49 protein-coding genes and 1 pseudogene (1 of these 50 only partly in view) are annotated in these 56,683 nt (G+C 66.5%); 30 read left to right on the top strand and 20 right to left on the bottom strand.

The annotated features are described in order from the left end of the window. The 11 genes from Q1J79_RS00695 to Q1J79_RS00645 all read left to right on the top strand — a co-directional run. A protein-coding gene (locus tag Q1J79_RS00695; RefSeq protein ID WP_300295267.1) for a GNAT family N-acetyltransferase crosses the window boundary here: on the top strand, window positions 1-389 show its 3' portion. The gene continues 112 nt to the left of window position 1, outside the view; 389 of the gene's 501 nt are visible here — the last part of the coding sequence; the start codon falls outside the window, past its left edge; its stop codon occupies window positions 387-389. A 234-nt stretch (window positions 390-623) separates the two neighbouring features. Further along, the gene (locus tag Q1J79_RS00690; RefSeq protein ID WP_300295266.1) at window positions 624-1,733 is read left to right on the top strand and encodes a TRAP transporter substrate-binding protein; all 1,110 of its coding nucleotides are present in this window, start codon (window positions 624-626) and stop codon (window positions 1,731-1,733) included. Window positions 1,734-1,745: 12 nt separating this feature from the next. Further along, a complete protein-coding gene (locus tag Q1J79_RS00685; RefSeq protein ID WP_300295265.1) occupies window positions 1,746-2,306 on the top strand; it encodes a TRAP transporter small permease subunit in 561 nt (186 codons plus the stop codon). Next, complete coding sequence (locus Q1J79_RS00680) at window positions 2,293-3,618, top strand: TRAP transporter large permease subunit (protein WP_300295295.1); 1,326 nt, start codon at window positions 2,293-2,295, stop codon at window positions 3,616-3,618. Before Q1J79_RS00685 ends, Q1J79_RS00680 begins: the two co-directional genes overlap by 14 nt. A 38-nt stretch (window positions 3,619-3,656) precedes the next feature. After that, window positions 3,657-5,261, top strand: a complete 1,605-nt coding sequence (locus Q1J79_RS00675) for a gamma-glutamyltransferase family protein (protein WP_300295263.1) — start codon at window positions 3,657-3,659, stop codon at window positions 5,259-5,261. Window positions 5,262-5,408: 147 nt separating this feature from the next. After that, the gene (locus tag Q1J79_RS00670) at window positions 5,409-8,738 is read left to right on the top strand and encodes a DUF2126 domain-containing protein (RefSeq protein WP_300295262.1); all 3,330 of its coding nucleotides are present in this window, start codon (window positions 5,409-5,411) and stop codon (window positions 8,736-8,738) included. A gap of 22 nt (window positions 8,739-8,760) precedes the next feature. Further along, window positions 8,761-11,334: a circularly permuted type 2 ATP-grasp protein gene (locus tag Q1J79_RS00665; protein ID WP_300295261.1), complete on the top strand. Its 2,574-nt coding sequence runs from the start codon at window positions 8,761-8,763 to the stop codon at window positions 11,332-11,334. Then, entirely contained in the window at window positions 11,334-12,218 is an 885-nt protein-coding gene (locus tag Q1J79_RS00660; protein WP_300295259.1) for a transglutaminase family protein, read from the top strand. Before Q1J79_RS00665 ends, Q1J79_RS00660 begins: the two co-directional genes overlap by 1 nt. Before the next feature lie 72 nt (window positions 12,219-12,290). Further along, a complete protein-coding gene (locus Q1J79_RS00655) occupies window positions 12,291-12,620 on the top strand; it encodes a hypothetical protein (protein ID WP_300295257.1) in 330 nt (109 codons plus the stop codon). Window positions 12,621-12,627: 7 nt separating this feature from the next. Beyond that, window positions 12,628-13,068, top strand: a complete 441-nt coding sequence (locus Q1J79_RS00650) for a DUF3429 domain-containing protein (protein ID WP_300295255.1) — start codon at window positions 12,628-12,630, stop codon at window positions 13,066-13,068. A 372-nt stretch (window positions 13,069-13,440) separates the two neighbouring features. Then, window positions 13,441-14,049: a glutathione S-transferase gene (locus tag Q1J79_RS00645; protein ID WP_300295253.1), complete on the top strand. Its 609-nt coding sequence runs from the start codon at window positions 13,441-13,443 to the stop codon at window positions 14,047-14,049. 44 nt (window positions 14,050-14,093) lie between these two features. Here Q1J79_RS00645 and Q1J79_RS00640 read toward each other — a convergent pair whose 3' ends face one another. Next, window positions 14,094-16,130 carry an elongation factor G gene (locus tag Q1J79_RS00640; protein ID WP_300295251.1) on the bottom strand — a complete coding sequence of 679 codons (2,037 nt, stop codon included), beginning with the start codon at window positions 16,128-16,130 and terminating at the stop codon, window positions 14,094-14,096. A 269-nt stretch (window positions 16,131-16,399) separates the two neighbouring features. Here Q1J79_RS00640 and trxC point away from each other — a divergent pair, with 269 nt between their 5' ends. Next, window positions 16,400-16,840 carry a thioredoxin TrxC gene (gene trxC / locus Q1J79_RS00635; RefSeq protein WP_300295249.1) on the top strand — a complete coding sequence of 147 codons (441 nt, stop codon included), beginning with the start codon at window positions 16,400-16,402 and terminating at the stop codon, window positions 16,838-16,840. On the opposite strand, the gene Q1J79_RS00630 is transcribed toward trxC, so the two are convergent. Beyond that, window positions 16,837-17,418 carry a hydrolase gene (locus Q1J79_RS00630; protein WP_300295247.1) on the bottom strand — a complete coding sequence of 194 codons (582 nt, stop codon included), beginning with the start codon at window positions 17,416-17,418 and terminating at the stop codon, window positions 16,837-16,839. The genes trxC and Q1J79_RS00630 overlap by 4 nt on opposite strands. An 84-nt stretch (window positions 17,419-17,502) precedes the next feature. On the opposite strand from Q1J79_RS00630, the gene Q1J79_RS00625 reads away from it, so the two are divergent. Further along, complete coding sequence (locus Q1J79_RS00625; protein WP_300295246.1) at window positions 17,503-18,114, top strand: TetR/AcrR family transcriptional regulator; 612 nt, start codon at window positions 17,503-17,505, stop codon at window positions 18,112-18,114. On the opposite strand, the gene Q1J79_RS00620 is transcribed toward Q1J79_RS00625, so the two are convergent. After that, complete coding sequence (locus Q1J79_RS00620; protein WP_300295244.1) at window positions 18,111-19,886, bottom strand: SLC13 family permease; 1,776 nt, start codon at window positions 19,884-19,886, stop codon at window positions 18,111-18,113. The genes Q1J79_RS00625 and Q1J79_RS00620 overlap by 4 nt on opposite strands. 130 nt (window positions 19,887-20,016) lie before the next feature. Here Q1J79_RS00620 and Q1J79_RS00615 point away from each other — a divergent pair, with 130 nt between their 5' ends. Further along, window positions 20,017-21,306, top strand: coding sequence for an NCS2 family permease (locus tag Q1J79_RS00615; protein WP_300295243.1), 1,290 nt, complete (start codon window positions 20,017-20,019; stop codon window positions 21,304-21,306). Window positions 21,307-21,370: 64 nt separating this feature from the next. Here Q1J79_RS00615 and Q1J79_RS00610 read toward each other — a convergent pair whose 3' ends face one another. Further along, window positions 21,371-22,282: a DMT family transporter gene (locus tag Q1J79_RS00610; RefSeq protein WP_300295241.1), complete on the bottom strand. Its 912-nt coding sequence runs from the start codon at window positions 22,280-22,282 to the stop codon at window positions 21,371-21,373. 152 nt (window positions 22,283-22,434) lie between these two features. Between Q1J79_RS00610 and Q1J79_RS00605 the strand changes: the two genes are divergently transcribed. Continuing rightward, window positions 22,435-23,148, top strand: a complete 714-nt coding sequence (locus tag Q1J79_RS00605; protein ID WP_300295239.1) for an ABC transporter substrate-binding protein — start codon at window positions 22,435-22,437, stop codon at window positions 23,146-23,148. 4 nt (window positions 23,149-23,152) lie between these two features. Here the strand turns inward: Q1J79_RS00605 and Q1J79_RS00600 are convergent, their stop codons facing one another. The 4 genes from Q1J79_RS00600 to Q1J79_RS00585 form a co-directional block, all read right to left on the bottom strand. Next, window positions 23,153-23,644 carry an SRPBCC family protein gene (locus Q1J79_RS00600; protein ID WP_300295238.1) on the bottom strand — a complete coding sequence of 164 codons (492 nt, stop codon included), beginning with the start codon at window positions 23,642-23,644 and terminating at the stop codon, window positions 23,153-23,155. Between the two features lie 79 nt (window positions 23,645-23,723). Further along, window positions 23,724-24,968, bottom strand: coding sequence for an RNA polymerase sigma factor (locus Q1J79_RS00595; RefSeq protein ID WP_300295236.1), 1,245 nt, complete (start codon window positions 24,966-24,968; stop codon window positions 23,724-23,726). Continuing rightward, a complete protein-coding gene (locus Q1J79_RS00590) occupies window positions 24,965-25,339 on the bottom strand; it encodes a YciI family protein (RefSeq protein WP_300295234.1) in 375 nt (124 codons plus the stop codon). The genes Q1J79_RS00595 and Q1J79_RS00590 overlap by 4 nt, the downstream gene beginning before the upstream one ends. Before the next feature lie 132 nt (window positions 25,340-25,471). Then, complete coding sequence (locus Q1J79_RS00585) at window positions 25,472-25,873, bottom strand: hypothetical protein (RefSeq protein WP_300295232.1); 402 nt, start codon at window positions 25,871-25,873, stop codon at window positions 25,472-25,474. A gap of 425 nt (window positions 25,874-26,298) precedes the next feature. On the opposite strand from Q1J79_RS00585, the gene cmk reads away from it, so the two are divergent. The 4 genes from cmk (at window position 26,299) to Q1J79_RS00565 (ending at window position 31,715) form a co-directional block, all read left to right on the top strand. Then, a complete protein-coding gene (cmk, locus tag Q1J79_RS00580; RefSeq protein WP_300295230.1) occupies window positions 26,299-26,949 on the top strand; it encodes a (d)CMP kinase in 651 nt (216 codons plus the stop codon). A gap of 132 nt (window positions 26,950-27,081) precedes the next feature. Then, a complete protein-coding gene (rpsA, locus tag Q1J79_RS00575) occupies window positions 27,082-28,809 on the top strand; it encodes a 30S ribosomal protein S1 (protein ID WP_300295228.1) in 1,728 nt (575 codons plus the stop codon). A gap of 137 nt (window positions 28,810-28,946) precedes the next feature. Further along, entirely contained in the window at window positions 28,947-29,609 is a 663-nt protein-coding gene (locus tag Q1J79_RS00570) for a hypothetical protein (protein WP_300295227.1), read from the top strand. A gap of 6 nt (window positions 29,610-29,615) precedes the next feature. Further along, window positions 29,616-31,715, top strand: a complete 2,100-nt coding sequence (locus Q1J79_RS00565; protein ID WP_300295226.1) for an adenylate/guanylate cyclase domain-containing protein — start codon at window positions 29,616-29,618, stop codon at window positions 31,713-31,715. Window positions 31,716-31,719: 4 nt separating this feature from the next. Here Q1J79_RS00565 and Q1J79_RS00560 read toward each other — a convergent pair whose 3' ends face one another. Then, window positions 31,720-34,860: a CHAT domain-containing protein gene (locus Q1J79_RS00560; protein ID WP_300295224.1), complete on the bottom strand. Its 3,141-nt coding sequence runs from the start codon at window positions 34,858-34,860 to the stop codon at window positions 31,720-31,722. Between the two features lie 222 nt (window positions 34,861-35,082). On the opposite strand from Q1J79_RS00560, the gene Q1J79_RS00555 reads away from it, so the two are divergent. Beyond that, window positions 35,083-35,451 carry a DUF3606 domain-containing protein gene (locus Q1J79_RS00555; protein ID WP_300295222.1) on the top strand — a complete coding sequence of 123 codons (369 nt, stop codon included), beginning with the start codon at window positions 35,083-35,085 and terminating at the stop codon, window positions 35,449-35,451. A gap of 4 nt (window positions 35,452-35,455) precedes the next feature. Here the strand turns inward: Q1J79_RS00555 and Q1J79_RS00550 are convergent, their stop codons facing one another. Next, a complete protein-coding gene (locus Q1J79_RS00550) occupies window positions 35,456-36,985 on the bottom strand; it encodes a hypothetical protein (RefSeq protein ID WP_300295221.1) in 1,530 nt (509 codons plus the stop codon). Window positions 36,986-37,142: 157 nt separating this feature from the next. Beyond that, complete coding sequence (locus tag Q1J79_RS00545; protein ID WP_300295219.1) at window positions 37,143-37,676, bottom strand: RNA methyltransferase; 534 nt, start codon at window positions 37,674-37,676, stop codon at window positions 37,143-37,145. An 86-nt stretch (window positions 37,677-37,762) separates the two neighbouring features. Between Q1J79_RS00545 and Q1J79_RS00540 the strand changes: the two genes are divergently transcribed. Continuing rightward, window positions 37,763-38,800, top strand: a complete 1,038-nt coding sequence (locus Q1J79_RS00540; protein WP_300295217.1) for an asparaginase — start codon at window positions 37,763-37,765, stop codon at window positions 38,798-38,800. Between the two features lie 18 nt (window positions 38,801-38,818). On the opposite strand, the gene Q1J79_RS00535 is transcribed toward Q1J79_RS00540, so the two are convergent. From Q1J79_RS00535 to Q1J79_RS00525, 3 genes are all read right to left on the bottom strand, one after another. Beyond that, entirely contained in the window at window positions 38,819-39,631 is an 813-nt protein-coding gene (locus Q1J79_RS00535; protein ID WP_300295215.1) for a hypothetical protein, read from the bottom strand. Beyond that, complete coding sequence (locus tag Q1J79_RS00530; RefSeq protein ID WP_300295214.1) at window positions 39,628-40,782, bottom strand: GTP-binding protein; 1,155 nt, start codon at window positions 40,780-40,782, stop codon at window positions 39,628-39,630. Before Q1J79_RS00530 ends, Q1J79_RS00535 begins: the two co-directional genes overlap by 4 nt. 87 nt (window positions 40,783-40,869) lie before the next feature. Beyond that, the gene (locus tag Q1J79_RS00525) at window positions 40,870-42,165 is read right to left on the bottom strand and encodes a nucleotide sugar dehydrogenase (protein ID WP_300295212.1); all 1,296 of its coding nucleotides are present in this window, start codon (window positions 42,163-42,165) and stop codon (window positions 40,870-40,872) included. Between the two features lie 156 nt (window positions 42,166-42,321). Between Q1J79_RS00525 and Q1J79_RS00520 the strand changes: the two genes are divergently transcribed. The 3 genes from Q1J79_RS00520 to Q1J79_RS00510 are packed head-to-tail and all read left to right on the top strand — an operon-like array spanning window position 42,322 to window position 46,481. Beyond that, window positions 42,322-43,479, top strand: a complete 1,158-nt coding sequence (locus Q1J79_RS00520) for a glycosyltransferase family 4 protein (RefSeq protein ID WP_300295210.1) — start codon at window positions 42,322-42,324, stop codon at window positions 43,477-43,479. Next, window positions 43,476-44,495: a glycosyltransferase family 4 protein gene (locus Q1J79_RS00515; protein WP_300295208.1), complete on the top strand. Its 1,020-nt coding sequence runs from the start codon at window positions 43,476-43,478 to the stop codon at window positions 44,493-44,495. Before Q1J79_RS00520 ends, Q1J79_RS00515 begins: the two co-directional genes overlap by 4 nt. A 27-nt stretch (window positions 44,496-44,522) precedes the next feature. After that, on the top strand, window positions 44,523-46,481 hold the full coding sequence (locus Q1J79_RS00510) for a polysaccharide biosynthesis protein (RefSeq protein WP_367182936.1): 1,959 nt from the start codon (window positions 44,523-44,525) through the stop codon (window positions 46,479-46,481). A gap of 23 nt (window positions 46,482-46,504) precedes the next feature. On the opposite strand, the gene Q1J79_RS00505 is transcribed toward Q1J79_RS00510, so the two are convergent. The 4 genes from Q1J79_RS00505 to Q1J79_RS00490 all read right to left on the bottom strand — a co-directional run bounded on the left by Q1J79_RS00505 (window position 46,505) and on the right by Q1J79_RS00490 (window position 50,572). Then, window positions 46,505-47,482 carry a CoA ester lyase gene (locus Q1J79_RS00505; RefSeq protein WP_300295206.1) on the bottom strand — a complete coding sequence of 326 codons (978 nt, stop codon included), beginning with the start codon at window positions 47,480-47,482 and terminating at the stop codon, window positions 46,505-46,507. Window positions 47,483-47,590: 108 nt separating this feature from the next. Next, window positions 47,591-48,505, bottom strand: coding sequence for a site-specific tyrosine recombinase XerD (locus Q1J79_RS00500; RefSeq protein ID WP_300295204.1), 915 nt, complete (start codon window positions 48,503-48,505; stop codon window positions 47,591-47,593). A 6-nt stretch (window positions 48,506-48,511) separates the two neighbouring features. After that, window positions 48,512-50,428 (bottom strand): hypothetical protein, encoded by a 1,917-nt coding sequence (locus Q1J79_RS00495; RefSeq protein ID WP_300295202.1) that lies wholly within the window; start codon window positions 50,426-50,428, stop codon window positions 48,512-48,514. Between the two features lie 3 nt (window positions 50,429-50,431). Continuing rightward, window positions 50,432-50,572: a hypothetical protein gene (locus tag Q1J79_RS00490; RefSeq protein WP_300295200.1), complete on the bottom strand. Its 141-nt coding sequence runs from the start codon at window positions 50,570-50,572 to the stop codon at window positions 50,432-50,434. A gap of 167 nt (window positions 50,573-50,739) precedes the next feature. Between Q1J79_RS00490 and Q1J79_RS00485 the strand changes: the two genes are divergently transcribed. The 3 genes from Q1J79_RS00485 to Q1J79_RS00475 are packed head-to-tail and all read left to right on the top strand — an operon-like array spanning window position 50,740 to window position 53,451. After that, window positions 50,740-51,426, top strand: a complete 687-nt coding sequence (locus Q1J79_RS00485) for a shikimate kinase (RefSeq protein WP_367182935.1) — start codon at window positions 50,740-50,742, stop codon at window positions 51,424-51,426. A gap of 4 nt (window positions 51,427-51,430) precedes the next feature. Beyond that, window positions 51,431-52,552, top strand: coding sequence for a 3-dehydroquinate synthase (aroB, locus tag Q1J79_RS00480; RefSeq protein WP_300295199.1), 1,122 nt, complete (start codon window positions 51,431-51,433; stop codon window positions 52,550-52,552). Between the two features lie 8 nt (window positions 52,553-52,560). After that, window positions 52,561-53,451 carry an AEC family transporter gene (locus Q1J79_RS00475; protein WP_300295197.1) on the top strand — a complete coding sequence of 297 codons (891 nt, stop codon included), beginning with the start codon at window positions 52,561-52,563 and terminating at the stop codon, window positions 53,449-53,451. Here the strand turns inward: Q1J79_RS00475 and Q1J79_RS00470 are convergent. Next, window positions 53,405-53,773, bottom strand: coding sequence for a ribbon-helix-helix domain-containing protein (locus Q1J79_RS00470; protein WP_300295195.1), 369 nt, complete (start codon window positions 53,771-53,773; stop codon window positions 53,405-53,407). The two genes, Q1J79_RS00475 and Q1J79_RS00470, sit on opposite strands and share 47 nt — an antisense overlap. 96 nt (window positions 53,774-53,869) lie before the next feature. Beyond that, window positions 53,870-54,172 (bottom strand): BolA family transcriptional regulator, encoded by a 303-nt coding sequence (locus Q1J79_RS00465; protein ID WP_300295193.1) that lies wholly within the window; start codon window positions 54,170-54,172, stop codon window positions 53,870-53,872. Between the two features lie 106 nt (window positions 54,173-54,278). Here Q1J79_RS00465 and Q1J79_RS00460 point away from each other — a divergent pair, with 106 nt between their 5' ends. The 3 genes and pseudogenes from Q1J79_RS00460 to Q1J79_RS00450 form a co-directional block, all read left to right on the top strand. Further along, entirely contained in the window at window positions 54,279-54,893 is a 615-nt protein-coding gene (locus tag Q1J79_RS00460; protein WP_300295191.1) for a J domain-containing protein, read from the top strand. Between the two features lie 56 nt (window positions 54,894-54,949). Next, entirely contained in the window at window positions 54,950-55,951 is a 1,002-nt protein-coding gene (cobS, locus tag Q1J79_RS00455) for a cobaltochelatase subunit CobS (RefSeq protein ID WP_300295189.1), read from the top strand. Between the two features lie 19 nt (window positions 55,952-55,970). Then, a pseudogene (locus Q1J79_RS00450) lies at window positions 55,971-56,683 on the top strand (cobaltochelatase subunit CobT); the annotation flags it as partial.

Genomic DNA, 56,683 nt, shown 5'->3' with positions numbered 1-56,683 from the left:
CGGCGCAGATCGCCGCCCATGAGGCGCTGATCGTGGCCAATGACTATGCCGAGGATCTGGCGCGTTCGCATCTGATCCTGGCGCGCCATCCGCATGAGGGCCTGGTCGCCACCGCCGGCTGGCTGGAATTCCCCGAGCGGCCGCAGACCGCGCGCATCCGCAAGGTCTTCGTGCATCCCGGCTGGGCGCGGCGTGGACTGGCCAGCGCGCTGGTGCGGGCGGCGGAAGCGGCGGCGGCGCAGGCCGGCTATCCGCATCTCTATGTGCGCGCCAACATCAATGCCGTGCCATTGTATGAGCGGCTTGGTTATCGCGCCGAAAGCCGTGGGGTGATGCCGGCAGGCCGTGAAGACCTGCCGGTCGTCTACATGTCGCGCCGTCACGACTGACCGGAATTTCTGCCGCAGAAATCAGCAGTCTTCATGCGTGTGACTGCCGCGATATTCAGCATGCCCCGCCTGCCGCGTCTTCGCGGCAGGGCGAATTGGTTCGCCGATTTCCTGAAGGCGGCACAAAAACAACGCCGTACCAATTCAGGCAGCGGCGCGCGACCATGGCATATCGATTGCATACACGAATAGGTCTTCCCCGGACTCAAAACGCAGCAAGAAAAGAGGCATGCCATGAAACGCCGTTCCTTCGTGAAAGCCGGCCTGCTCGGCGGCGCCGCCGCGGCCGCCACCTTCGCCAAACCGAATATCGCCACCGCGCAGGGCAAGAGCTTCCAGTGGAAAATGACCAACGCCTATGGCCCCGGCTCGCCTTTCTACGTCGCCGGCCCGGGCAGTCCGACTGACTTCTGCGAGATGGTGAAGAAGATGTCGGGCGGCCGGCTGGTGATCCAGCATTTCGCCGCCGGCGAACTGATTCCGGCGCTGGAAGGCTTTGATGCGGTGTCGAAAGGCATCGTCGAGATGAATGCCGCCAACAGCTATTTCTGGGCCGGCAAGGTGCCTGCCGCCCAGTATTTCACCACCGTGCCGTTCGGGCTGAATTTCCAGGGCATGACCGCATGGCTCTATCACGGCGGCGGCCAGAAGCTATGGGAAGAGCTGTATGCGCCGTTTGACCTGGTGCCGATGGCGATGGGCAATACCGGCGTGCAGATGACCGGCTGGTATCGCAAGCCGATCACCGGCGTTGAGGATTACAAGGGCCTGAAGATGCGTATCCCTGGTCTGGCCGGCAAGGTCTATGCCCAGCTTGGCGTCGACGTGAAGTTGCTGCCCGGCGGCGAAATCTTCCCCGCACTGGAACGCGGCGTGATCGATGCCGCCGAATTCGTTGGTCCCTATCAGGACCGTCGCCTCGGCCTGCATAAGGCGGCGAAATTCTACTACACCACCGGCTGGCACGAGCCCTCCAACGTCACCGAGCTGATCGTCAACAAAAAGGCCTGGGCCTCGCTCCCCAGCGATCTGCAGGAGATCGTGCGTGCCGCCGCCGCCGCCTGCAACACGATCAGCCACACCTGGTGCGAGGCGACCAATGCCGAGGCGCTCGACGATCTGGTGAAGAACCAGGGCGTCACGGCGCAGCCGCTGCCGCCCCAGATCGTCGCCAAGCTGAAAGAGGTGACCGAGGCCGTGCTGAACGACGGCGCCGCCAAGGACTCGTCGATCAGGAAAGTCCACGATGCCTTCATGGCCTTCAAGGCCAACCACGACAAATGGGCCGGCATCTCTGAGTCTGTCTACCAGACCCAGATTCGCGGCCAGATGACCAAGGCCTGATCGCCACTTTTCATGATTACAGCGCGTCTGGAGTCCGGCGCCCGCCTGCTTGATCTCGTAGTCGAGCAGGCGGGACGCCTCGCATCCTGGACCGGCTTCGCGCTGGTCCTCGTCATGGCCTTCAATGTCCTGCTGCGATACCTGTTCCATACCGGATCGGTAGCGATGCAGGAGCTGGAATGGCATCTGATGGCGCCGGTTTCGCTGCTCTGCATGGCCTATGCGATCAAGCATGAGGGCCATGTGCGGGTGGACATCCTCTATGGCCGTTTTCCGCCGTGCCTGAAACAGGGCCTTGAGGTCGTGTCCTGCCTCGTCGCCGTCGCCTTCGCGGCCATCATCATCAAGCTCAGCCTGGGCTATGTGATGCAGTCCTACGCGATCGGCGAGACGTCTCCCGATCCCGGCGGACTGCCCTACCGCTTCCTGCTGAAAGCGATGATCCCGCTCGGCTTCCTGCTGCTGCTCATCCAGAGTCTGGCCGCCACCCTGCGCGCCCTGATTCCCGTCTTCGGCGGCCCCGCTTCGCCCGAATCCCAACCCGATCGCCCGCTTGAACATGCCGCTGAATGAAATCCTGGCGCTGTCCTGCATCGCCTCCTTCTTTGTCCTGCTCGCGCTCGGTATCCCGGTTGCGCTCACGCTCGCCATCAGCGGCTTTTTCTTCGGCTGGCTCGGCTTCGGCTCGTTGCTGTTCAACCTGCTGCCGGCCCGCATCTACGGCGTCACCGCCAATTACACGCTGATCGCCATCCCGCTATTCGTCTTCATGGGCATGATGCTGGAGAAATCCCGCATCGCCGATGAACTGATGGAGGTGATCGGGCATCTCTCCGGCGGACTGCGCGGCGGCATGGGCATCGGCATCGTGCTGGTCGGCGTGCTGATGGGCGCCACCACCGGCATCGTCGGCGCCACCATCGTCACGCTCGGCCTGCTCACGCTGCCCACTTTGCTGCGGCGTGGCTACGACAAAGGCATCGCCTGCGGCACCATCTGCGCTTCGGGCACGCTGGGCCAGATCATCCCGCCCAGCACGCTGATCATCCTGCTGGCCGATATCCTTGGCCAGTCGGTCGGCACCCTGTTCGCGGCCGCGCTGATGCCCGGCCTGCTGCTGGCCGGCATCCTCTGCCTCTACCTGATCGTCATGGGCATGGTCCGGCCCGACAAGGTGCCGCCGATCCCGCAGGAAGAACGCTTCGCCATGAGCCGGCAGGACTTGCTGCGCAAGACCTTCAAGGTCGGCCTGCCACCCATCGCCCTGGTGCTGGCCGTGCTGGGGTCGATCATCGGCGGCATCGCCGCACCGACCGAAGCGGCCTCGATGGGCGCGCTGGGCTCCATTGTCGTTGCCGCCATCGCCGGCCGGTTGAACTGGGGCATGCTGAAGGAAGCCGTTCACGCCACCGGGCGGATCACCGCCTCGATGATGTTCATCCTGATCTGCGCCCAGGTCTTCGCGCTGGCCTTCCGTGGCCTGCAGGGCGAGCAGTTGGTGCATGACTTCTTCAGGCTGGTGCCCGGCGGCATCGACGGCGTGCTGTGGTTCATGATGATCCTGATCTTCATCCTCGGGTTCTTCATCGAGTGGATCGAGATCAGCTACATCGTCGTGCCGCTGTTCCTGCCGATCCTGCAGGCCGCCAATATTGACCTGGTCTGGGTCGCCACCCTGATCGCGCTCAACATGCAGACTTCGTTCCTCACGCCGCCGTTCGGCTGGGCGCTGTTCTACTTGCGCGGCGTGGCGCCGCCGCAGGTCACCACGCTGGACATCTACAAGGGCGTGGTGCCGTTCATCGCGCTGCAGATTCTGGCCGTGGTGATCCTGTTCTACACGCCTTCGATTGCCACCTGGCTGCCCCGCGCCATTGGGTGGTAACGGTGGCATCAGAGCTCTCCATGCCGTAAACAGGGCCCATGCTGAACACACCGCGCGCCCGCCGGGGCATGGTCACCGCTCCCCATCATCTGGCTGCCGAGGCCGGCCTTGCCGTGTTGCGCGAGGGCGGCAACGCCATCGAGGCCACCGTGGCGATGGCCGCATGCCTCACCGTGGTCTATCCGCATATGACCGGCATCGGCGGCGACGGTTTCTGGCTGATCGCCGTGCCCGGCCGTGACGTGATCGCCATCGAGGCCTGTGGCCGTGCCGCAGCAAAGGCAACGCCAGAGCTGTATAAATCCAACGGCCTGGGCAGCATCCCCTGGCGCGGCCCGCTGGCGGCCAACACCGTGGCCGCCACGGTCAGCGGCTGGGGCGAGGCGCTGAAATTCAGCGCCGAGCTGGGCGGCAGCCTGCCGCTGTCGCGTCTGGTGCAGGATGCCGTCTGGCATGCCGAAAACGGCTTCGCGGTGACGCAGAGCCAGCATGACCTCACCCGCGACAAGCTGCCCGAACTGAAAGACGTGCCCGGCTTCGCCGCGCGTTTCCTGCCCGCTGGAGCACCGCCGGCCGAGCGTTCTCTGATGAAACTGCCAGCGCTGGGTGCCACGCTGAAGGCCATCGGCGCGAAGGGCGCGGAGGATTTCTATCGCGGCGATCTGGCCAGGAAAATCGCGGCCGATCTGGCCCGCATCGGCAGTCCGGTATCAGCCGGGGACCTCGCCCGCCACCAGGCCCGCCGCGTTGCGCCGCTCAGCGTCGATATCGCGTCGGCGAAGCTCTTCAACTTCCCGCCGCCCACGCAGGGGCTGGCCTCGCTGATGATCCTGGCCTTGTTCGACCGCCTGGGTGTGCGCGCGGCGGAAGGCTTCGATCACATCCACGGCCTGGTGGAGGCCACCAAGCAGGCCTTCCTCGTGCGCGACCGCATCGTCGGCGATCCGGCCAGCATGCCCGAAGCGCCGGAGCTTTATCTGCAGCCGGCGAAATTGGATGAACTGGCCGCCCGCATCGACCGCAAACAGGCTCTGCCCTGGCCGCAGCCGGCTTCCGCAGGCGACACCACCTGGATGGGCGCCATCGACGGCAATGGCGTCGCGGTCAGTTTCATCCAGTCGATCTATTTTGAATTCGGCTCCGGCTGCGTGCTGGAGGAAACCGGCATCAACTGGCAGAATCGCGGCTCCAGTTTCGTGCTCGATGGCCAAGATGGACAACCGGCGGGTCCGCGCAGGCTCGTCCCCGGCCGCATGCCCTTTCACACGCTCAATCCGGCGCTGGCGCGGTTTGCCGATGGTCGCGTCATGGTCTACGGCACCATGGGCGGCGAGGGCCAGCCGCAGACCCAGTCGGCCGTCTTCACGCGCTACGGCATGTTTGGCCAGGGGCTGCAGGCGGCGATCACCGCGCCGCGCTGGCTGCTGGGCAAGACCTGGGGCGAAAACAGCGTGACGCTGAAACTGGAGAGCCGTTTTGATCCGGCCCTGGTGGCAGCGCTGAAAGCCGCCGGCCATGATGTGGAACTGCTGGGGCCCTTCACCGGCACCATGGGCCATGCCGGCGCCATCGTGCAGTATGCGGATGGCGTGCTGGAAGGCGCCACCGATCCGCGCAGCGATGGTGCCGCCGCCGGTTTCTGACTGGCGGCTTCTGGCCAACTCTGCCTAAAAATCCGCCGCTCCGGCCCGGCCTTGGGCAACTTCCCTGCCGCATGGCCGTTTTAGGCTGGACAGCAGCCCGGCATACCGATTGCATCGCATCAGATCGTCCTTGTCCGAGAGAGTGGCATGAGCATCCAGGTCGCGCTGCATCACCGTACCACCTACCGTTACGACAGGCTGATCGCGCTGGGGCCGCAGACGGTGCGATTGCGGCCGGCCCCGCATTGCCGCACGCCGATCATCAGCTATGCGCTGAAAATCCAGCCGCAGGATCATTTCAACAACTGGCAGCAGGACCCGCAGGGCAATTACCTCGCCCGCCTGGTCTTCCCGGAACGAACCGACAGGTTCGAGGTGGTGGTCGATCTGGTCGCCGACATGGCGGTGATCAATCCCTTCGACTTTTTCCTTGAGCCCGATGCCGAGCATTTTCCCTTCGACTACGACCCGGGACTGGAGCAGGAGCTGGCGCCGTTCCAGCGCGTCGATCCGCCCGGTCGGTTGCTCAGCCAGTGGCTTGCCGCCGTGCCGCGCGAACGCGCCCGCACGATCGATTTCCTGGTTGGGCTCAACCAGCGGCTCAGCCAGGAGATCAAATACCTGATCCGCATGGAGCCCGGCGTGCAGGGCGCGGAAGAGACGCTCAGGCTCAAAAGCGGGTCCTGCCGCGACACCTCATGGCTGCTGGTGCAGGCATTGCGCCATCTGGGTTTCGCGGCGCGGTTCGTCTCGGGCTACCTGATCCAGCTTGTGGCCGACATCAAGCCGCTTGATGGCCCGGAAGGGCCGGTCGCCGATTTCACCGACCTGCATGCCTGGGTCGAGGTCTATCTGCCCGGCGCCGGCTGGATCGGCTTTGATCCCACTTCTGGCCTGATGGCGGGCGAGGGGCATATCCCGCTGGCTGCCACGCCCGAGCCGCAATCGGCCGCGCCGATCAGCGGCGGGCTGGAAAAAGCCGAGGTGGAATTCTCCCATGAGATGAAGGTGACGCGCTTCCGCGAAACGCCGCGTGTCACCAAGCCGATCTCGGACGAGAGCTGGCGGAAGATGCTCGATCTTGGCGATGCGGTGGATGCGAGGCTGCAAGGCGGCGATGTGCGGCTGACCATGGGCGGCGAGCCGACCTTCGTGTCCATCGACGACATGGACGGCGACGAATGGAACACCGCGGCGCTCGGTCCCAACAAGCGCCTGCTGGCCGGCCGCCTGCTGCGCCGCCTGGCGGATCGTTTCGCGATCTCGCCCTTGCTGCATTACGGCCAGGGCAAATGGTATCCCGGCGAGCAATTGCCGCGCTGGGCCTTGAGCTGCCACTGGCGCCGCGATGGCGAGCCGGTCTGGCGCGACCGCGCGTTGCTCGCCGCCGATGAAGATGCCGGTGATGGCGCGACGCCGCAGGATGCCGATCTGTTTGCTGCCACGCTGGCCGAACGCCTGCAACTCGATCCCGGCTATCGTATCCCGGGTTACGAGGACCTGTGGTATTACCTGTGGCGCGAACGCCGCCTGCCGGTGAATGTCGATCCCTTCCAGTCGCACCTGACCGACCCGGAAGAGCGCGCGCGGCTGGCGCGCATCTTTGAACAGGGTCTCGACAAGGTGGCCGGCTACGCCCTGCCGCTGCAGCGCGAGGGGCTGAACGGATCGAAACGCTGGCGCTCCGGCCCGTGGTTTTTCCGGCCGCAGACCATGTATCTGCTGCCCGGCGATTCCCCGATGGGCCTGCGCCTGCCGCTGGATTCCCTGCCCTGGGTGGTGGCGCAGGATTATCCCTACCAGCATGTGCCCGATACCATGCAGGATCAGCCGCCGCTGCCGCCGCAAGGGCAGTTCCGCCAGGCGCACCGCGTCGTCGCTGAGCGCATGCAGGCCTGGGCGCGCGGGCAGAATTACGCGACCGCTCCTCGCGAGCAGACGCCCTTGCCGGCCAGCCAGCAATCCGATTCAGGCGTGGTGCGCACCGCCATGTGCATCGAGCCGCGCGGCGGCCTGCTGCATGTCTTCATGCCGCCGCTGGAACAGGCCGAGGATTATCTCGATCTGGTCACCGCCATCGAGGACACGGCGGCGATGCTGGGCCGCAAGGTGGTGATCGAAGGCTACCTGCCGCCGCGCGATGCGCGCCTGCTGCATTTCAGTGTCACGCCCGATCCCGGCGTGATCGAGGTGAACATCCATCCTTCCGCCGACTGGCGCGAGCTGGCTGAACGCACCACCGCGCTGTATGAGGAGGCGCGGCAGACCCGGCTCGGCACCGAGAAATTCATGCTCGACGGCCGTCATGTCGGCACCGGCGGCGGCAACCATGTGGTGATGGGCGCGGCCACGCCGCCCGACAGTCCGTTCCTTCGCCGGCCCGACCTGCTGCGCAGCCTGGTCGGCTACTGGCAGAACCATCCCTCGCTGTCCTATCTGTTCTCCGGCCTCTTTATAGGTCCGACCTCGCAGCATCCGCGCGTCGACGAGGGCCGCGATGATGCGCTGGTCAATCTGGAGATCGCCTTCGAACAGGTGGCAAAGAATCCAGATCCGCCGCTGTGGCTGGTGGATCGCATCTTCCGCAACGTGCTGGTCGACATCACCGGCAACACGCATCGCACCGAATTCTGCATCGACAAGCTCTATTCGCCCGACGGGCCAACCGGCCGCCTTGGCCTGGTCGAGCTGCGCGCCTTCGAGATGCCGCCCGATGCGCGGATGAGCCTGGCGCAGCAACTGCTGCTGCGCGGCCTGCTGGCCGCCTTCTGGGAACGGCCCTATACGCGTAAGCCGATCCGCTGGGGCACGCGGCTGCATGACGAATTCCTGCTGCCGCATTTCTGCCTGCAGGATTTCCACGATGTGCTGGACGACCTGAAGGATCGCGGCTTCGGCTTCGACCCCGACTGGTTCGCCGCCCATGCCGAATTCCGTTTTCCCAAGATCGGCGAAATCGCCGCGCGCGGCATCGAGGTGGAGCTGCGCCATGCGCTCGAGCCCTGGCATGTGCTGGGCGAGGAGGCGACCGGCAGCGGCACGGCGCGCTACGTCGATTCTTCCGTCGAACGCTTGCAGGTGAAGGTGAAGGGCCTGGTCGATGGCCGCCATGTGCTGGCGGTGAACGGCCGCGCGCTGCCCCTGCGCGGCACCGGCGTGCCGGGCGAATATGTCGCCGGCCTGCGCTACAAGGCCTGGGCGCCGCCCAGCGCGATGCATCCCTCCATCGGCGTGCATACGCCGCTCGGTATCGACCTGTTCGATGGCTGGAACGGTCGCGCCCTGGCTGGCTGCAGCTATCACGTCGCCCATCCCGGCGGGCGCAGCTACGACACCTTCCCGGTCAACGGCAACGAGGCCGAGGCCAGGCGCCGGGCCCGGTTCTTCGCCATGGGCCACACGCCGGGGCCATTGCCGCCGCCGGTCGCGGCTTTGTCGCGCGAACAGCCGCTTACCCTTGATCTGCGAACCGGGTAAACTCCCGCCCGATTCGGACGGGATGATGAATTCGCCCCTGCAGGCCAAGTTTTCCCCCACCACGACGCCGGCCAGGCCCGCGCCGGGTGAGGCCTATGACGAGATGGTCACCGGCCAGGGCGTGATCCGGCCGCACTGGCAGCCCTTGCTGGCCACCTTGAGCGAGCTTGGCGCGGCCGGCCTGTCCGAACGCGCCGAACGCGGCCGCCAGTATCTGGAAGACGAAGGCGTCACCTACAATCTCTACGAGCTGCCGGGCAGTCCGGGGCCAAGCGGCGCGGCCATCGCGCCGCCTTTGCCGGAACAGCGGCCCTGGCGGCTCGATCCGGTGCCGGTGCTGCTTTCGGCCGAGGAATGGGCCGGCATCGAGACCGGCCTGATCCAGCGCGCCCGCCTGCTCGATGCGATGCTGCGCGATCTCTATGGTCCGATGGATCTGCTGCTGCGGCATCGCCTGCCGCCGGCGCTGGTTTATGGCCATCGCGATTTCCTGCGCGCGGCGCGCCGCACCGATGGGAAACCGCAGGGCCGCATGCTGCAGCATTACGCCGCCGAGCTGGTGCGTGGCCCCGACGGCATCTGGCGCGTGATCGCCGACCGCACCCAGGCGCCGGCCGGCGCCGGCTATGCTTTGCAGAACCGCCGGGTCATGTCGCGCCTGCTCGGCCAGGCGTTGCGGCAATGCCGCGTGCGGCCGCTGAATGCCTATTTCGAATACTGGCAGGCCGATCTGGCCGCCCGCGCGCCGCAGCAATCCGACAATCCGCGTGTCGTGCTGCTCACCCCGGGGCCGTATAACGAGGCTTATTTCGAGCATATCTATCTGGCGCGCGAACTCGGCGCCACGCTGGTGGAAGGCGCCGACCTCACCATGCGCGATGGCCGCATCTTCATCAAAACCCTGGCCGGACTGGAACCGGTCGACGTGATCCTGCGCCGGCTCGATGGCGAATGGTGCGACCCGCTGGAACTGCGCGCCGATTCAACGCTCGGCGTCGTCGGCCTGCTGCAGGCCTTGCGCGACAACCAGGTCGGCGTCAGCAACGCCATCGGCAGCGGCCTGGCTGGCGCGCCGGCCCTGCAGGCCTTCCTGCCGAAACTGAGCGAGCATCTGCTGGGCGAGACGCTGGCCCTGCCGTCGATCGCCACCTGGTGGTGCGGCCAGTCCTACGCGATGACCGAGGTGCAGACGCGGTTCGACGAACTGGTGGTGCGCGGCGCTTATGGCCTGAATGACCGGCCGGTCGTGGTCGGCAGCCTGTCGGATGCCGAACGCGCCAGCTTCCTGGCCCAGGTCAGGGCGCGGCCCGGCGATTATGTGGCGCAGGAGCGTATCGTTCCATCCGTCTCGCCCGGCCTGGGCGACAAGGGGCTGGAGCCGCAGCCGATCCTGCTCCGCGTGCAGGTGGTGGCCGATGGCGAGGATTACGTGGTGATGCCCGGTGGCCTGGCCCGCGTGCCCAGCAGCAACGATCCCTTCGCCGCCACGTTGCAGCGCGGCGGCGTCAACAAGGATGTCTGGGTGGTGGCCAAGGACCAGGGCCCCACGGTGATCCGCGGCGCGGCGACGCGCCAGCGGCTGGCGCTGCGGCGCTCCTCGGGCACGCTGCAGAGCCGCGTTGCCGACGACCTCTACTGGCTTGGCCGCAGCGTCGAGCGGCTGGATGGCGGCGCCCGGCTGCTGCGCGCCGTGCTCTCACGTCTGGTCGGTGAATTCTCCTCCGCCCGCGACCTGGTCGAGATGGCGGTGCTGGCGCGCGCGATGGCGCGCTGCGGCCTGCTCGACCAGAAGGCGGCTGCCGCGCCGCCGGATTCGGCCTTGTTCGTCGGCGCCATCACGCGCGCCTGCGCGCCCAGCCAGCTGCTGGGCCAGACCATCGACGGCATCGAGCGGCTGGCCGCCGTGTCGCGGCACCGTTTCTCGGCCGATATGTGGCGCATGCTCAATCATCTGCTGGGCGAGCTGCGCATCAGCCAGCCGGCGGCCGCCGGCGATGTCGATGCCATGCTGGAATTCTGCGACCAGATGATCCGTGCCACCGCCGCGATTGCCGGCATGCTGGCCGAACACATGACGCGCGGCTCGGGCTGGCGTTTCCTCGATTTCGGCCGCCGCCTGGAACGCGGCGTCTTCATCACCCGCAGCGTCTCGGCCGCCACCACCGTGCTGGGCCAGAGCAGCGAATCCGCCTTCCGCGTCGCGCTCGAGGTCAGCGATTCCACGCTCACCTATCGCCGGCGCTATCGCGCCGCCCTGCAGGCGGCGGCCGTGTTCGACCTGCTGCTGCTCGATGGCAGCAATCCGCATGCGCTGGCCTTCCAGCTGCAGACCATGGCGCAGCATCTTGATGCCCTGCCCAATCCCGATGCGCCGCCGCGCGGCGCCGATTGCCTGGCGCTGACCAAGCCGTTTGCCGATCTGGTGGCGCGTTTCGACCGCGACGACATCCCGCGCGACGAGATGGCGCAGCTCAGCACCCGCCTGCGCGGCAGCCTGGATGCCGCCTGCGATGCGTTGATGGATATCTCCGATCAGCTCTCGCGCAGCTATTTCAGCCATGTGCAGGTGGCGCGCTCTTTCGGATTTGGCTCCTGATGAAATACCGCCTGCGCCATACCACCTCCTACAGCTATTCCTGGGCGGTCGATATCTCGCATCACATGCTGCATCTGGCGCTGCCGGAGCTGCCGCGCCAGCGGGTGAAATCCTGCACCGTCACCACCAATCCCAATGCCGGACGGATCGCCGCCCAGGTCGATCATTTCGGCAACCGCATCGCCAACCTCACCATCGACGAACCGCATACCCGCTTCGATGTCGAGCTGCGCGCCGAGGTCGAGGTCGATCCGCTGGAGCCGCCCGATCCGGCCGCCACGCCGGCATGGGAGGATATCCGCGAGGCCCTGTGCGGCGACGGGTTCCCCGAGCCGGTGCGCGAAAGCGAATTCGCGCATGACTCGCCGATGGCGCAGCCGAGCGACGAGGCACTGGCCTATGCCCAGTCCAGCTTCGCGCCGGGCCGCCCGATCCTGGAGGCGGTGGTCGATCTCACCGGCCGCATCTATCGCGATTTCCGCTACGACCCCGCCGCCACGGAAGTCTTCACGCCGGTGGCCGCCGTGATGCAGAAGCGCGCCGGCGTATGCCAGGATTTCGCCCATCTGCAGATCGCCATGCTGCGCGGGCTGGGCCTCGCGGCGCGGTATGTCTCGGGTTATATCCGCACGCTGAAGCCCGATGACAAGACTGCCGAAGGCCTGCGCGGCGCCGATGCCAGCCATGCCTGGATCAGCGTCTGGTGCGGGCCTTCGCTGGGCTGGATCGATCTTGATCCCACCAACAACCTGATCTGCTCCGACGAGCATGTGACGGCGGCGATCGGCCGCGATTACGGCGATATCAGTCCGGTGCGCGGCGTGGTGCTGGGTGGCGGGCCGCATCGCGTCGGCGTGGCCGTCGAATTGCTGCCGCTCGGCTGAATTCGCTGGCCGGCGCTGCGTGGCGCCCTATGTCTTGTCTGAAACACCGCAGTCCAGCAACCGGAGAGGCGCATGCCAAGCCATCTACCCTATACCGCGCGCACCAGGACCGGCGATGTGTTCGAGATCAGCTTTCCGCTGCATGCCGAAACCGGCTCGCCCATGCGGGTTAGCCAGCTGCTCACCGCCATCCTGGAAACCCTGGATCGCGAGATCGCCCTGCTGGGCGACACCAGCAATGGCGACATGCTGCAGGCCTTGAGCATGGCGACCGCGATCCGCGCCGCGATGATCCATGCGCCTTTGCCGGTGACCCAGCGGCTGGCCACCGAATTGCAGGCCACGGCTTTGCGCGCGATGGACACGGCCGCGCGCCAGAGCCCTCCAGCCGGCCATGCCTGAAGCGGCCATGCCTGAGTCCGTTATGCCTGGGCGTGTGCCGCCGATGGCGCTCTGGCTCGGCGCCGCCGGCGCGCTGCTTTTCATCCTGCTGGCGCTGGCGGTGCGGTTTGCGCCGGTGCCGGGCAATTTCGTCGCGGAAACCCTGCTCACCGGCTATGGCATCGCGATCCTGAGCTTCATGGGCGGGGTGCATTGGGGCCTGGCGATGCGTGAGCATCGTCCGCGCCAGTATGCGGCCAGCATATTGCCGGCGCTTTATGCCTGGCCGGCGCTGTGGCTGTCGGCCGAAGCCGGCTGGCTTTATCTGGCCGGTGGTTTCGTATTGCTGCTGGGTTTCGATTTCTGGGCCGGCCTTCGTGGATGGACCCCGTTCTGGTATGCCCGGCTGCGGCCGCCGCTCACCCTGGCCGCCGCCGGCAGCCTGCTTTTCGCCGCTCTGCTGGCCTGATCAAAGGCCCGGCCTGCCTTGCCGGTGGGCAGGCGGACCGCGACATCGCCCGCTTCTTGCGCAAGAGGCCGGCGGCAGCAGGCGATAACCGGTCGGAAACGGCCCGGCGGCGCTGGCATGAAACCTGCTTTGTTGTAGTCAGCATCCGGTGCCAAGCTGCATCGGGCTGCGAGTAACCCCGGCCTTGGGTCTCTCTCACGGCCGGGTGGCGAGACGGACACTTGCGCCGGCCGTGCCGGGTCCCACCCGGGCACCGCCGGCGCTTTTTTCCCGGTTCGCATGGTCGTGTCGGCTCGTATTGTCGCAATTGTCTGCATGGCGTCGCTGGCGCCCGGCCGTTAGTCTGCCGGTCAACGTCAACGAGGAAACCCCATGAAGCTCTATTATTCCCCCACCTCGCCCTATGTGCGCAAAGTCGTGATCCTGGCGCTGGAAACCGGCCTGGACGCGAAGATCGAGCGCATCCCGGCGGCCACCACGCCGGTGGCGCAGAACCCGGACGTGGCCAAGGCCAATCCGGTCGCCAAGGTGCCGACCCTGGTGACCGATGACGGCCTGCATCTCTTCGACAGCCGGGTGATCTGCGAATATCTCGACACGCTGCATCAGGGCAGGAAATTCTTCCCCGCCGATGCCTCGCGCTGGGCCGTGCTGCGCCAGCAGGCCCTGGGCGATGGCCTGCTCGATGCCGCCCTGCTGGTGCGCTACGAAGGTTTCCTGCGGCCGGAAGACAAGCGCTGGTCCGACTGGGCCGACGGCCAGATGAAAAAGGTGCTCGGCGCCATGGCCGAGATCGAGACGCTGGCGCCGGCCTTCGGCGACCGCGTCGATATCGGCACGGTGACGATCGCCTGCGCTTTGGGTTATCTCGATTTCCGCTTCGGCGACATGAACTGGCGGCAGAACTATCCGCAGACCGCGGCCTGGGCGGCGCGCTTCTTCGAGCGGCCATCGGTGAAGGCCACGGTTCCCGTGGGCTGACGGGCCAGTAGACTGATGGACCGGTGGACTGACAGGCCGGCGGGCTACGCCGCCAGGGCCCTCCGCCGGTCTTCCACCACGCGCTCGGCCTGTTTGCCGGCCAGTTCCTGCAGATGATCAAAGCGCGTGGAGAAGCCGCCGATGCCCAGCGTCACCGAGCGCAGCTCGACGGCCAGGTCATGCATCTCGGCTTCAGGCAGGTAGCAGTCGATCTGGTCCCAGCCGGGCCAGCTGTCGCGCGCGCTGATGCCCAGAATCTGGCCGCGGCGCGACGACACGATGGCATGTACCTTGGCGGTATACTCGTTCGGCACGGTAAAGCTCACCGCGTGGATCGGTTCCAGCAGCACGGGCGCGCATTTCGGCAGGCCTTCGCTCATCGCCAGTCCACCGGCGGTGCGGAAGGCCTGGTCCGATGAATCGACCGAATGATACTGCCCGTCGGTCAGCGTCACCGCCACGTCGACCACGGGAAAGCCGAGCGGGCCGCGCTGCAGCGATTCACGGATGCCCTCGTCAACGGCGGGAATGAAATTCTTCGGGATGGCGCCGCCGACGATACGGTTGATGAACTTATAGCCGCTGCCGCGCGGCTGCGGCGCGATCTCCACCTTGATGTCGGCGAACTGGCCATGGCCGCCCGATTGCCGCTTGAAGCGCGCATGCTGCTGCGTGCCGTGACGGATAGTTTCCTTGTAGGCGGTCAGCGGCGGGCTGCCATGCACGCCGACATTGAAGCGCTGCTGCAGCTTGTCGATGGCCAGCTTGAGGTGGATTTCGCCCTGGCCCTTCAGCAGCAGCTGGCCGGCCGTCTGCTCGATGATCAGGCTGGGATCTTCCTCGTGCAGCTTGGCCAAAGCCGCGGTCAGCTTCACCTCGTCCTTGCGGTCGGTGGTGTGCAGGGCGAGCGCATGCACCGGCGGCGCGGGTTCCGGCCAGTCGGCGATATTGCGGCCCAGGCCGTCGCCGTTCAGGTGCTGGCCGGTGGCGATGTCATCCAGTTTTCCCAGGCCCACGATATCGCCGGCGGCTGCCAGCGCGGTTTTCTCGACATGGCCGCCCATCAGGCGATATAGCCCGCCGAGCCGCTTGCCGCCCAGCATGGCATTCTCGGCGATGCTGCCCTGCCAGATGCGTGCCAGGCTCAGCTTGCCGGTATGGGACTGATGCAGCGTCTTGAACACCGTGGCGCTCAAAGCCCCGCCGTCGGCATTCACGTCCAGCCTGGTGGCCGTGGCGTCGTGATGCGGTGTTTCGTGGCGCAGCGCCTTCCACAGCCGCAACACGCCGTTGCCGCGCTCGGCCGAGCCGAAGAAGACCGGCACGATCAGGTCGTTGGCGATATCCTTGCGCAGCAGCGCGTAGATGTCCTGCGGTGCCGGGCTGCGGTCTTCCAGCAGCTGCTCCAGCAGCGCGTCGTCGAAATCGGCGATCGCCTCCAGCATCTGCTGGCGCGCTTCGTTTTCGCGCGGGCGGATCTCGGCCGGCATCTCGATCAGGTCGGAGGGTTTCTGTTCGCCATAGCGATAGGCGCGTTCCGACACCAGGTCGACATAGCCGGTGATCGTGTCATTCTCGCGGATCGGCACCTCGCGCAGCACCAGCGGCCGGCTCGAGGCCTGCTGCAATGCGGCCAGCAGGTCGCGCATGCGGATGCTGGTTTTATCGAGCTTGTTGACGAACAGAAGATGCGGGATGCGCCGCGCATCGAGGAATTTCAGCAAAGGCGCCAGCGTCACGGCGCGTGCCGGATCGGGCTCGACCACCACGATGGCGAGATCGGCCACCATCAGCGTGCTGAAACTTTCCTGCGCCAGCTCCACCGAGCCGGGGCAGTCGAGCAGTATCCAGGGTTCGCCGAGGAAGTCGCAATGGGCCAGGTTGGGCTCCACCGTCATCTGGCGGCTGCGCGCCTCGGCCGAGGCATCGCCGACGCAGGTGCCGGCCGCGACCGAGCCCTTGCGCGGAATCGCGCCGGCGGCGAACAGCAGGGCTTCGAGCAGGGTGGTCTTGCCGGCCGTGTATGGACCGACGATAGCAGCGACCCTGGGATGGGATACGGAGGAGGATGCATTCGGCATGGCGGTCTCCCTGTCTGGCTCAAGCTGACTGGCGGCGTCGGATCACGCGGCAAGCCTGGCGGCGACAACTGTGATGGGGACCGGTTCTGCTGCCGGTCCTTGGGAACGCGGCACTCAACCCTCTGGTTGGCAGGATTCCACATCGCCGGGCTCAGCGATAGCGCGGAATTTTTCGGGATCGCGGCGGCGGCCACTTGTTATTTTAGAAACTGCTAACACATATCGGGGAGATACCGGCGGCGTCCACGCCGGAGCTTCGAGGACTTGTCATGACGAATCAGGTTCTTATTCCCTGTCCGCATTGCGCCACGGTGAACCGGCTGGCGGCCGGCCGCCTGGCCGATCACGGCAAATGCGGCAAATGCGGCCAGCCGCTGTTTGCCGGCCAGCCGCTCACGCTCACGGCGGCCAATTTTGAGCGCCATGCCGGTTCGGCCGACCTGCCGCTGCTGGTGGATTTCTGGGCCGCGTGGTGCGGGCCCTGTCGCATGATGGCGCCCGTGGTCGACCAGGTCGCCGCCGCCTTCGAGCCGCGCCTGCGCGTCGGCAAGCTCGACACCGAAGCCGAGCAGGGCCTGGCTTCGCGCTTCAACATCCGTTCGATCCCGACCCTGGCTTTGTTCCGGTCGGGCCGCGAGATCGCGCGCGTCAGCGGCGCCATGCCGCTGCCGCAGCTCACGCGCTGGATCGAGCAGGCTCTGACGGCCTAGGCCGCCAGAGCCGCGAGTATCGTTGCCGTCGGACGCACGCGGCTGATCCGCGGCATGATCGTCTCGACGGCAAAACGATGCGCCGCCGCGCCATGCACGGCGCTGCAGGCATCTTCCGCCAGCACGGTGGCATACCCCGTTTCCCAGGCGGCGCGGGCCGTCGACTCGACGCCCAGATTGGTGGAAATCCCGCCGAGGATGATGGTGTCGATGCCGCGGCGGCGCAGCTGCAGGTCCAGCTCGGTGCCATAAAAGGCATTCCATTGCCGCTTCAGGATCATGATGTCGGACGGCTCCGGCGCCAGCGCGGCGGGCAGTTCGAACCAGCTGTCGGGCAATCCGCCTGCCGGCACATTCAGCGGCTGGTCGACCGGCTGGCGCGGCGCATCGGCATAATTGGCCGACCAGCCGACCCGCACCAGCACCACCGGCATGCCCAGCGCGCGGCCGCGCTGCGCGAGGGCGCCGGCATTCTGCAGCACGACAGCCACGCTGTGCGGGCCCTGGGCCAGGGGCATGATGCCTTTTTGCAGATCGATCAGCACGAGAGCGGTGCGGCGCGGGTCAAGTTTGTCCATGGCGATCTCCGGACGGAAGAGGGCGGGCTGGGGCTTTATGGCGGTTCAATATGAGGCTATCCTCATGTAAGGAGATATATGAGGATGTCCTCACAAAAAGCAAGCGCCCTGTCGAAGCCGCCGCAGCGCCGGCGTGGCCGCGAGCGCGTTGCCGCCCTGCTCGCGGCCGGGGCGCAGGTTATTGCCGAAAAGGGCTATGACGGTGCGACGATGACCGAAATCGCCGCCCGCGCCGGCGCCTCGATCGGTTCGCTCTATCAGTTCTTTCCCACGAAAGCCGCGGTCGCCGATGCGCTGCTGGAGCAGTACATGGCCGCCGTGCATGCCCATCTGGACGGGATCGAGGCGCAGGCGGCAACCGCGCCGCTGGCCGACCTGGCGCAGGCGCTCTGCCATGCGCTGGTGACCATGCGGGCAGCGAATCCGGCGCTGGTCGTGTTGATCGAAAACGGCACCATCGATCCGGCGATGATCGCGACGATCCGCAGGGCCATGCGCCAGCGGGTGGTGGCCATCCTGCGCCGCCGCGCCCGGCGGATGCCGGCCGCCGAGCTTGCCGCCATGGCGGCGGCCGTGCTGCAGATGATGAAATCCGCCGCGGCGATGCATGCGGATGCAACGCTGCCCGGCCGCAAGGCGGCGCTGGAGGAGCTGTGCCGCATGCTATGCGGTTATCTGCAGGCGCGGCTGGATTAAAGCGGCCAGAAGACCGGCAGTACCAGCATGCTGGTGGCGAAGACCACGACCTGCAGCGGCAGGCCGAGCCGCCAGTAATCGCCGAAGCGATAGCCGCCCGGGCCCATCACCAGCAGATTATTCTGGTGTCCGATCGGCGACAGGAAGGCGCAGGAGGCGCCGACCACCACCGCCATCAGGAAGGCATCCGGGTTCACGTCGATTTGTCTGGCAATGTCGATGCTCAGGGGCGCCATCAGCAGGGCGGTGGCGGCGTTGTTCACCATGTCGGAGACCCACATGGTCAGCAGCAGGGTCAGGCCGAGCAGCCAGAGCGGCGCGATCTCGCCCGACAGCTCGACCAGCAGCCCGGCCAGCAATCCGGTGGTGCCGGTGGAATCAAAGGCGTCGCCCACCGGCATGAGGGCGGCCAGCATCACCAGCACCGAGGCATCGACCGACTGATAGGCCTCGCGCAGGCTTAGGCGCCGCGTCACCAGCAGCAGGGTGGCGGCCGCGGCCAGGCAGATCGCCGCCGGCGCCACTTCGAAGATCAATGCCAGCAGGCCGGCCAGCGGAATGCCGAGCGTGAGCAGCATGCTGCCGGGGCGGCGCAGCGGCAGGTCGCGCTGTGCCAGAGGCAGCAGGCTCATGCCGCCGATCGCCTCGTTCACGCGGTCCTTCTCGCCTTGCAGCAGCAGCACGTCGCCGGCGTGGAAACGCCAGTCCTTCAGGCCGCCGAAGCGGTTGCTGCCTTCACGCGCCACGCCCAGCAGGTTGACGTGGTAGCGCTGGCGCAGCCGCAATTCGGCCGGCGTCACGTCGATGATGCCGCCATAGGGCCGCACCACCGCTTCAGCGATATGCAGGTCGCTCGCCTTGTTCTCCGGCTTCACGTCGCGGCCCGGCTTGATCAGCGACAGGCCGAATGGCTTGAGCATGGCGCCGGCTTTGCCGGGCGCCGCCTCGATCAGCAGCGTGTCGCCCTCGCGCACCGGCGTCCATTGCGCCGCGCCCGGGATATGCACGCTGCCGCGTTTCAGGCCCAGCAGCGAAGCCTCGTATTCGTCGATCATGACGAATACGTCGCCCAGCAGCCTGCCGATCAGGGCCGAATCCTTGTCCACCGTCGCTTCCAGCAGGTATTCCTGCACGCCGCCATGCTCGTCGCGGCCGGCCGCCACGCGCTGTGGCACGATGCGCCAGCCGAGCAGCGCGATGAAGGCCACGCCGGCCAGCGTCACCGGTATGCCGATCGGCGCGAAAGCGAGCAGGCCGAAGCCTTCGCCCAGTTTGTCGGCGCGCACGCCCGAGACGATCACGTTGGCCGGCGTGCCGATCAGGGTGATCACACCGCCCAGCACGGTGGCGTAGGACAACGGCATCAGCGCCAGGCTGGGCGATCGCCCGGCCGCCTGGCAGGCGGCGATCGCCGCCGGCATGACCAGCGCCAGCGCCGCCACGTTGTTCATCACCGCCGAGGCAAGGGCCGCCGGCAGGCAGAGTAGGACCAGCAGCAGGGTCGGATGCCTGGCCTTGCCGGCCAGCCAGGCGGTGGCGCTGTCCAGCACGCCGGTGCCGGCGATGGCGCGGCTGATCACCAGGGCGGCCGCCACGGTGATCACCGCCGGATGGCCAAAGCCGGCAAAGGCCGCGTCGGGCTTCACCAGGCCGATGGCCACGGCGATGAACAGCACCGCCAGGGCCACCACGTCATGGCGCCAGCGGCCCCAGGCGAACAGCACCAGGGCCACCACAAGGAGGGCGAGGATTTCGATCTGGGGGAGGGTCATGGGCGAACCGTAGGGTAAGAACGTGTGTTCCCGGGCAAGGTTTCATACTAAAGTCGAATATGCGAATCGGCCGCATTCGCATGCCGGGGGGCATGGGCGGCCGGGACCCGACATCAGGGGGATCAGACTCATGCTTGATCGTTATTTCAAGCTTGCCGAAAACGGCACCACCGTCCGCACCGAGGTGCTGGCCGGCATCACCACCTTCCTCACCATGGCCTACATCGTTTTCGTCAACCCGGCGATCCTGTCCAAGGCGGGCATCGATCCGGGTGCGGCCTTCGTCGCGACCTGCCTGGCCGCCGCGATCGGCACGGCGATCATGGGCCTGTATGCGAATTACCCGGTGGCGCTGGCGCCCGGCATGGGCCTGAACGCCTATTTCGCCTTCGGCGTCGTGCTCGGCATGGGCCATAGCTGGCAGGTCGCGCTCGGCGCGGTCTTCATTTCCGGCATCCTGTTCCTGATCCTCTCGGTGCTGCCGGTGCGCGAGACCATCATCAACTCGATCCCGCATTCGCAGAAGGTGGCGATCGGCGCCGGCATCGGCCTGTTCCTGGGCCTGATCGGGCTGAAGGAAGCCGGCATGGTGGTCGACCATCCCGCCACGCTGATCGGCCTGGGCAAGATCGCCGCTCCCACCGTGCTGATGGCGATCCTCGGCTTCTTCGTCATTGCCGTGTTGGATTACCGCAAGCTGCCCGGCGCCATCATGGTCGGCATTCTGGTGGTGACCGTGCTTGGCATCGCGCTTGGCCTGTCGCCGTTCGGCGGCATCGTCTCCATGCCGCCCAGCCTGACGCCGACCCTGCTGCAGATGGATATCGCCGGCGCTATGTCGCTTGGCCTGCTCACCATCGTCTTCGCCTTCCTGATGGTCGATCTGTTCGACACCGCCGGCACGCTCGTCGCCGTCGCGCCGCGCGCCGGCCTGATGGACAGCCATGGCAAGCTCAAGCGGCTGGGCCGCGCGCTGATCGCCGATTCAACGGCGACCATCGCCGGCGCGGCGCTCGGCACCTCCACCACCACCAGCTATATCGAATCGGCAGCCGGCATCCGCGTCGGCGGCCGCACCGGCCTCACCGCCGTGGTGGTGGCGATCCTGTTCCTGCTGGCGATCTTCTTCGCGCCGCTGGCCGGTTCGGTGCCGGCCTATGCCACGGCGCCGGCGCTGGTCTTCGTTGCCTGCGTGATGACGGCGGCGCTCGCCAAGGTCGACTGGGAGGACGTCACCGAATTCGTGCCGGCAGTGATCACTGCGGTGATGATGCCCTTCACCTATTCGATCGCCACCGGCATCGGCCTCGGTTTCATCGCCTATGTGGTGATCAAGCTGGCCAGCGGCCGGGCCAAGGACATCCATCCGGTGATGGCGGTGATCGCGATTGCCTTCGTGGTGAAATTCGCCTTCGCCTGACCGCGGCATGACGCTGCAACATGCGGGCGGCAGGGCAACCTGCCGCCCGTTTTCATTTTCGAGGCTACTTCCGCACCGCCAGGCCGAGCAGGATGCCGGCCAGCAGAACCACCACGCCGATGATCTCGCTTCTGGTCGGCCGTTCGCGGAACACCAGATACGACATCAAAAACGTGAAGACCATTTCGGTCATGCCCAGCATGCGCACATAGGCCGCCACCTGCAGGGCCATGGCGGTGAACCAGCCGGCGGAGCCGGCCGCCGAGGCCATGCCGACGATCAGGCCGGGCCGCCAGGCCGCCGCGACGCGGCGCAGCTCGCCCGGTTCACGCCAGCCAAGATAGGCCATCATCAGCAGGATCTGCAGCGCGATGGCATGCACCAGCGTCGTCGCCGCGGCCAGGGGGAGGAAGTCTTCCTGCAGCGACAGCGAGGCGGCGCGGAAGCCGATGGCCGAGACGGCGAACAGCGCGCCCGAGCCGATGCCGACCAGCGCCGAGCGCTCCGTCCAGCCGAGCAGGAAGGCGCGCATGGGATTCTCGCTGCCCTTCAGCGAGATCAGCAGCACGCCCAGCGTGCCGATCAGAATGGCAGCCACGCCGCCCATGCTGACCGGCTCGGCCAGGATCAGCATGCCGAAAGCGGCGGCCTGCAGGGCCTCGGTTTTCGAATAGGCGGTCGCCACCACGAAATTGCGCATGGACAGCGCGAGGATCAGCAGGTTGGTGGCCAGGATCTGCGCCACCGCGCCCATGGTGGTCCACAGATAGAACTCGGCATGGCCATCGGGCATCCCTTTGCCGGTGGCCCAGAGCGTGGCGCCCAGATAGGCCACCGCCAGCGGCAGCCCGTATACAAACCGGGTGAAACTGGCGCCATTGGTGCTCAGGCGGCCTTTGAGCTGCTTCTGCAGGCCGGTGCGGATGGTCTGGCAGAAGGCGGCCCAGATGGTGATCGGTATCCATGCCCATTCCATAGGCACAGGCGTAATGGCCGGCCGGCGCGCTGGCAAATGAGAAGCGCTCCGCCCCGGCTTGAAAACATTTTGCGGCAACGCAGAATTTACTGGCATGCTGCGATGCAACCGGATGAACTGTCGGGCGTCGTAACGCCAACCGTGGAGTCTTCATGCGCTGGCTCGTCCCGATGCTTGCCATGCTGCTGTTGCCGCTGCCGGCGGTGGCCGAGCCCTGGCGCATCGTCTGCGACGAGAATTTCCCACCCTACAATTTCGTCGAGCAGGGCCACGTGGCCGGGCTGGATGCCGAGATCATCGCGGCTCTGGTACAGCGCGCCGGCGCCACGCCGCAGATCGATCCCCAGCCCTGGGTGCGGGTGCAGGATTTGCTGGAACGCGGCGAGGTGGACGCCGCCTTCCAGTTCGTCGGACGCGCCGACCGCTTTGAGAAATACTTCATGGTCGGCCCCTTCCGCACCGGCCAGACCGTGTTCGCCACCCGGCCGGACCACACCATCCAGTGGCGCAGCCTGACCGATCTGCGCGGGTATCGCATCGGCACGATCCGCGGCTACACCTACGGCGCCGCCTTCGACAACGATGCCAGCCTCACCCGGGAAGCGGCGGCCGGCGACTACAGCCAGCTGGTGCGCATGCTGGCAGCGCAGCGCGTCGACCTGATCATCGGCGACCGCGAGGCGCTCAGCTATTTCGCCCGCCGCGAAATGCTGCGGCTTGATATCCTCGGTCCGCCGCTGGCCGAGGTGCCGCGCTACATCGCCGTGCCGAAAACCAGGCCCGACCGCGCCGAGCGGCTGGCCGGTGCCCTGGCTTCCCTGCGCCGCGACGGCTCCCTGGCGGCAATTCTCAAACGCTGGGAATGATGGCTCAGCCCTTCAGCTTTGCCACCACCGCCTCGAACTGGTCGGCCACCTGGTTCCAGCCGGCATGGAAGCCCATCTCCTCATGCGCCTTGCGGTCTTCCGCCGACCAGTGCATGGCCGTTGCGGTATAGCGCGTCTTGCCGCCTTCGTTTTCAAAGGTGGTGACGGCGACCATGAAGGCCTTGCCGCTCGGCACCCAGCCGGGCAGGAAGGCATCGGTCGAGACGATGCGATGCTCCGGGACCACCTCCAGGAACACGCCGTCGCAGGGATATTCCGGGCCGTTCGGGTCCTTCATGGTGAAACGGAAGCGACCGCCGGCCCGCATGTCGACTTCCTGCAGATGGGTGGTCAGCGGGTGCGGCGCGAACCACTCCGCCAGATGTTGGGTCCAGGCCCTGTAAACCAGCTCGACCGGCGCGTCGATCAGGCGGGTCAGCGACAGCGGAAAGCCGGGTTCGGCGGTGTTGCTGCTGGTCTTGGCGGCATCATTCATCGGTTGAGTCCTTTGTCCGGGTTGCGATATCCCAAGGACGTTCAGGGGGCAGTGGTTCCGACAGCCAGGCTGGAATTTTTCAGCCGCGTTTCTGCAGCCGGTCGAGGTTGAGCCGGATATGGGCGGCTTCGGCCGGGGTGCGGGCCAGCGCGATGGCGCGGTCGAAGGCGATGCGGGCCTCTTCGGCGCGGCCAAGCTGCTGCAGCAAGGCGCCCTGCACGCCGTGGAAATGGAAATAGCCCGACAAGGGCGCGGCCAGCGGCGCGATCAACGCCAGCGCGGCTTCCGGCCCTTGCGCCTTCGAGACCGCCACCGCGCGGTTCAGCGTCACCACCGGCGATGGCGTCAGGCGTTCCAGCGTCGCATAAAGCAGGTCGATCTGCGCCCAGTCGGTGTCGTCCGGTCGTTTCGCCCGGCTATGCAGGGCGGCGATGGCGGCCTGCACCTGATAAGGTCCGGTGCGGCGATGGCGCATCGCCTTGTCGATCAACGCGCAGCCTTCGTTGATCAGGTCGGCATCCCATCGCCCGCGATCCTGGTCCTCCAGCAGCACGATGGCGCCATCCGCATCCAGCCGCGTTTTGCTGCGCGCATGCTGCAACAGCAGCAGCGCGGCCAGCCCCATGATCTCCGGCTCGGCGGGAAACAGCCGCAGCAGCAAGCGGGCCAGCCGGATCGCCTCCTCGCATAGCGGCAGGCGGATATGCGCCTCGCCGCCGCTGGCGGCATAGCCTTCGTTGAACAACAGGTAGATCATCGCTGCCACCGCGCCCAGCCGCTCGGCGCGCTCCACCGCGCCGGGTGTGGCGAACTCCTGGCCGCTTTCGGCGATACGGCGCTTGGCCCGGGTGATGCGCTGCTCCATCGCCGCGTCGCTGACCAGGAAGGCACGCGCGATCTCGGCCACGCTCAGGCCCGAGACGATGCGCAAAGCCAGCGCGATCTGCTGCGTCGCCGGCAGTTCGGGATGGCAGCAGATGAACAGCAGGCGCAGGATGTCGTCGCGATACTGGTTGTTGTCCAGCCGCTCGGCCTGCGTCGCTTCGGCATCCTCGTCATCCACCAGTACGTCGTCGTCGGGCAGGGCGACCTGGCGCTGGCGTCGCCGCGCATCATCCAGCGCGGCGTTGCGCCCGACGAAAATCAGCCAGCTGGCCGGATCGCGCGGCGGGCCCTGTCCGGGCCAGTGTTTCAGGGCGCGCAGGCAGGCTTCCTGGAAGGCCTCCTCGGCCTGGTCGAGGTCGCGGAAATAGCGCAGCAGGGCGGCCATCGCCTGTGGCCGGGCCGCTTTCAGCGCCGCGTCGATCCAGCCGAGTTCGCTCACACCGGCTCCTTCTGCAGGCTGCCGGCGCTGAAATAGCGCAGCGGGCGGATTTCGAAGGTGCCGGTGTCGCTGGCGCCGATCTGCTTCGCCGTTTCGATGGCTTCCTCCAGCGAGGCGCAGTCGATCACGTAAAAGCCGAGCAGTTGTTCCTTGGTCTCGGCGAAGGGGCCGTCCAGCACCAGCGGATCGGGGCCGTGCCGCAGGCTGGTCGCCGCCGTGGTCGGCATCAGCCGCAGCACCGGGCCGAGTTTGCCGGCCTCGGCCAGCCGGTCGGTCACCTGCCGGCGATGGGCGATCACCGCATCGTCCTTCGCCTTCGGCCAGGCCTCGACCGCGGCTTCGTCGTTGTAGCAGAGAATGGCATACAGCATCGGCGGCCCTCCGGTTCATCATAAAGACGCCGGAGTATGACCCAGGCCGACAGCGGTGCTGAAGAAATTTAATCGGTGCAACCGGGACTGGGTGCGTCGAAAAAGTGGTTGCGCCGGTAAAGAGTGCAGACCCTAGTCGACAGCTTTCAGCCACAGCTTGCGCGGGTTGCGGCTCTTGAACGGGTATTGCTTGTCGGCCGGATCGAAGCTGAGCGCGGGCTCACCGTTATAGGGCGGGCACCAGGGGAAGTGGAATCCATCCGCCGTCACCGTGACTTCGAACTCGCAGCCGCCGAAAGCCAGCAACCAGCGCCCCATCAGCTTTGTATCACGCTCGTAATATTCAAAACGTAGTTTCTGCGCCCTGTCGCTCGGCACAGCGGCGTCGGTGTATTCCGAATACAGAATCCAACTCTTCTGTTTCGCCAGCATGTCTTTGAGCGCCGCCTCGCCAGGCGCCGTATCGACGGCGATGGCGGGACATGCACCAAGCATCAGCAGCGCGGCGAACGCGCCAGACGACAGCCGTTTCATCGGCGAAACCCTCCTGATTTGTCTGTATGCAGCATCGGCGCGGGGCCGGGCTGCAGCCAGTTCTTAAATTGGACTCACGCGGCCGGGCAGCGTAGGGGGGGAGCTTGAAATCAGCACGATTGTTCCCATTTCGTTCGAAATCAGCCGGGCATACCTGCCGCGTCCCTTGGTGTTGGACATCGTGAAAAGATTGCATCGGGATCGAACCGGATCCAACTGGATCGAATGGGATCGAACTGGCTTCCAACGGGATCGAACTGGCTTCCAACGGGATCGAACTGGCTCCGAACGGGATCAAACGGGTCGCCAATGAGCGCTGAATCGGTCCGGCCTGGATTGCTAAGGCGCTGGAATCGCTGGAATCGACCCCAGATTTTTACGGACCAAGCCTTGTTTCGGGCCGCGGCCGCGGGCTACCAAGGCGCATGACAACCTCTGTGGTGATCGCCGTCGACGGCCCGGTCGCCGCCGGCAAGGGCACGCTGGCCCGCCGGCTGGCCGAGCATTTTGGTTATGCCTATCTCGATACCGGCGCGCTTTACCGGGCCGTCGGGGCCAAGGTGCTGCGCCAGGGCGGCGATCCGGCCGATCCGGCCGTCGCGGCCAAAGCCGCGGAATCGCTTGATGAATCCGACCGCGCCGCGCCCGAGCTGCGCTCGGAGGCTGTTGGCCTTGCCGCTTCCAAAGTGGCGGCGATCCCCCAGGTTCGCGCCGCGCTGCTGGATTTCCAGCGTCGTTTCGCCAGCCATCCGCCGGCGGGCAGGGCCGGGGCGGTGCTGGATGGCCGCGATATCGGCACCGTGGTCTGTCCCGATGCTCCGGTGAAGCTGTTCGTCATCGCCCGCGATGAGGTGCGCGCCGAGCGGCGCTACCGCGAACTGATGGACAAGGGCGAGGCGGTCACTTTCGAGCGGGTGCTGGCGGATCTGCGCAAACGCGACGAGCAGGACAGCGCCCGCGCCGCCGCGCCGCTGAAGCCGGCCGCCGATGCCCACTTGCTGGATACCTCGGATTTGGCTATAGAAGCCGCCGTTGCCGCAGCCCTCGAGGCCGTCGCGGCAGCCCTGAAGCGCTGACGCCCGTTTCAGGCGGCTCACTCAACCCAACCCGGTTCGCTCGCGTCGGCGCCGGATGCCTGCTCGCCCCGCGGCGGTGCTTTTGATCTGCACCCCGGCAGGCCCAACATCTAGGGGCATCTAGGAGAAAATATGGCTAAGCGTAGTGCCGCTCAGGCTGCGGAGACCTATTCCGCGGATAACGAGAATTTTGCCGCCCTGCTCGAAGAATCGTTCACCAGCTCGTCCGCCATGGAAGGCTCGGTGGTCAAGGGCATCGTGGTCGGTATCGAAAACGATTTCGCCCTCATCGATGTGGGCCTGAAATGCGAGGGCCGCGTCCCTCTGAAGGAATTTGCCGGCCCGGGCCGCGCCGCCGAGATCAAGACCGGCGACGTGGTCGAGGTGTTCCTCGACCGGATCGAGAATGCGATGGGCGAAGCGGTGATCAGCCGCGACAAGGCCCGCCGCGAGGAAGCCTGGGAGAAGCTGGAGCAGAGCTTCAACGCCAACCAGCGCGTCGAAGGCGTGATCTTCGGCAAGGTCAAGGGCGGTTTCACCGTCGACCTGTCGGGCGCCGTCGCCTTCCTGCCGGGCAGCCAGGTCGATGTGCGTCCGGTGCGCGACATCGGTCCGCTCATGGGCCAGCCGACCCCGTTCCAGATTCTCAAGATGGATCGCCGCCGCGGCAACATCGTCGTGTCGCGCCGCGCCGTGCTGGAAGAAAGCCGCGCCGAAGCCCGCAGCGAGCTGGTCTCCAACCTCAAGGAAGGCCAGATCCTCGACGGCGTGGTCAAGAACATCACCGATTACGGTGCGTTCGTTGATCTCGGCGGCGTCGACGGCCTGCTGCATGTCACCGACATCGCCTGGCGCCGCGTGAACCATCCGTCGGAAGTCCTGTCGATCGGCCAGACCGTGAAGGTGCAGGTCATCCGCGTGAATCCGGAAACCCAGCGCATCAGCCTGGGCATGAAGCAGCTCGAGGCCGATCCGTGGGAAGGCGTGAAGTCCAAATACCCGGTCACCGCGCGCTTCATGGGCCGCGTCACCAACATCACCGACTACGGCGCCTTCGTGGAACTGGAGCCGGGCGTCGAGGGTCTGGTGCACGTCTCCGAGATGAGCTGGACCAAGAAGAACGTCCATCCGGGCAAGATCGTTTCGACCTCGCAGGAAGTCGAAGTGATGGTGCTCGAGGTCGATCCGGCCAAGCGCCGCATCAGCCTGGGCCTGAAGCAGTGCATGTCGAATCCGTGGGATGCCTTCGCCGAGAAGCATCCGGTTGGCTCGACCATCGAGGGCGAGATCAAGAACATCACCGAATTCGGCCTGTTCATCGGCCTCGACGGCGGCGTCGACGGCATGGTGCACCTGTCGGATCTCGACTGGAACAAGCCCGGCGAGCAGGTCATCGCCGAGTACCAGAAGGGCCAGGTGGTGAAGGCGCAGGTTCTCGACATCGACGTCGAGAAGGAGCGCATCTCGCTCGGCATCAAGCAGCTCGGCAACGATCCCTTCCAGTCGCTCGGCGACCTGAAGAAGGGTGGGGTGGTCACCTGCACCGTGGCGGCCGTTGATCCGCGCGGCATCACCGTCACCGTCGGCGACGGCGTGCAGGGCTACATCCGCAAGGCCGAACTGAGCCGCGACCGCGACGAGCAGCGTCCGGACCGCTTCTCGGTCGGCGACAAGCTGGATGCCAAGATCGTCACCATCGACGGCAAGGCCCGCAAGCTGACCCTGTCGGTCAAGGCACTGGAAATGGAAGAGGACCGCAAGGCGATGGAGCAGTATGGCTCCACCGACTCGGGCGCCTCGCTCGGCGACATCCTGGGTGCCGCCATGCGCAAGAAGAAAGACGACGAGGCCGGCCAGTAAGCCGCGCTGCCCGTCCACCGAAGATGGAACCCCGGCGGAGCGATCCGCCGGGGTTTTTCTTTTGCAGGCATGCGCCGTATTGCCGTACCCCGCCCGGTTGGCGGTATACTACGGCCATGCTGGGCAGGGGGATTGCCATGATACGTCGGATCGGAATGCTGGTGGCCATCGGCTGCCTGATGATGGCGGGCAATGCGCTGGCGCAGTCAAAAGCGGCCGCCGTGGTCGAGGACCTGTCCGCTCCGGTCGCCGGCATCGAGGTGTTCGATTTCCTCGAACCCGGCCAGGTGATCACGCTGCCGGCCGGCACGCGCATCACGCTGGGCTACATGCAATCCTGCCTGCGCGAGACCATCACCGGCGGCAAGGTCACGGTCGGCCAGCAGGGCTCCGCGGTCAGTGGCGGCAAGGTCCAGCAGGAACAGCTCAAATGCGGCGGCAATCTGCAGCTTGGCCAGGCCCAGGCCGGCAAAAGCGGCGCGATGGTGTTCCGCCGTGGTCCCGGCACCGGCAAGACGCCGGCCAACACGCCCGAGCCCAGCGTGACGCTGCTCTATACCGCGCCGGCCTTTGCCGTGGATAGGCCAGGCGATCTCACCATCGAGCGGCTCGACCAGCCCGAAACGGTGCTGCTCTACAAGGCCAGCGGCAAGCTGTTTGATCTGGCCAAGACGGGCAAGCCGCTTTTTGCCGGCGGCATCTATCGCGTCGCGCTGAACGGCAAAAGCACGATCTTCCGCATCGATCCCGGCGCCGCCGATGGCGGCGGGCCGCTGTTGCTGCGTCTGGTCCGCTTCTAGATTTCCATGAACCGGCCTCGCCTGCGCGATCTCGCCGTCATCGCCGCGGCCGCGCTGGGCGCTGCCGCCCTGCTGGCGAGCCCGGCCGGCATCTGGCTGCGTGGCCCGTCGCTTGATCTGGCCTATCCGCTGCGCCATCTGCTGTTCGGGCCGCAGGCGGAACCGACGCAAAGCCATGCCGTGGTCGTCGCCATTGACGAGGCGACCTACCGCACGCCGCCCTTCAGTGAAACGCCGCAGGCGGCCTGGCCGCCTTTGCTGGCGCCGGTGCTGAACGCGATTGCCGCCGAGGCCGCCGCGGTCGGTTTCGACGTGGTCTATTCCACCTCGCTCGATTCCTTCCAGCGCGGCTTCGAACGCGACTTCCTGATCGCGCTGCGCAATGCCGCCCGCGCCAACAGGCTGGTGCTGGGCAAGGTGCAGCATTCGCAGTTGCCGATCCTGCCGCACCAGGCGCAGCAGATCGCCGTTGGCGGCGGCCGCAATATCCGCGCGCTGAATGTCTTCGAGGACCCAGACGGCATCATCCGCCGCGTGCCGCTCGATTTCCCTACCGCCGATGGCGGGCGCGAGACCGGCATCGCCGCCGAACTGGCGCAGCGCCGTCTGGGCCAGCCGCTGACGCGGGATGATGCCGGGCAGTATACGCTGGGCACTCGCCGCATCGATGCCGATGGCGAAGGCAATATCCTGGTCGGGTTCAATACCGGCCCGGGTGATATTCCCAGCTACTCGCTAGCCGACCTGCAGGCCTGTGCGGCGGCCGGCAATACTGAGTATTTCAGGCAGCATTTCGCCGGCCGGGTCGTGCTGGTCGGCACCGTGCTGGATGTCGAGGATCGCCGCCTGACTTCCAAGCGCCTGATCACGGCGCCCGATGGCGCCAATCCGCCGCCTTCCTGCATCCTGCCGCGCCCGTCGGCGGCTCCGTATGCGCGCGACAGCATCCCGGGTGTCTATATCCATGCCGCCGCGATCAACAACCTGCTGGATGGCGGCGAGCTGCGGGAATGGTCGTCATCCGCCGTGTTCATCGCCGCGGCCATGGCGGCACTGGCCGGCGGGCTGGCGGTATTCTATCTGCCGCTGCTGCCGGGCCTGGCCACGGCGCTGGGCGGCGGCCTGCTGCTGCCGTTCACGGCGGCCGTGCTGCTGCGCCAGGGCATCGCCATGCCCTGGCTGAATGTCGCCGTCGCATTGCTGCTGCTGCTTGGCGCCTCGATTGCCTATCGCTTCATGGTGGCCGATCGCGACAAGCGGCTGATTGCCCGGTTGTTCTCGCTCTATCTGCCGGCCGCCATGGTGGAGCGCATGGTGGCCAGCGGTCGCCTGCCGAGCCTGGGCGGCGAGGAGCGCGAGGTCACCATCCTGTTCAGCGATATTGCCGGTTTTACCAGCATCTCCGAAAGTTGCTCGCCCGCCGAGCTGGTGCAGGCGCTGAACGGTTATTTCTCGACCATGACGGCGATCATCGAGGAGCATGGCGGCTTCGTCGACAAGTATATCGGCGATGCCATCGTGGCGGTGTTCGGCGCGCCGCTGGATGACCGTAAACACGCCGTTCATGCCGTGCGCGCGGCCATGCATATGCGCGATGCCCTGCAGCGCGAGCCCGAACGTTTCGCCGTGAAAGGGCGCCCGCTGCATACCCGGATCGGACTGAATAGCGGCCGGGCGCTGATCGGCAATATCGGCTCGCCGCGGCGTTTCAATTACACGGCGATGGGCGACGCGGTGAATCTGGCGGCCCGGCTGGAAAGCGCCAACAAGCAGTATGGCACCACCATTCTGGCCAGCGAGATGACCATGCTTGCCGCTGGCGATGCCGTGCTGGCGCGACCGATTGACAGCGTGCAGGTGGTGGGTCGCTCGGCGGCGGTGCGGATTTTCGAGCCGCTGGCCCGTCAGGGCCGCGCCGATGCGCGGCAGAACGAAATCCTCACGGCCTATGTCGCCGCCTATGGCGCCGTGGCATCCGGTGATGCGGTCGCCGCCACGGCCATCCTGAAAGCGCTGCCTGACGACAAGGCGGCGCAGCTCTGGCGCCAGCGGCTGGACGGCGATCCCGGCGCTGGCGTCACGCCGCGCGCCCTGACCGAGAAATGACGGTCTAGCCGCCGTCGCCCATCAGGCTGTAGGGCGCCCAGAAGATCGGGTGGGCATAGCTGAACAGCGTCCGGCCGTTTTCCTGATAACCTGGCCCGTCCAGCAGGCCCACCATCGCCTGGCGCAGCGCCTCGGCGCGGCCGAGTTTCATATCGGCCGACTGGCGGCGGAACAGGTCGGTCACCAGATCGCGCGCCGAGGCCGAATGCACTGACCAGTTGGTCAGCAGCAGGGCCCGCGTGCCGGCATAGAAAAAGGCGCGGCCCAGGCCCGAGGCCGCTTCCGCGCCCGCACCCGCGCCGGTGCCGGTGTTGCAGGCCGACAGCACGACCCAGTCGGCATCCAGCTTGAGGCCGAGGATCTCATCCATGGTCAGCAGGCCGTCGCCGTCCACATCGGCAATCTGCGGCGCGGTCAGGGCCAGGGCCGGCTGGGTCAGGCCGTTCAGATCGCCGGGTACCAGTCCATGGGTGGCGAAGGCCACCACGCGGTAGTTATCCAGCCTGGTCTGCTTGATGACTTTCTCGTTTGCCTGCTTGCCGAGGAACAGGGCCTTTGCCGGATCGCTCTGCATGGCCATCGCCACCGAGCGCAGTTCCTCGGCGGTATCGGGCAGGCGGGGCAGCAGGCCGAGTTCGGCGCTGTCGACGCCGGTGGTCTGCGGTGCGTTGCGGCGCTTCAGCTTGGCGCCGCGCACCGCGACCGGATCGGTCGACGCAACCTGCAGCGGCGCCTCGCTGGCGGCTTCCGCAGCCTGTTCGGCATTGAAGAAGGGATCGCCGAAGCCGACCAGCGGTTCACGCCCGACGCCACCGACCGGCAGTCCGCGCAGGGTCTTCAGCGCCGCCGTCGACGGCAACTGCGTCACCGCATGGCTGCGGGCCAGCCAGGGCACGGATTTGTAGCCGCCGAACAGCGGTTCGGCCTTCTGGGCATCAACCTGCGCCGGCGCGGTCGGCAGCAGCGACAGCGGCAGCAGGCCCAGCGCGCCATTGGTGACGACGAACAGGCTTTTTGCCGGCTTCCAGCCGGCTTCCACCGGCTGCAGGAAAGTCCTGTACAGTTCATGTGCCAGCGCCAGGTCGAAAGCCGGGATGTCGCCCAGGGTTTCCGCCTGCGGTTCCAGCGCCAGCCGCAGTTTCTGCACCTTGCCCTCGATGGCTTTTGCCCCCAGGGGCGCGGCGGCAAAGGCGACCGGACCCTGCTTGGGCACGACCCAGACAAAGCTGTTTTCCTGCGCGAGGTAGAAGGAGACCAGCGCCTCGTCGGCACGCAGCACGCTCCGGATGTCGTCCACGCCGGGCGGGCGCGGATCGATCAGGCTGGCGTATTCGGGGAACTGTTTTTCGATCTGCTGCCGCGTTCTGGCGCGCGCATCGCGCAGCTTGTCGACATCCACGCGCATGGCCTGGATTGCCTTGTCATCGCGCTGTTCCGGCGGCAGGGCCAGCAGGTTGGACAGCAGTCCGAACTGGGCGGCGATCTGCTTCTGCTGGTCCTGCTCGGCGCGCACCAGCTCGGCCAGTTTCGGGTCACGCACTGCGGCGCGGGCCGCCGAAGCGGCCAGGGCGCGCTGCACGCTGCGGCCGCGGGCGGCATCGGCCAGCCGGAAGCTTTCGCTGCCGGCATCAACGCTGGCACCGGCCGCGCTTCCCTGCACGCGGGACAGCAGCACGATGTAATCCTCGATGATGGTCTGCACGTAGAAATCGCGTGTCGCCAGGCCTGCCTCCTCGGTTTCCGCCTGGCGCGAGGCCGACAGCAGGATCGGCACGGCCTCGCGGAACGCGGCCATTGCCTCGGCATCCCGGCCGGCGGCGGACAGCGCAATGCCGAGCAATCCGCGATCCATCGCCACTTCGAAATGCTTCTCGCCCATCCGCTCGGCTTTGACCTGCACCATCTGCGTGGCAACGTCGGCGGCATCATTGCCATGTCCGGTCCGCGCCATGGTGAGGATGCGCGCCGGGCTGCGGCGGATGACGCGCGCGCGGCCTTCGCTCCAGTCCGCCGTTGCCGCGATCATCTTTGCATAGAGTTCGGCGGCTTCCTGCCAGCGCCGTTGCAGCACCAGCGTGTTGGCCACGGCCCGTATGGTGGCCAGCGCCGCGGGCGCATTCTCGTCATAACCGATTTCATGGAAGATTTCGGCGGCGGTGCGCGCCATTTTCTCCGCTTCCATCAGGCGGCCCTGTTCCAGCAATACATTCGACAGGCTGCTGGCAAAGGTGGCCGTGCGAAAACTGTATTTGCCTTCCCGCCGCAAGCTGTTGAGCAGGGCCTGGCGGATATCGACTTCAGCCTCGGTCATGCGGCCCTGGGCCAGCTTGGCCTCGCCGAGGCTCGACAAGATGAGATCGCCGCCGCTTTCGATCACGCCGGCAGCCGGCGGGTCGGGCCAGTGCTTGGAGCGCTGCTGGGTCTCCTTGTTGTTCAGGAGCGCTACGGCCATGGCAGCTTCGGCTTCGGCATATTGGCCGCGGAAGCTGGCGACGATCGACTTGCTCAGATCGATATCGGTCTGCCACGAGGAGAGGAACATGAAATTGTTCGGACCGCGCGAATTGTTGCTGATCTCGCTGTATTGGAATTCGGCCTGGTCGAGATAGCGCTTGGCCATCTCGAACCTGCCGGCCGCCGCCGCGCCCTGGACAATGTTGCGATAGATGTTGAACAGGCGGCCCTTCAATCGCCCCTTGCTCTCGTTTTCGGCCAGCTTAACATAGTAGGTCAGCGATTCCTGCGGCTTGCCGGTCATGCGCAGCAGGCCGGCATAGAGCTGTTGCATGCGGTAGACATCGTCGCCGACCGAGATGGCCAGCGTGATGGCCGGCTCGAGATCGGCCAGCGCGGCCTCGCTGCGGCCGATCAGGTTGGCGGCCTGGGCGCGGCCATACAGGAAGCGGCTGCGCTGCCGGGTATCCAGGCCCGGCGGTTCGGCCGCCTCGGCATCGGCGATCAGCTTGGCGCGCCGAACAGGGTCCGGCTTCTGCTGATCAAGGATGGCGACGATATCGGCGATGCTGCGCGGCGGCGCGGCAAGCTGCGACGCCGGCTGCGCGGCGGGCTGGGCCTGGCCGGACTGCATCCAGCCGGTTCCGCCAATCACTGCCAGCGCACCCAGAACGGCAAATATGTGACGCATGATGGCATTTCCCCCTTGCCTGTGCCGCAGGCTAACGCGCCGGCCGGGAATTGAGAAGCGGGCGTTACGCCAATCTGCCTCCGTATCGCGGTGCGGCGTTAACCAATGAACGCAATGCAGCCTTGTGGTTGCAGGACGATTGCGGCTCGCTTCGGCTTTCGCGAACGGGAACCAGGCGCGAAGAATGCCGTTATTTTCTCATGTTGCAGTCAGGAGGCCATTATGACCGACCGTAAAATCGCCGATAAGCCGACGCCGCAGCAGCGCGAGGAAATCGGGCGCTCCGAACGCAGCAAGCAGGAGGAGCTGGATGCCGGCCTGCGCGACAGTTTTCCGGCCAGCGATCCGGCGGCGGTCAGCCAGCCGTCGACGGCGACGCCGTCCATCGCCGACCGCCCCAATGCCAGGGCCGGGGACCGGGCGCGCGCCAAGCTGGCCACAGGGCGCAGCCGGGTCAATGTCAGCACCGAACAGGATATCGGCTACTGGATGCGGAAATTCGGCGTCAAGGAAGGGGAATTGAAGGAAGCGGTGCGCAAGGCGGGCTTCCTGCCGCAGGATGTGGCGAATTACCTGGGCAAGACGTTGTAGGCGGCTAGCTCTTGGCGCCGGCCAGTGGATCGAAATAGAGCGCGACCTTTTTGGCTGCCTGGGCATCCAGGCAGCGGTATTTCATGGCGACAAAGCCTTCGTCGGTATAGCGCACGACATCGCCTTCCGCATCGAAAGTGACCTGAAGCTTCGGATTCTTGATCTTCACCGTCAGTTTCAGCAGCTCGCCTTCCAGGAAAGTGCCGCTGATCGGGCCGAACAGCAGGCCGATGGCGCTCCAGTTCTTCAGCGGGATGCGGGCGCCTTCCAGCACCACATGGTCCTCCGGGCCGCACTGGTTGCGGGTGGACCGGCGCTGGTCGCCCTTGGCGAGGCGCTGGATCAGCGGGTCGAGAATGCCGAGAAACTGCTCGCGCCGGTGATCCGACAGTCCGGTGCTGACGGTCAGCTTGCGCAGTTCGTTGGCGATCTCGACCTTCTCTTCCGTCGTATAGGCGGGATCGACGAATTCCTTCTCCAGGTCGCGGTGCTCATAAAGATAGGCGATATACTTGAGCAGGATTTCCTTCGGCCCGTCGCCGATTGCTTCCTCGAACAGCTTCAGCGCCGTCATCAGCTTTGGCGCCGAATAGTAACCCGGCACGAGCTTGGTCAGCTTTTCAGCCGTCACCAGCCGCACCATGCGTTTTTCGAACAGATCCGCCGCGCCCAGTTCCAGGGCGAATTCACGATCCCTGGTCAGCAGCGCATAGACCTCGCGGGTGGCGGGGAATTCCTCGGCCGGTTCCTCCGACAGCAGCGGCACGGAAGATATCAGCAGCCGGCGCAGCAACTGGATAACGGCTTCGCGCAGGGCCGGCATGTTGTGTTTGGCCCCCACGGCATACAGGCGCTGGGAGAATTCGGTGTCGTAGGCAGCCTCGTCGATCGCATAGCGCTTATCGAGAATTGCCATCAACTGGATGATGCGCAGGCGCGCGTCGCGGAACTTGCCCAGCAATTCAGGCACCGCCGACTTGGCCTGCAGGATTTCCGCCAGGGCCTCGTCGAGTATGGTCGCCGCGGATGGATCGATGCCGGTATCAAACAGGGCGAGGCAGCGATCGGCCTTCTCGGTCCAGTTCTTGGAAAATTCAAGGTGATGCGCCAGCGCGCAATAGGCGATCCGCGTCCCGTAAAGCGGGTCGGAGGTGATCAGCTGCGCCAGCAGGCGGTGGGTCAGCGGCGTGGCGGGCAGGCGTTTCTCGAAGGCCTCCACCTGCGTGATCGCCGCGGTGGTGATGGCATAGAGCTTCTTGACCTTGTCGCGCACGGGTGAATTGGTCGCCTGGGCCTGGGCAACGGCGGCTTTCTGCACCAGGGCGGCGCAGAGGTTCTCCGCGCCATTCAGCAGCTTGCCATGGCCGCTGTGATGCAGCAGCTCGATCGGGGTCAGGATGTTTTCGTCGAAATAGTCGCGGCAGACACGGCCGATCATGGCCCGGGCGCGGCGCTCCGACAGCGAATGGGCGTCCTGACACAGCACAACGCCGCCGGAAGCTTCAGTGATGCCCGTCGGTGCACTCACGTTCATGTCGACATGCCTGCCTTCAACTCTAGCCTTCTGCCCCGAGTCAATTCACATTCACTATGACAGGTGCAAGACTAAAAGTGAATGAGCAGGTCTTTGATTCTATTATAAATCGGGGTTGTGGCCGGGTTTTATAACCGCAGATTGCCGCCGGCCTGTGCTACTCCTGCGGGCGCGCCTGCCGCTTGGGGTGCCGTCCGCCCGGATTGCCGGCCGCCGCACCCTTGGCCAGCGGCGAGAGCGGCCGCTCACCGAATTTTCCCAGCGTGATCAGACGGTCATACATCACGATGGCGCCGGCCACCCCGACATTGACGCAGAAGCTGGTCGGAATCTTGATCACATGGTCGCAGCGCGCCACCAGCTCGGGGCTGAGCGAGCCCATCTCCGGGCCCAGCACATAGGCGGCGCGCAGCGGGTGGCGGAAACGCGGCAGCTCGATGGCCTCGTCCAGCAGCTCGATGCCGACGAGTTTGCAGTTCTGCGGCAGACTGAGCTGGGCGGCGTTGTCATAGACATACCAGGGTAGATTTTCCGGCGTCTTGCTGGTGTCCGAGCGCGCCGCGGTCACCGAATAGGTGGCGCCGATGGTGAAGACGAAGCTGGCGCCGAAGGCATGCGCCGTGCGGAACAGGGTGCCGGCATTCATCGGCTTGCTGAGGCGTTCGACGCCGATTCCGAAAAAGCCGCGCATCGCCCGCCCCGCTCCTGGCCTGCCCCATTCTTTGACTATAGGGGCCTTGCGTGTATAAGCGGCCGGGAAGAATCAGGAGTACAGCCATGGGTAACCCTTTTGGCCCCCTGCCGGCCCCCGGCGCGCGGCCCTTTATCGTCGAGGTCAGGCGCGGCGCGCAAGTGGAAAGCCGCCATCCGGTGATCGCCGCCGTGGTCGATGGCGATGGCGGGACCGTGGCGGCCTGGGGCGATGCGAGCCAGGCGATTTTCCCGCGCTCGTCCAACAAGGCTTTGCAGGCCCTGCCGCTGGTCGAATCCGGCGCCGCCGATGCCTTCCATTTAAGCCAGGCCGAACTGGCCATGGCCTGCGCCAGCCATGGCGGCGAAACGCGCCATACCGAAACCGTCGCCGCCTGGCTTGCGCGCATTGGCCGCCAGCCGGAAGATCTGGAATGCGGCGCGCACTGGCCCTATCACGAGGAGACCGCGCGCCAGCTGGCCCGCGATCACCAGGCACCGTCCAATCTGCATAACAACTGCTCGGGCAAACATGCCGGCATGGTCTCGGTCGCCACCCATCTGGGCGAGGATATCCGCGGCTATGTGCGGCCGGATCATCCGGTACAGCGCCGGGTCACGGCCGTCATCGAGGATATCTGCGGCGTGAAGATTCCGGCCGAGCATTTCGCCACTGATGGCTGTTCGATGCCGACCATGGCAATCCCGCTGCACAATCTGGCCTGGGGTTTCGCCCGCTTCATCACCGGCACCGGCCTGGCGCCGGAGCGGGCGACGGCGGCACGTCGGCTGGCCGCCGCCGTGGCGGCCGAACCGTTTTTCGTCGCCGGCACCGGTCGTTTCTGCACCGCCGTCATGCAGGCCGGTGGCGGGAAGTTCATCGCCAAGACTGGCGCCGAGGGCGTCTATACCGCAGCCTCGGCCTCGGCCGGCCGGGCGATCGCGCTGAAGGTGCTGGACGGCACGGCCCGCGCGGCGCAGACCGCCCTGGGTGGATTGCTGGAACATCTCGGCTGGCTGGACGAGGCCGGGCGCGAGGCGATCCGGCCGCTGGTCGAGCAGCCGCTGAACAACTGGCGCGGCATCAACGTGGGCAGCATCGGCCTGGCACCCCCCGGATTCTGAGCGGCAGGATTCTGCGGGCTAATCTTCTTTCTGTGCCAGCGCCGCGCCGATGGCCGCGTCGGCGGCCGCGGCCTGGCGCACGTCGCGGCCGGCATGGGGCGCCAGCCAGCGCGCCAGCGCCAGCAGCCATGCCATGCGTCGCCGCAGCTTGCGCATGGCATGGCGGGCATCCGGCGAAGCCGCCGACAGCGTGGCAGCAGCGATGCGCGGCAGTTGTGGCTCGGTCGCGCCACGGTCGTAGCGCACCAACGAATACAGGAACAGCAGCAGGTCGCGTGCCTGCTTCTCGGCCAGCGTCATGCCGGGCAGGACGTGATCCTCGAAATCGAGCAGGCCTGGCCGGCCATCGGCGTAGCTGAAATTACGAATCTGCGCGCCGCCATGCCAATGACCGGCCGCGTGCAGCCGGCTGAGCAAAGCGCCGGCCTCTGCGATCATGCGCCAGCGTTCGGCCGCATCGGCGGCGTCGTTCAGGCGCGGCTCCAGCGCTTCGCCGGCATCGCCCAGCACCAGCCACTGCCCCGAACAGGCGATCACCGCCGGCACCGGAAAACCGGCATCGGCGAGCGTGCGGATCGCGGCCGCTTCTGCCGCCAGGCCCAGCGCGCCGGTCTGGTTGCGCGGCGGCAGCAGGATAGGCTGGGCGAAAACAGTGGCGATGATGCGCTGCATCAGCACGGAGGAACGCAGGCGTGGTGCCCCCGCCGTCTTCACCCATAGGCGGCGGCCGCCATAGGTAATCGCAAAGACCCTGGTTCGTGCCGTGCTGCGCAGGCTGCGGATCAGCGCCGTCAGTTCCGGATCGGCCGGATGCTCGGGTAAATCGCTCATGCCTGGGCGGCGGCGGAGTCCGGGGCGGCCTGCTGCAGGGCATTCAGGGTCTGCTCGATCACCTCGCGCGGCAGGTCGCGGGTGATGAAGACGATGCGGCTGCGCCGGTCGGCATCCGGCCAGGCCGGGATGGTGGCCGGCGGATGGAACAGGTGCTGCACGCCGTGGATCACCACTGGCCGGTCGACGCCGGCGACATTCACCAGCCCCTTCACGCGCAGCAGGTTGTCGCCGCGATAGGCCGCCAGCAGGTCGAGCCAGGTGGCCAGCGTGTTCCAGTCGAAGGGCTGGTCGAAGGTCAGACAGAAAGACTGGATCGTGGCGTCATGCCGATTGACGTCCAGGCTGCCATCGGGCTTGCGGAAATGCTCGTGGTCATGGCCATGCGCATGATCGTCATGATGGTGGTGATCGTGGTGGTGCTCATGGGGGTGATCGTGATCATCGTGGTGATGGTGATGGCCTGCGTCATAGGCTTCGGCGCGCAGCCAGTTCTGCACGTCGAAACTTTTGGTGGCGGGATCATACAGGCCGGCATTGAAAATTTGTTTCGGCGCGATGTCGCCGCCGATCGCAGTGAAGATCGGCGCACCGGGATTGAGATGCTGCAGGCGATGCCGCAGGTGCTGCACGGCCCCGGGCTCGGCCAGGTCAACCTTGGTCAGCACCAGGCGATCGGCCACGGCGGCCTGCTTGATCGCTTCCTGGTGGTGGTCCAGCGTACTGTTGCCATTGACTGCGTCGACCAGCGTGACGACGCTTTCCAGCCGGCAGCGTTCCGCCACCACCGGATCGCTCATCAGGGTGTGCAGCACGGGGGCGGGATCGGCCAGGCCGGTGGTCTCGATCACCACTCGCCTGAAGGGTTTCACCTCGCCGCGGTCGCGCTTGGTCGTCAGGTCGCGGATGGTGTTCACCAGATCGCCGCGCACGGTGCAGCACAGACAGCCCGAGCTGAGCAGGATTGTGTCTTCCTGGCTGGAGGCGATCAGGGCGTGATCAAGACCGATCTCGCCGAACTCGTTCACGATCACGGCGGTTTCGCCCATATCCGGATGGCGCAGCAGCCGGTTCAGCAGGGTGCTTTTGCCGGCACCGAGGAAGCCGGTGATCACGGAAACCGGAATGCGGGTATCGACCTGTTCGGACATCGGAAGGCTCCTGTTGGAACAGGATATTTCGGGCAGGCGGGCGGCGATGTCCAGTAGGCCGGGCCGTAAAAGGCCTGCTGGTCCGGCCTACAGGGTCCAGTATTGCCGTCCGGTCGGCATCGGCTGGTCGCGCCAGATGCCTTTCAGGTCGGCCACCAGGCCGCCCTCGCGGACCAGGCGGGCCAAGCCGCTGCCAGCAAGGGCGCGGTATTCCTGATGCGGCACGGCGGCCACCACGGCATCGAAATCGCCGAGCTGGTCCAGCCGGGGGCTGAGCATCACGCCGTATTCGTGCTGCGCCTCATGGGGATCGGCCAGCGGATCATGCACGCTGACCCTGTGGCCAAGGCCCCTCAGGCTGCCGATCAGGTCGGCAACCTTGGAGTTGCGCAGATCGGGCACGTCTTCCTTGAAAGTCAGGCCGAGCACCAGCACGTTGCTGCCGGGTTTGATGCGGGCGGACACGGCCTCGCCGATATAGGCGCTCATGCCGTCGTTGATGGCGCGACCCGACAGGATGATGCGGGCATGGTGGCCCAGTTCCTCGGCGCGATGGGCCAGGTAATACGGATCGACGCCGATGCAGTGGCCGCCGACCAGGCCAGGCTGGAATTTCAGGAAGTTCCACTTGGTGCCGGCGGCTTCCAGCACGTCATAGGTCGAGATGCCCATCTTGCCGAAGATCATGGCGATCTCGTTGACGAAGGCGATGTTGATGTCGCGCTGGGCGTTTTCGATCACCTTGGCGGCTTCCGCCGTCTTGATGGTCGGCGCCAAATGGATGCCGCCACTGGTGACCTTGCCGTAAATCCCTGCCAGTCGCGCGGCGACATCCGGGGTCTGGCCGGCCACCACCTTGGCGATCTTGTCCACCGTGTGGATCTTGTCGCCGGGATTGATGCGTTCCGGCGAATAGCCGAGGAAAAAGTCGCGCCCGCAGGCCAGACCGGATTCCTGCTCCAGGATCGGGCCGCAAATCTCTTCGGTCACGCCCGGATAGACGGTGCTTTCGTAAACCACGACGGCATTCGGCGCGGGAGTCTGCCGCAAGGCCTGGCCGACCGTGCGCGAGGCCGAGCGCACCGGGCCGAGATCGGGCACGTTCTGCGCATCGACCGGGGTCGGCACGGTGACGACGTAAATCGTTTTGCCCGGCAGTTCGGCCGGATCGGCGCTCAGGCGCAGGCTGGAGGCGCGCAGGGTTTCCGGCCCGATCTCGCGGGTGCGATCCTCGCCGCGGCGCAGTTCCTCCACGCGGCTCCGGTCGATATCGAAGCCCAGGACCGGAAAATGCCGGGCCAGGGTCACGGCCAGGGGCAGACCGACATAGCCAAGCCCAATAACGGCAATGGTTTCTGCGGGAGCGGGGGCGGGAGCGGTCATGGGGGGACTTTCGGTTCAAGTGCCCAAGGGGGGTAACCCGCTGGCCCGGTGCTGTCAATAAACCGGCCCGGGAACCGGTTCCGGCGGGAAACCGGGGAAGGCCGGGGAAGGGAAGGGTGGCTTGACCCGCCCCCCGCCAGCCGGTAGAGCGCGGGGATGGCCCGCCGTCTGCTCTTTGTCGTCCAGGAAGCGCTGTTTTTCACCACGCACCGGCTGCCGGTCGGCCTGGCGATGCGCGACCGTGGCTGGGAGGTGCATGTCGCCGCCCCGGCTGACCCGGTCATGGCGGCGCGGATAACGGCGGCCGGGCTGCATTTCCACCCGATTCCGCTGGGGCGCGGCGGCCAGAATCCGCTGGCCGAACTGCGGCTGCTGCTGGTGCTGGCCGGGCTGTTCCTGAAGCTGCGGCCAGACCTGCTGCATCTGGTCTCGATCAAGCCGGTGATCTGGGGTGGTTTGGCCGCCCGGCTGATCGGCCTGCCGGCCGTCGTGCATGCGATCACCGGGCTGGGCTACCTGTTCATCCGCGCGGATGAACGGCGCGGGCTGCTGCATCGCACCCTGTTCCGGCTCTACCGCTTCGCCCTGCATCACGCCAATGCGCTGACGATTTTCCAGAACCCCGACGACCTAGCGATGTTCACGCAGGAGCAGCTGGTGCCCGCCGATCGCTGGGTGATGATCCGCGGCTGCGGCGTCGACATGCAGGTTTTTGCGCAGCAGCCCGAGCCCGCCATCGATGCCGGATATCCGCCGGTGGTGATGTTTCCCGCCCGCCTGCTGGGCGACAAGGGCGTGCGCGAATTCGTCGCTGCCGCCACGCGGCTGCGTGCCGAAGGTGTGTCGGCGCGTTTCGTGCTGGTTGGCCGGCGCGACCCCGACAACCCGACCGATATCGGCGAGGCGCAGCTGCAGCAATGGCTCGCGTCCGGCGTCGTCGAGCATTGGGGTTATGCCGAGGATATGCCGGTCATGCTGGCGCGCGCGCATGTCATCGTCATGCCATCCTACCGCGAGGGCCTGCCGCGCGGCCTGATCGAGGCGGCGGCCATCGGTCGTGCCATCGTCACCGCCGATGTGCCCGGCTGTCGCGAAGTCGTGCAGCACGAGGTCAACGGCCTTCTGGTGCCGGTGCGCGATGGCATGGCGACGGCGGTCGCGATCCGCCGACTGCTTGAAGATGATGGTCAGCGGCGCCGCATGGGCGCCGCAGGCCGCGCCATCGCCGTGCGCGATTTCTCGGTCGAAGGCTTTGTCGCCGCCAGCCTTGCCGCCTATGAGCGCCTGCTGCAGGCACGGGGAGAGCGGTTGTGAGCGAAGCGTCGGAGCGCTGGCTGATCGCGCTGGCCATCGCCATCGCCACCGGGCTGTTCGTTGCCCTAGCGCTGAAGCCGCTGGTCGCATGGCTGAAGCGCCGCGCTGTCTGGGATATTCCCAACGAGCGGTCCAGTCACAGCGACATCACGCCGCGCGGCGGCGGCATCGCTGTTACGGGCGGCATGCTGTTCGGCAGCGTTGTCTGGCTTGTTTTGTACCCCGATCCCGGCTTGCCGATTGTCCTGCTCGGCATGATGGCGCTGGCGGTCGTGTCGTGGCTGGATGACCGTCGCGGCGGCCTGCCGGTGGGGCTGCGGCTCGGCGTGCAGGTGCTGGCGGTCAGCCTGGTGCTGGCGCTGCTGCCGGCAGACAATGCGATCACCGGCGGCATCGTGCCGGCATGGCTGGAACGCGTGGCGCTGTTCCTGGCCTGGATCTGGTTCACCAACCTGTTCAACTTCATGGACGGCATCAACGGCATTACCGGTGTCGAGATGATGGCGATCGGCGTTGGCTGTACGCTGGTCGGCGTCGCGCAGCATGCGGGGAATGTTTCTGCGCCAGGCCTGATCGTGGCTGCCGCGGGGTTCGGGTTTTTGTGGTGGAACTGGGGGCAGGCAAAGGTGTTCCTCGGCGATGTCGGCAGCGTGCCGGCCGGATACCTGCTGGGTGCCCTGCTGCTGGCGCTGGTGCTCAGCGGCGCCTGGGCGCCGGCGCTGATTCTGCCGATGTATTACTGGATGGATGCCACCATCACCCTGCTGCGGCGGCTGCTGCGCGGCGAGAAAATCTGGCAGCCCCATCGCAGCCATTTCTACCAGCAGGGCGCCCGCAAGCTCGGCAGCCATGCCGCCGTTTCCCTGCGCATTGCCGGCCTGAACGTGATCCTGGTCGGCCTGGCGCTGGCCAGCCTGCATTCCTGGCCGGCGGCGCTGGCCTCGCTCGCCGCCGCCGCGCTGGCTTCCGCCGCCCTGTGCAGGCATTTCGCCGGCTCGCCGAAGCCGTTAGGATAGCGACCATGGTCAATCCGCGCGGCTCCCGTGAACGCTGATCCGTTTAAACCTTTGCGCCTGAACGGCCGCGTCCTGCTGGTGGCGCTGCATGACATCGTCATGGCGGCGGCCTCCTTCATGCTGGCATTGTGGCTGCGCTACTGGCTGGCCGACATTCCCTGGTCGCCGGTGGAATCCTGGGAAGGCATGGCAGTTTTCACCGCGGTTGCCGCCGTGGTCTTCCGCTATGCCGGACTGTATCGCGGCATCTGGCATTTCGCCTCCCTGCGCGACATGATGGCGATCCTGCGTGCCGCCGTGTTGTCGCTGCTGATCTTCCTGCCGCTGTTATTCTTTGTGACGCGGCTGGAATCCTATCCGCGCAGCGCCCTGGTGCTGCAGTTCTTCATCCTGGTCGCCCTGCTGGCCGGCCCGCGCCTGCTGTACCGCAGTTGGAAGGATGGCAGCCTGGTTCAGGCGCTGAAGCGCGGCGACGACAAGCGCATCCCGGTTCTGCTGCTTGGTTCCGGCATGGCCGCCGATGCCTTCATCCGTGAAATGGAGCGTGGCGGCGACGCCGCCTATCGGGTGGTCGGAATCATCGACGATTCCGAGCGCCGCCATGGCCGCGATTTGCGTGGCGTGCGCGTGCTGGGCAGCTTGACCGACCTGCCCGCCATAGTGCGACAGGCCTCCGAGATGGATCGGCCGCGCCGCATCATCGTGGCGGATGACCGGTTTGGCGGCCGCGCCATCCGCGAGCTGGTCGACACCGCCGCGCAGCTCGGCATCACGGTGGCGCGCCTGCCGCGGCTGACCGAATTCCGCAAGGAAGGCGATGGTCCGCACGAGGTGCAGCCGATCGCGGTGGAGGATCTGCTCGGCCGGCCCCAACGCGTCCTCGACCGCGCAGCGGTAGCCCGCCTGATCGGTGGCCGGCGCGTGCTGATCACCGGCGCCGGCGGCACCATCGGCTCGGAACTGGTGCGCCAGGTGGCGGCGCTCGGCCCGGCCCTGATCGTGCTGTTCGAGCAGAGCGAACATGCGCTGTACCAGATCGACATGGAGCTGGCCGAGCGCACCCCCGCGCTGCCGCGGATTGCCCATCTGGGCGACGTGCGCAATGCCGAGGCCGTCGACCTGGCCTTTACGCAGCACCGCCCCGAGATCGTGCTGCATGCCGCCGCTTACAAGCATGTGCCACTGGTCGAAGCCAATGTCGGCGAGGGCGTGCTGACCAATGCCGTCGGCACCCAGATCGTGGCCAATGCCTGCCGCCGTCATCACGTTGCCGTCATGGTGATGATCTCAACCGACAAGGCGGTGAATCCCACCAATGTGATGGGCGCCACCAAACGCGTGGCCGAGATGGTGTGCCAGAGCCTCGATCTCGACCGCTCCGCCGGCGGCAATGCCGGAACGCAGTTCGTCACCGTGCGGTTCGGCAATGTGCTCGGTTCCTCGGGTTCCGTCGTGCCGCTGTTCCAGCGCCAGCTCGGCCAGGGCGGGCCGCTGACGGTGACGCATCCCGATGTCACGCGCTTTTTCATGACCACGCGCGAGGCGGTCGAGCTGATCCTGCAGGCCGCCGCCATGCCGCGCGACGGCCTGCATGCCGAGGGCAAGATCTTCGTGCTCGACATGGGCGAGCCGGTGCGCATCCAGGATCTGGCGCGGCAGATGATCCGCCTGGCCGGCAAGCAGCCCGACAGGGACATCAAGATCGTGTTCACCGGCCTGCGGCCGGGCGAGAAGCTTTACGAGGAAGTGCTGCACCAGGATGAAACCCTGGTGAAGACACCGGAGGAAGGCGTGATGCTGGCCGCGCCGCGGGTGATCGACCACGCCGAGCTGGAGCAGGCGCTGGCGCAGCTTTCCGCCGCTGCCGCCCGGCGCGACAATGCAATGATCCTTGCCATGCTGAAATCGCTGGTGCCGGAATTCCGGCATGCCCCCGAGGGGCAGGACAAGTCCGTGCAGGACAAGTCCGCCACCGCGGCAGACTGAAACGCGTCTGTCCCGACGCGCGGCTATCCTTTTGCGATCAGCTCGGCCTGCTTGACGATGCCCTCGGCCTGGCGGATCGAGGCGATGTCGATCAGCTTGCCGTCCAGCGCCACGGCGCCCTGGCCTTTGGCCTGGGCTTCCGCCATCGCCGCCAGAATCCGCCGCGCCTTGGTCACTTCCGCTTCCGGCGGCGTGTAGACGGTATTGGCCAGCGGAATCTGCGCCGGGTGGATGGCCCATTTGCCTTCGCAGCCGAGGATGGCGGCGCGGTTGGCCTGGGCGGTGTAGCCCTCGTTGTCGGAAAAATCACCGAACGGCCCGTCGATGGGACGCAGGCCATTGGCGCGGGCGGCCACCACCATGCGCGAAATGGCGTAATGCCACATGTCGCCCCAGAAATAGTCGCGCGGCTTGTCGCCATCCTTGTCGGTCAGCACGCCATACAGCGCATTCGGCCCGCCGATCGAGGTGGTGCGGGCGCGCGTCGAGGCGGCGTAATCGGCAACGCCAAAATGCAGGCTTTCCATGCGCGGGCTGGCCGCGGCGATCTCGTGGATATTCTGCATGCCCAGAGCGGTCTCAATGATCGCCTCGATGCCGATGCGTTTCTTGAAGCCTTTCGCCGTTTCGATCTGCGTCAGCAGCATGTCGACGGCATAGATATCGGCGGCGGTGCCCACCTTGGGCACCATGATCAGGTCGACCTTGTCGCCCGCGCCCTCGATCACCTCGACGACGTCGCGATACATGTAATGGGTATCCAGCCCGTTGATGCGCACCGACATCACCTTGCGGCCCCAGTCGATGTCATGTAGGGCCTGCACGATATTCTTGCGCGCCTGCGGCTTGTCGTCGGGCGCCACGGCGTCTTCCAGGTCGAGGAAGATCACGTCGGCGGCGGATTTCGCGGCCTTCTCGAACAGCTTCACGCTGCTGCCGGGCACCGCCAGTTCGCAGCGGTTCAGCCGGGCCGGGGCGGGGGTGATGGTCTTGAAGCTCATGGCGCTGACTCTCCCATATGGTCTTGCTGCATCTGCTAACTGGAGCGCCCGGGCTTGGCAAGTCTGACGTTGGGGGAAGTCTGCGCGAAAGAAAATTACTTACGCGGGTCACCCTTTCGCCAGGGGATGATGCTGGCGCACCAGGGCCTGTTTCCGCGCCTCCAGCACATGGGTGTAGATCTGCGTCGTGCTGATATCGGCATGGCCCAGCATTTTCTGCACCGCGCGCAAATCGGCGCCATGGGCCAGCAGGTGGCTGGCGAAGGCATGGCGCAGCACATGGGGCGAAACCTTGGCCGGACTGATCCCGGCCGCCACCGCGAGGTCCTTCAGCAGCTGGCCAAACCGCTGGCGCGTCAGATGGCCGCTTTCGCCGCGCGAGGGAAACAGCCAGGGCGAGGCCTGTTTCGGCTGCAGGAAATCGCCGCGCCAGCCGGCATAATCCTCGATCGCCTGCCGCGCCGGTTCGCTCAACGGCACCAGGCGCTCCCTGCCGCCCTTGCCACGGATCACCAGGAAACGCGGATCGTCGCCGAAGGGCGGCCAGCGCAGGGATACCAGCTCGCTCACCCGCAGGCCCGAGGCATAGAGCACTTCCAGCAAAGCGGTGAGGCGCGCGGCCTCGGCCGGATCGTCGCGCAGCGAACGGGCTTCCTGCAGCAGGCGGTCGACCTCATCCTCGCTCAGCAGTTTCGGCAGCGGCCGGGCGCGTTTCGGCGCATCCAGCAGGGCGGCGGGATCGTCGCGGCGGATGCCATCCTGCAGCAGGAAACGGAAAAACTGGCGCAGGGCGGAGAGCCTCCGCGCCGCTGTGGCCGGCTTCAGCCCGGCATCGGCCAGGCCCTGCACATAGAGCCGCAGGCTGTCGATGCCGATCCGCTCGGCGCTTTCATTGCGGGCGGCCAGGAAGCCGGCGAAATCCGCCAGGTCGGCCTGGTAGGCCAGCAGGGAATTCTTCGCCAGGCCACGTTCGGCGCTGAGCATTTCCAGGAAAGCGTCGATATGGCGGTCAGCGCGCGCCATCCGGGATCAGAAGCCGCGCAGCAGCGCCGCTTCCAGCGCGATCTGGCGGGCCTCTGCGGTCAGCCCTACATTGCGCAAGGCCCCAAGCGCCGTGGCCAGGCTCTGGCCATCGGCATCCAGGCTGCCATTGGGACCAAGCAGTGCCAGCGCCAATGCCACGGTCTCTGCTTTTGCCTTGGCTTCCGAAGCGCGCAGCAGGTTGCGCCAGACTGCCACCGGCGGCGCCTTGCGCTCCGGCCCGACGCCGGCATTCATCAGGCTGTCCCAGCGTTCCGTCGGCACGGCGATGCCGGCGCCTTCAGCCAGGGTGAGCAATTGCGCGGCGCGGGTATTGCGCTGGGCGACGGGCAGGTCCTTCTGCGCGGCCAGCCAGGCTTCATAGCGGCTGTCGCGCCACTCGCCATCCTCGCCGGCGATCAGCAGCAAAGGCCAGGCCTCGGCCGCGATCTCGCCGGCATTGTCGCGCTCCGGCGGCAGGGCCATCAGGATATTGCGCCACAGTCGCGCGGTGCCGGGCTCATTGGCGGCCAGCGCCATGCGGATCACGGCAGGTGCGGCGGCAATGCTGGCCTCGTTCGGGACCAGGTTGTTCAGCAGCGGCTTGTAGGCGGCAGCCGTGGGCAGCAGCAGGTCGCGCGCCATCGCCAGGTCGTAGGCGCGGCGCACCAGTTCGGCGCGCGCCCTGGGTTCGCTGGTGGCCCTGGTGGACTGATACAGGAAAGCCGCGGCGCGCACGCTCTTGTCCTTGCCGCCGGCAATCGCCGCGGTCAGCGCGGCGCGTTGCGCTTCGGGGATTTCGGCAGCGGCATAAGCCTCGGCGAGCAATTCGGGCGGCAGCGCGCCATAACGCACGGCGCGCTCGGTGGCACTGAGCCGCAATTCGGCATCGGCCTTGTCGTAACCTGCCAGCGCCACCAGCAGGGCCGGCGGCGCGACATCCAGCGTGTCTTTTGGCAGGGGCCGTCCGGCCGCGCGCAGCATGGCGAAATGCAGTGGGCTGGCGCCACCCAGGGTTTCCACCTTGGCTCGCGCATCGCCGCGCAGGGCGGCAGCCAGGGCGTTGAAGGCCGGGTCCTCGCCGCCACCGCCGTCGCGCCACAGGCTGAGCGCCAGGTCGCCGCCGGCAGTGTCCTTGGTGCTGTAGCGGCACAACACGGCCGCTTTCTGCCAGTAGGCCGAGGCATCCTCGCGCAGGCCGGTCGCGGCCAGACCGCAGGCGCGGGCCAGTTCGTTTTTCAGCAGAGCCACCTCGAAGGGCAACTGGTGGAAGACCGGGTCCTTCAGATCGGGCGGCTGTGGCGTGCCCAGTTGTTCGGCCGCCGCGATCTGGCCCAGCCGGAACAGTTGCTCGACGCGCAGGCCGAGCAGGCTGGGTGTACCGCCGCTGCCGACCGGAGCCTGGGCGGTGGTCAGCAGCAGGCGCCGCTGTAGATCGCGCAGGGCGCTGGCGGCGACAGGCGCCGGCAGGACGCCGACCGCCTGCACGGCCTGGGCGCGGCTGGTACCCTGCCACATCGTGGCGCCGAGCCCGCCATTGGTGTCATCCAGCAGGCCGGCGGTCGAGGGATCCGGGGCCGACAGGGGCTGGATCACGAAGTCCGGCGCCTTGCCATTCGGGGGCGCCAGTTCGGTGGCGGCGGGTGGTGCCGGCAGCGGCGTGGTTTCAATGCCGCCCGGCTGCGTGCTGCCAGGGTGGCCGAATGGCAGGGTATTGCCCTGTGCCGGTCCCTGTGCCGGTCCCTGCGCCGGTGGCTCGGCAGGCCGCTGTTCGGTCCCGGGTTGGGTCGCCCCGGGCGGAGTCAGCCGGATCGGCTGCGCCCGCAGGTCAGGGCCGGGATACGGAAGGGCCGGCGCGGCGAGTGCGGCCAGCAGGAGGCCACGCCCGGCCAGCCGGCGCCAGCTGAAACCGCGTGCCGCCGCCATGGCTTATTTTCCGAGCCGGTCGGCCGGAATCACCTTCTCGACCTTGGAGCGCGGGGCCGGGATATCCCAGCTCGCCAGGAAGGCAACGCCGCCACCGACCAGCAGCACGAGAAACAGGAACAGGACGATCGACATGCGGGCCATGCGGCTTGGGCTCCGGGCTGCAGCGCGGCCCTCCGGAAGGGCGGGCGCGCTGGAATTGTGACGCAATTGCTTTATTGTACCGGCGCGGCCCCGGTGAGGCAATCGCGGGCCGCATGGCTATGTTTATGTGGCCGGCGGGAATCCGGCCCGAGATCACGGGAACAGGCGTGAGCATTATCGATACCGTCTCCGCTGCCGACCCATCTGATGCCCAGCCTGACACCCAGCCTGACGACGTCCAGTCCGGCGTTGCCCAGTCTGACGCCGCGCCGGCCGGGAGTGGCGATGCCCTGCGCAGCCTGGTTCTGGTTGGCCTGATGGGCGCGGGCAAAAGCTCGGTCGGCCGCCGCTTGGCCGGACGGCTGGGATTCGATTTCCTGGACGCCGATATCGAAATCGAGAAGGCGGCTGGCGCCTCCATTCCGGAAATTTTCGCCGCCCATGGCGAAGCGGCTTTCCGCGACGGCGAGCGCAAGGTGATTGCCCGCCTGCTGGAACAACCGCGCATCGTGCTGGCCACCGGCGGCGGCGCCTTCATGAACGCGGAGACGCGCGCCCGCATCCGCGAGCGTGGCCTCTCGATCTGGCTCAAGGCCGAACTCGACGTGCTGGCCAAGCGCTGCGCGCGGCGCAGCAACCGGCCGCTGCTGCAGAACGGCGATCTGCGCGGCACGCTGCAACGCCTGATGCAGGAGCGCTATCCCGTCTATGCCGAGGCCGATATCAGCGTGATCAGCGCCGACGGACCGCATGAGGCGGTGGTCGAGCAGATTCTGCTGGCGCTGCCGCCGGCCTATCGCAAACTGGCCGAACGGCATCATGCCGAACCGGCGCATTCCGCATCGACAGAGTAAGAACATGACAGAGCAAAAGGTGCGCGTCGCATTGGGTGATCGCGCCTATGACATCCTGGTTGGCGGTGGCCTGCTGCAGCGTGCCGGCGAGCATATCGCGCCGCTGCTGCGCCGGCCCTACGCCGTGATCGTCACCGATGAGAATGTGGCGGCAAAGCATCTCGATACGCTGAAACGCGCGCTGGCGCTGAAGAACATCGGCTGCGAGGCCGTGATCCTGCCGCCTGGCGAGAAGCTGAAATCCTATGCCGGCTTCGAGCAGATCTGCGAGGCGCTGCTGGCGCTGAAGGTCGAGCGGCGCGACCATGTCATCGCCTTGGGCGGCGGCGTGATCGGCGACCTGGTCGGCTTTGCCGCCAGCGTATTGCGGCGTGGCATGGATTTCATCCAGGTGCCGACCTCGCTGCTGGCGCAGGTGGATTCCTCTGTCGGCGGCAAGACGGCGATCAACAGCCGGCAGGGCAAGAACCTGATCGGCGCCTTCCACCAGCCGCGCCTCGTGCTGGCCGATGTGGCGCTGCTGGATACGTTGTCGCCGCGCGAATTGCGCGCCGGTTACGCCGAGGTGGTGAAATACGGCCTGCTCGGCGATGCCGGTTTCTTCGCCTGGCTGGAGCAGAACGGGACGAAGCTGCTGGCCGGCGATCTGGCCCTGCGCACGGAAGCCGTGGCGCGCTGCTGCGCCCACAAGGCGCGCATCGTGGCGGCCGATGAACGCGAGGAGGGCGAACGCGCCCTGCTCAATCTGGGCCATACCTTTGGCCATGCGCTGGAAGCCGAGACCGGCTATTCCCAGCGCCTGCTGCATGGCGAGGGCGTCGCCGTCGGCATGGGGCTGGCCTTCCGGCTTTCGGCGAAACTCGGCCTGTGCGGCGCGGATCTGGCGCCGCGCGTGGAACGCCATCTGGCCGAGAGCGGCCTGCCGGCGCGGCTGACCGATGTTGATGGCGCCCGGCTGTTTTCGCCGGCCGCGCTGCTTGAGCATATGAAGCAGGACAAGAAGGTGCGCGACGGCAAGCTGGTTTTCATCCTGGCCGAAGCCATCGGTCACGCCGTGCAGCGCGACGATGTCACGCCCGAGAGCGTCGAGACCCTGTTGCGCGAGCAGCTCGCCGCGGCGGTATAAGCGCCGCCATGCCGTTTGCCCTGATCGCCGAGGTCTTTTCGGTCATTGCGCCGCTGTTTGTGCTGGCCGGCTTTGGCTGGCTGTGGGCGAAACGCGGCCGGCCTTTTCAGGTTGATACCGTCAGCCTGCTTGCCACCAATATCGGCACGCCCTGCCTGGTGCTGCACAGCCTGCTGTCATCCGAGATCGACCGCGTCATGCTGGGCACCATGGTGCTGGCCAGCGTGATCGCGCTGGCCATGGTGATGGTGGTCAGCGCTCCGGCGCTGAAACTGCTCGGCCTGCCGGTGCGGAATTTCATCTCCTCGCTCACCTTTCCCAATGCCGGTAATGCCGGGCTGTCGCTCTGCCTGTTCGCCTATGGCGCTGAAGGCCTGGCGCTCGGCATCCTGTTTTTCGCCGTCGCGTCATTGGGCAACTGGACGATCGGCCAGTCGATCATGGCCGGGCGCGGCAACCTGCGCGAGGTGCTGCGCTCGCCGATGATCTACGCGATCCTGTTCGGCATTCTGGGCAACCTGATCGCCCTGCAGCCGCCGTTGTGGATCATGCGCAGCTTGCAGGTGGCCGGCGGCATCGCAATTCCGCTGATGCTGCTCACGCTGGGCGTGTCGCTGGCCACGCTGAAGGTGCAGGACCTGAAAAACGGTCTGATCCTGTCACTGCTGCGGCTGGGATTGGGGATCGGGATCGGTTTCGGCCTCAGCGCGCTGCTCGGCCTGGAGGGCGCGGCGCGCGGCACCTTCATCATCCAGTGCGCCATGCCGGTGGCGGTGGTGAATTACGTGTTCGCCGTGCGGTTCAATCGCGATCCGGCCGCCACGGCCAGCCTGGTGGTGATTTCCACCCTGCTCAGTTTCGCGACTCTTCCTGTCCTGCTGCTGGCGGTTTTGCGCTGAAGCCCGGCGCATGGTCGTGGCCGTTCCCTAGGCCAGTGGGGATGCCGGCGACGCCAACGCCTGAGCGCACCACGAAATAGGCCAGGATGGCGCTGCGCACCCGTGAGGTGAGCGTCTTTTCCCGCCGCGACGGATCGCGGTCGACCTGGGTGGCGAAATGATGCCGGTCGATGCCTTCGGCCACGCAGATCGCGTCCAGCGCCGCCCATTCCAGATGCTCCAGCCGGATGCTGGTCCGCCCGCGACCCAGGCGCAGGTTGCGGGTCACCAGGCTGGGGCTGTTGCTGGCGGCTGCTGAGGCATGCTGTGGGCGGCGGGTCATAGGCATACTGCAACCTATAATGGATGATAAAAAAACTATCAAATGAAAAGGTTGCATTATCCACATAAAAGAGATTCGGCTGGTTGCGTAATAGAATCAACCAGATGCAGAATCAGGCCGGATTGCCGCCTCCGCTGGCGTCTGGGCGGTAATGGCCAGGGCATGCACGCCGTCGGCGAGTTCCGCGGCCAGCAGGCTGTAAATCTGCCGCTGGCGCTGCACGCGCGACATGCCGGCGAAGGCGTCGGCCACGATTTTCAGGCGGAAATGGGTTTCGCCGGCGGCCAGGCCCTTCATCGCGGCATGGCCGGCATGCATGGCGGATTCATCAATCAGCTCCAGCGCCTGCGGCTGCAGCGCATGGGTCAGATTGGTTCGGATGCGCTGGGCCAGGGACATGATCAAAACTCCTCAGTCGCTCAAGAAAAATGCAGGGTACCTATAACCCTATGGCAGGGGCTATTGCCTTGCCAGTGCCACCCCTTCGACCCATACTTTGGCGGTCATGTCGCGCGCCCGTTCCGCCCAGCAGAAAATCTTCCTCGATGCCGAGGCGGAAGCCGTCTTCGGCCGCCGCGGGCTGCGCCGTTGCGATCATCCGGGCTGCGCCGAGGAAGGGCGTTTTCCCGCTCCGAAAAGCCGCGAACCGCGCGACGGACGCTGGCATTTCTGCCTTGACCATGTGCGCCAGTATAATGCCGGGTGGGATTTTTTCCGCGGCATGAGCGCCGACGATGTCGAACGCTACCAACGCCAGGACGTGCTGGGCCACCGGCCGACCTGGCGGCTTGGCACCAAGCCCCAGCGCGAGGAACCGCAGGTCTGGGTCAAGGACGATCTCGGCATCCTGGCCGAAGTGGGCATCAAGCTGGGTGCCGGCCGCCGCAAGACCAGGGCCGAGCTGCAGCTCGATCCGCGCGAACGCGAAGCTTTGCTGCAGCTTGGTTTCGACCTTGAGAAACTGACGCTGCCGCTGCGGAAGGCTGACCTGAAGTCGCAGTACAAACTGATGGTTAAGCGCTATCACCCGGACGCCAATGGCGGTGACAAGAAGGCCGAAGAACGGCTGAAAACCATTAACCAGGCCTATGCCTTCCTCCAGACCCGCGGCTATACTTGAATTATGACCTCCCCCAAGGCGCGGATTTAAGCCCAAGAAAGAACCCGAGAGTGACGATGACGGCCCTTCAGACCAAGTCTGTTTCCATGCCGGCAAACGACCTGCCGGATATCACGGTTTCCGTGCGCGATGTCTTTGGCATCGACAGCGACATGAAGGTGCCCGCCTTCAGCCAGCCCAGCGAGCATGTGCCCGATCTCGACCCGAGCTACCGCTTCGACCGCGAGACCACGCTCGCGATCCTGGCCGGCTTTGCCTATAACCGCCGCGTCATGGTGCAGGGCTATCACGGCACCGGCAAATCCACCCATATCGAGCAGGTCGCCGCCCGCCTGAACTGGCCCTGCGTGCGCATCAACCTCGACAGCCATATCAGCCGCATCGACCTGGTCGGCAAGGACGCCATCGTGCTGCGCGACGGCAAGCAGGTCACCGAATTCCGCGAAGGCATCCTGCCCTGGGCGCTGCAGTCGCCGGTGGCGCTGGTGTTCGACGAATACGATGCCGGCCGCCCGGACGTGATGTTCGTGATCCAGCGCATCCTTGAGGTCGAGGGCAAGCTCACGCTGCTCGACCAGAATCGCGTGATCCGCCCGCACAAGGCCTTCCGCCTGTTCTCCACCGCCAATACCGTCGGCCTGGGCGATACCACCGGGCTCTATCATGGCACGCAGCAGATCAACCAGGGCCAGATGGACCGCTGGAGCATCGTCTGCACGCTCAACTACCTGCCGGCGGATGACGAGGTCGCCATCGTGCTGGCCAAGTCGCCCAGCTATACCGGCGATGCGGGCAAGAAAACGATCCAGAACATGGTGGCAGTGGCCGAGCTGACCCGAGCCGGCTTCATCAACGGCGACATCTCGACGGTGATGAGTCCGCGCACGGTGATCACCTGGGCCGAGAATGCCCGCATCTTCGGCAGCGTTGGCTTCGCCTTCCGGCTCACTTTCCTTAACAAATGCGATGAGCTGGAGCGGCCGATGGTGGCCGAATACTACCAGCGCTGCTTTGGCGAGGAATTGCCGGAAACCGCCGCCAAGGCCGACCTGAACTGAGCCGGGGCCGGCACACGCCATGGCCAACAAGCCGGAAAGCCCGATCGAACCCTTCAAGCGCGCGTTGACCGCGGCGACGCGGGCGATTTCGCATGATCGCGACCTGCAGGTCAGCTTCGGGCCGGAAACGCCCGGCCTGCGCGGCAAGCGCGCGCGCCTGCCGGTGCCGGGCCGCGACCTGCCGATGGCGGAAGTGGCGCAGATCCGCGGTCTGGCCGATGCCATGGCTCTGCGGCTGCGCCATCACGACGACAGCCTGCATTCCCGCCTGCTGCCGCAGGGCGGCACCGCGCGCGCCGTCTTCGATGCCATCGAGCAGGCGCGCGTCGAGGCGATCGGCTCCAACCGGATGGCCGGCGTGGCGCAGAACCTGAACGCGGCGCTGGAAGAGCGCTGCCGCAGCAAGGGTTACGCCAAGATCAAGGACAAGTCCGAGGCGCCGCTGGCCGATGTGCTCGGCCTGCTGGCGCGTGAGCGGCTGACCGGCGAGACGGTGCCGGCACAGGCGCAGAAGATGGTGTCGCTGTGGCGCGACTGGATCGAGGAGAAGGGCGGCGGGGATCTCGACCAGCTGCTGTCGCGCATCGACGACCAGCGCGCCTTCGCCCGCGTCGCCCGCAAGCTGATCAAGGATCTCGAGCTTGTCGACGACGAAGACGGCGACATGAACGACGAGGACGAGGGCGAGGACCAGGACAGCCAGGGCCAGCAGCCGCAGAGCCAGTCCGACGG

Source organism: Ferrovibrio sp. (assembly GCF_029255545.1).
Taxonomy (GTDB): domain Bacteria; phylum Pseudomonadota; class Alphaproteobacteria; order Ferrovibrionales; family Ferrovibrionaceae; genus Ferrovibrio.
This window is presented reverse-complemented; position numbering and strand designations above follow the sequence as displayed.

Coding starts and splice junctions, on each gene's coding strand:
- Q1J79_RS00690 (WP_300295266.1), top strand. CDS start 624: ATGAAACGCCGTTCCTTCGTGAAAGCCGGCCTGCTCGGCGGCGCCGCC.
- Q1J79_RS00685 (WP_300295265.1), top strand. CDS start 1,746: ATGATTACAGCGCGTCTGGAGTCCGGCGCCCGCCTGCTTGATCTCGTA.
- Q1J79_RS00680 (WP_300295295.1), top strand. CDS start 2,293: ATGCCGCTGAATGAAATCCTGGCGCTGTCCTGCATCGCCTCCTTCTTT.
- Q1J79_RS00675 (WP_300295263.1), top strand. CDS start 3,657: ATGCTGAACACACCGCGCGCCCGCCGGGGCATGGTCACCGCTCCCCAT.
- Q1J79_RS00670 (WP_300295262.1), top strand. CDS start 5,409: ATGAGCATCCAGGTCGCGCTGCATCACCGTACCACCTACCGTTACGAC.
- Q1J79_RS00665 (WP_300295261.1), top strand. CDS start 8,761: ATGATGAATTCGCCCCTGCAGGCCAAGTTTTCCCCCACCACGACGCCG.
- Q1J79_RS00660 (WP_300295259.1), top strand. CDS start 11,334: ATGAAATACCGCCTGCGCCATACCACCTCCTACAGCTATTCCTGGGCG.
- Q1J79_RS00655 (WP_300295257.1), top strand. CDS start 12,291: ATGCCAAGCCATCTACCCTATACCGCGCGCACCAGGACCGGCGATGTG.
- Q1J79_RS00650 (WP_300295255.1), top strand. CDS start 12,628: ATGCCTGAGTCCGTTATGCCTGGGCGTGTGCCGCCGATGGCGCTCTGG.
- Q1J79_RS00645 (WP_300295253.1), top strand. CDS start 13,441: ATGAAGCTCTATTATTCCCCCACCTCGCCCTATGTGCGCAAAGTCGTG.
- Q1J79_RS00640 (WP_300295251.1), bottom strand. CDS start 16,130: ATGCCGAATGCATCCTCCTCCGTATCCCATCCCAGGGTCGCTGCTATC.
- trxC (WP_300295249.1), top strand. CDS start 16,400: ATGACGAATCAGGTTCTTATTCCCTGTCCGCATTGCGCCACGGTGAAC.
- Q1J79_RS00630 (WP_300295247.1), bottom strand. CDS start 17,418: ATGGACAAACTTGACCCGCGCCGCACCGCTCTCGTGCTGATCGATCTG.
- Q1J79_RS00625 (WP_300295246.1), top strand. CDS start 17,503: ATGTCCTCACAAAAAGCAAGCGCCCTGTCGAAGCCGCCGCAGCGCCGG.
- Q1J79_RS00620 (WP_300295244.1), bottom strand. CDS start 19,886: ATGACCCTCCCCCAGATCGAAATCCTCGCCCTCCTTGTGGTGGCCCTG.
- Q1J79_RS00615 (WP_300295243.1), top strand. CDS start 20,017: ATGCTTGATCGTTATTTCAAGCTTGCCGAAAACGGCACCACCGTCCGC.
- Q1J79_RS00610 (WP_300295241.1), bottom strand. CDS start 22,282: ATGGAATGGGCATGGATACCGATCACCATCTGGGCCGCCTTCTGCCAG.
- Q1J79_RS00605 (WP_300295239.1), top strand. CDS start 22,435: ATGCGCTGGCTCGTCCCGATGCTTGCCATGCTGCTGTTGCCGCTGCCG.
- Q1J79_RS00600 (WP_300295238.1), bottom strand. CDS start 23,644: ATGAATGATGCCGCCAAGACCAGCAGCAACACCGCCGAACCCGGCTTT.
- Q1J79_RS00590 (WP_300295234.1), bottom strand. CDS start 25,339: ATGCTGTATGCCATTCTCTGCTACAACGACGAAGCCGCGGTCGAGGCC.
- Q1J79_RS00585 (WP_300295232.1), bottom strand. CDS start 25,873: ATGAAACGGCTGTCGTCTGGCGCGTTCGCCGCGCTGCTGATGCTTGGT.
- cmk (WP_300295230.1), top strand. CDS start 26,299: ATGACAACCTCTGTGGTGATCGCCGTCGACGGCCCGGTCGCCGCCGGC.
- rpsA (WP_300295228.1), top strand. CDS start 27,082: ATGGCTAAGCGTAGTGCCGCTCAGGCTGCGGAGACCTATTCCGCGGAT.
- Q1J79_RS00570 (WP_300295227.1), top strand. CDS start 28,947: ATGATACGTCGGATCGGAATGCTGGTGGCCATCGGCTGCCTGATGATG.
- Q1J79_RS00565 (WP_300295226.1), top strand. CDS start 29,616: ATGAACCGGCCTCGCCTGCGCGATCTCGCCGTCATCGCCGCGGCCGCG.
- Q1J79_RS00560 (WP_300295224.1), bottom strand. CDS start 34,860: ATGCGTCACATATTTGCCGTTCTGGGTGCGCTGGCAGTGATTGGCGGA.
- Q1J79_RS00555 (WP_300295222.1), top strand. CDS start 35,083: ATGACCGACCGTAAAATCGCCGATAAGCCGACGCCGCAGCAGCGCGAG.
- Q1J79_RS00550 (WP_300295221.1), bottom strand. CDS start 36,985: ATGAACGTGAGTGCACCGACGGGCATCACTGAAGCTTCCGGCGGCGTT.
- Q1J79_RS00545 (WP_300295219.1), bottom strand. CDS start 37,676: ATGCGCGGCTTTTTCGGAATCGGCGTCGAACGCCTCAGCAAGCCGATG.
- Q1J79_RS00540 (WP_300295217.1), top strand. CDS start 37,763: ATGGGTAACCCTTTTGGCCCCCTGCCGGCCCCCGGCGCGCGGCCCTTT.
- Q1J79_RS00535 (WP_300295215.1), bottom strand. CDS start 39,631: ATGAGCGATTTACCCGAGCATCCGGCCGATCCGGAACTGACGGCGCTG.
- Q1J79_RS00530 (WP_300295214.1), bottom strand. CDS start 40,782: ATGTCCGAACAGGTCGATACCCGCATTCCGGTTTCCGTGATCACCGGC.
- Q1J79_RS00525 (WP_300295212.1), bottom strand. CDS start 42,165: ATGACCGCTCCCGCCCCCGCTCCCGCAGAAACCATTGCCGTTATTGGG.
- Q1J79_RS00520 (WP_300295210.1), top strand. CDS start 42,322: ATGGCCCGCCGTCTGCTCTTTGTCGTCCAGGAAGCGCTGTTTTTCACC.
- Q1J79_RS00505 (WP_300295206.1), bottom strand. CDS start 47,482: ATGAGCTTCAAGACCATCACCCCCGCCCCGGCCCGGCTGAACCGCTGC.
- Q1J79_RS00500 (WP_300295204.1), bottom strand. CDS start 48,505: ATGGCGCGCGCTGACCGCCATATCGACGCTTTCCTGGAAATGCTCAGC.
- Q1J79_RS00495 (WP_300295202.1), bottom strand. CDS start 50,428: ATGGCGGCGGCACGCGGTTTCAGCTGGCGCCGGCTGGCCGGGCGTGGC.
- Q1J79_RS00490 (WP_300295200.1), bottom strand. CDS start 50,572: ATGGCCCGCATGTCGATCGTCCTGTTCCTGTTTCTCGTGCTGCTGGTC.
- aroB (WP_300295199.1), top strand. CDS start 51,431: ATGACAGAGCAAAAGGTGCGCGTCGCATTGGGTGATCGCGCCTATGAC.
- Q1J79_RS00475 (WP_300295197.1), top strand. CDS start 52,561: ATGCCGTTTGCCCTGATCGCCGAGGTCTTTTCGGTCATTGCGCCGCTG.
- Q1J79_RS00470 (WP_300295195.1), bottom strand. CDS start 53,773: ATGACCCGCCGCCCACAGCATGCCTCAGCAGCCGCCAGCAACAGCCCC.
- Q1J79_RS00465 (WP_300295193.1), bottom strand. CDS start 54,172: ATGTCCCTGGCCCAGCGCATCCGAACCAATCTGACCCATGCGCTGCAG.
- Q1J79_RS00460 (WP_300295191.1), top strand. CDS start 54,279: ATGTCGCGCGCCCGTTCCGCCCAGCAGAAAATCTTCCTCGATGCCGAG.
- cobS (WP_300295189.1), top strand. CDS start 54,950: ATGACGGCCCTTCAGACCAAGTCTGTTTCCATGCCGGCAAACGACCTG.